We start from the raw sequence: 57,671 nt of genomic DNA on the forward strand, positions 1-57,671 counted from the left end.
GCGCCAGCAACGAATAGCCCAGTTGCGACGGTAACTGGCTTTCAACGGCGGGGAGACTCACCTGACGCAGCTTGAGCGCCGCCGATTGCGTATTGGTTAACGCGCTGAGCCGCGCTTCAATCACCTTCATTTTACCGTTAACGTCATTCAGCTGCTGCTGGGTTTTGCTGGCGTCGATATCGGTCTCGACCCCTTCAACAGAAGAAGTAATGCCGTGTTGATACAGCTCCCGGTTTACCGTCACCACGTTTTGCTGCTCATGCTCGATTTGCATCAGCACATTTTTCAGCGCCGCCTGCGTCTGCCACTCCCAGTAGAGTCGCGCCACGCCGCTTGCCAGCAATTGTCGGGTCTGCTCCTGCTCCGCTTCGCGCGCTTTGACCGCCCCGATCCGCGCGGTAACTTCAGCGCGGTTTTTCCCCCATAAATCCAGATCCCAGCCCGCCGTCAGGCCGAATGTACCGTTGGTATACCACGGCCCGGTCGTTCCCGCCGCGGGGTCGGTAATCGCGAATGGCCCCATCAGCCCTTCCGCGGACATTCGCTGGCGCTCAATGTCGGCAGAAAAGTCGAGCTGCGGGCCGTCCTGCGCCTCAACCGCTTTCGCCTGCGCTTCCGCCAGTTGAATACGCTGTTCAGCCACCTGCATATCCGGCGAATGCTGTATGGCATTATCAATCAGCGCGTCAAGCTGCGCATCGTGATACGCCTTCCACCACTGGCTATCCGGCCAACCGTTTTTCAATGCCGCCGGCAGGCTGGAATCAACATGAGAAGAGGGCGTCTGCTGGGTCAGCGACTGGCGGGTATCGTGCATAGGGGCGCAGCCCGCCAGCAAAATAAAAAGCGGTAAGCTCGCTGTCGCGGCAAGGAAAGAATTACGATTCATGGAGGTGTTCTGATAAAAAAAGGTGCGCAGAGAGTACGTCTTACGACGATCTATTTTTTAGTTACGCGTGGCAATACATCATCAGACAACAAAAGACATATTTTGAAATTTATATGATTAGCAAATAATTTCATCTGATACATTTTTTGATGTAATGATTCAATGTAAAGTCCCATTAACCCGTTAATAAATGAACGATTTTGCTGCAATACGCGCCAGCAGCCTTCATGAGTTAAACGTCGCCGTGCCCAACAAAGCAGCAGATGGCTTAATACTTTCCTATACTTTGTTTGTATTTACCAATAAAGGGACAAACAATGAAAATTCTTCTATGGGCAATCTTAATTATTTTTCTGATTGGGCTGTTGGTGGTAACGGGCGTGTTTAAGATGATTTTCTGATTCCTGCGCCGGGCAGCGATAGTATCTGTCCGGCACACGTTCTGGACGCTGTAGAGATTAGATTTTAATAGCCTGAATCGCCCGCGCAATCTCGGACGAACGGTTTAACGCCCGAATCGACTGAAAGAGTTCCGTCGCCTCAATATATTCCTTACGTAAATATCCCAACCACTGTTTAATACGCGCGACATGGTATAAACCGGTATCGCCCTGCTTTTCCAGTCGGGTATATTTTTGTAATAACGTTACCACTTCCGGCCACGGCATACGCGGTTCGTTATACTTCACCACCCGGCTCAGGTTAGGAATATTTAACGCCCCACGGCCAATCATCACCGCATCGCAGCCGCTGGCCGCCATACATGCCTGCGCGCTCTGCCAGTCCCAGATTTCGCCATTCGCGATAACCGGAATAGTCAGACGCTGGCGTATTTCGCCGATCGCCTGCCAGTCGATATGCTCGGCGCGGTAGCCCTGCGCTTTGGTACGGCCATGCACCACCAGTTCACTGGCGCCGGCATGCTGCACCGCATCGGCGATTTCAAATTTTCTATCGCCGCTATCCCAGCCGAGACGCACTTTTACCGTCACCGGCAGATGCGACGGTACCGCGGCCCGCATCGCTTTCGCGCCCTGATAGATGAGTTCGGGATCTTTGAGCAATGTCGCGCCGCCGCCGCTGCCGTTCACCACTTTTGACGGACAGCCGCAGTTCAGGTCCACGCCATACGATCCCAACGCCGTCGCCCGCGCGGCGTTTTCCGCCAGCCACTGCGGGTGCTGGCCCAGAAGCTGAATACGCACCGGCGTGCCGGACGGCGTGCGGCTGGCGTGATGCAACTCCGGGCAGATGCGATGAAACACTTTTACCGGCAGCAGCTGATCCACCACGCGCACAAATTCGGTGATGCAGAGATCGTAATCATTCACTTCGGTCAGCAGCTCGCGCACTAACGCGTCGAGCACGCCTTCCATCGGCGCCAGTAAAACACGCATATCGGTATCCACAGCAAAAAAAGAGGCGCTATCATAACGCCTCTCTGCGATGAGCAAAACTTTTTGCCGGGTGGCGGCGCAAACGCCACGCTACGTCACGTAAAGCGCTCAACGCGGCTCAAGACAGTTATCTTCTTTCCAGCCGTACAGCCATTCGATACCGCGATAAAACGCCTCCTGCGATTTTCCTTTCCACAACAGATTACGTACCTGACGCTCCACCCCGGCGGCGTGATAGAGACGCCCCATCTCGCGGGTAGACCAGACGATACGCGCCGTGCGGGGAATACGCACCGACTCATACAGCGCAAATGCCTGCTGCGCGTCGCCGTCGCAGCGTTCCAGCGCTTTGCCCAGCGTGACGGCGTCTTCCAGCGCCATACAGGCCCCCTGGGCCATATATTGCGCCACCGGATGCGCGGCGTCGCCCACCAGAGTGATACGCTCGGTTCCCCATTTCGCGACCGGCTCGCGATCGGCGGTCGACCAGCGGCGCCAGGAGGTCGGCTTATCCAACATCTGACGCGGGCGGGGATGAATACCGGCAAAATAAGAGAGCACCTCTTCTTTACTGCCGTCTTTCACGCCCCACTCTTCTTGCTGGCGGCTGTGGAATGTCACCACCAGATTGTACTGTTGGCCTCCACGGAGCGGATAATGGACCAGGTGACAATGCGGGCCTGCCCACAGCACCGGTGCGTTAATACGTAAATCGTCCGGCATATCGTCGCAATCAATCACCGCCCGATAAACTACATGCCCCGTTACGCGCGGCGCATCGCCGAGTAAACTTTGCCGCACGACCGATTTAACGCCGTCGCAGCCCACGAGAATATCCGCCGTCCAGCTATTTCCCTGCTCATCAAACACCGTAACGTCATCCGGCGTCTGGCGGATATCGACAATATGGGTCGAGGTACGATACTCCACGCCAGGGTGCGTCAGCGCCGCTTCCCATACCGTTGCATGAATATCTACCCGGTGAATTACCGCATACGGCCCGCCAAAATGGTCGCGGAACGCCTGTCCGGTTTCAATGCATACCACTTCTTCGGCATTCACGGCATCCATCATGGTAATGTGATCGGTAAACACCGCACGCTGGCGGGCAACATCGCCCACCCCGAGACTATCCAGCGCCGAAAAAGCGTTCGGCCCAAGCTGAATACCCGCGCCAATCTCGCCAATTTCGTGCGCTTTTTCCAGCAGCATGACTTTTATTCCCTGGCGCGCCAGCGACAGCGCGGTCGCCGCGCCGCCGATTCCGCCACCTACAATAATTGCGCTTGTCACGTGAGTCATGGTCATTCTCCTTTTCAGGCCGGGATTTTATCTTGTTGATTTTCCGGCGCGGCGGCAATAAACGCCGGTAGCTGTACGCAGGCGTCATAAACGGCTTTACAGCGCGGATAGCCTGATAAATCGCAGCCCATCCTGAGCGCATTCGCCCACTGAGGAATCAGGCAGCAGTCCGCAAGGCCTGGCGCGTCGCCCACGCAGAATCGGCCGGACTGACTTTTACGCAATAGCTGCTCTACCGCGCTTAACCCTTGCTGTATCCAGTGGGCGTACCAGCGTTTTTTATCCTCTTCGCTAACCTTCAGCTCATCGGTCAGGTAGCGCAACACGCGCATGTTATTGATTGGGTGTATATCGCAGGCGATAGCGTAAACAATTTCCAGCGCCTGGCTGCGCGCCGGGTCGCTCGTCGGCAGCAGCGGCGTTTGCGGAAAATGTCGGTCCAGCCAGTCGACGATGGCCAGCGATTGCCCCAACGATTCGCCGTCATCAGTGACCAGCGTCGGCACCAGGCCTACCGGATTCATCCGTCGGTAGGCCAGCGCATTCTGCTGGCCGATACGAATATTGACGCCCACCGTCTGGTAATCAATCCCCTTTAACGCCAGCGCAATACGTACACGATAAGACGCCGAACTATTAAAGAAACTGTACAGCTTCATCGTTCACCTCAGACAATTTTCACAGCAATCGGCGTCAGACCTTCTACGTTCCCGGTGATGACATCCCCTTTCACCACGGCGCCCACCCCCTCTGGCGTACCGGTGAAAATCAAATCGCCTGGCTGCAATTCAAAAAAGCCGGACAAATAGCTGATGGTTTCATTCACCGACCAAATCAGATGACGAATATCGCTGCGCTGATGGTCTTCGCCGTTAACCTGTAGCCAAATAGGGGCGTTATCCACATTATGCGTTTCAGCGGCTTTGTGTAATGGCGCAATGGGCGCGGAGAGATCGAACGCTTTGCCAATTTCCCACGGGCGTCCCATCTGACGCATTTCCATCTGACGATCGCGACGCGTCATGTCCAGACCGGTGGCGTATCCCCAGACATATTCATGGGCTTTTTCCAGCGGGATATCGCTCCCCTTTTTACCAATCGCCACCACCAGCTCAATTTCATAATGGTAGTTATCGGTCTGCGCCGGATACGGCAGTTCCAGGGTATCCCCCGCCACTACCGGGACGACAGCGTCCGCTGGTTTACAAAAGAAGAACGGCGGTTCGCGATCAGGATCAAAGCCCATTTCACGGGCATGGGCGGCATAGTTGCGACCCACGCAGTAAACGCGACGTACCGGAAACTGCTCATCACTGCCCGCCACTGGTACTGTCACCGGGGCCTGCGGCTGGAATACATATTTGGTCATGTTCTCTCTCCCTAATTAATAACGTGCTTCGCGGAACAGCCCCAGGGCTTCCTGAACCGGCTTGTCCGAAAAGCTGAATAACACCGTGTCTTCGCTGCTACGAAACGACACCTCATGCCAGGTCGGCGCCACAAAAATGTCTTTTGCGGAAAAATGAAAAGTTTCGTTGCCGATAGTGACCTGCCCTGCCCCTTCAACGACGTGGTAGATAGTGCTGTCGGTGCTCCGCGCCACACGAGAGGCAAAGCCTTTTGGCAGCAGTTGCAGGAACGCGCCCATTGACGGCATCGGATAACCGCCGGTGACGGGATTAACGTAACGCAGCTTGTAACCTTCCCACTCATCCGGATCGCCCATACGGGTCAGATCGTGCAGCGCCTCGCGGCTGCGGTCGTAACGGTAGTTGAAAATCGGCGACGAGTTCCCGCGCTGGTGGCGCAGCGGCAGCATATTCGCTGCATAGCGCGGCAGATAATCGCCCTCTTTTCGCGTCACCGGCTGCTGATCTTCGGGATAGTCTTCCGCAAACCCACAGCCCAGGAGGTTGACTAACGGCAGATCCAGACCATCCAGCCATACCACCGGCTCTGACCCCGGATTACCATGATCGTGCCAGCGCCACTGCGGCGTCAGGATAAAATCGCCGGTATGCATTGGCGTGCGCTCGCCGTCCACCGCGGTAAATGCGCCTTTACCTTCGACGATAAAACGCAGCGCCGACTGGTTATGGCGATGACTCGGCGCGACTTCGCCGGGCAGGATCAGCTGTAAACCAGCGTATAAGGTCGCCGTGATCGACGACTGACCGCGCAATGCCGGATTTTCCAGCACCAGCACCCGGCGGATCGCCTCTTTCGCGCCAATGACATTGCCGCTTTCCATCAGTAGCGGACGAATTTCCTGATAATTCCAGTAGGCCGGCGCGCAGTTGGCGTTTGGCGTCTGCGGTACCAGGTGATGTAACGATTCCCACAGCGGCGTCAGATTCTGCCCAGAAATATGCTGGTAATACTGCTGACGGCTATCTTTTACGTTCTGATTTATTTCAGACATGGAGATTCTCCTTATTCGTTTACGACGCTGGCACGCGGCAGGTCGTCAGGTACAGAAATCGAAAGGCGGACAACCACCGTCAGCAGGGTAAGCATTACCGCGCTGATAGCCGCCGGAATAGCAATGACAAAAAACAACGTATCGAAAGAGAAATTGAGGGCCATCATCATGCCGCCGGAGAGCGAACCGACAATCGCCCCGCAGCGTCCAATGGCGTTCGACCAGCTCACGCCCGTCGCCCGGCTTTGGGTGGGGTACAGCGTCGCCGTCAGAGCATTCAGCCCTACCTGGGAACCGCTAATACCGATGCCAGTACCAAAAATCGCCAGCGCCATCAGCCAAAGGCCGTTTTCGCTCAGGCCTATCATGACAATGCAAACCGCGCCCAGCGCATAGCTCACCGCCAGTACCCGGAACGGGTTAAGCCGGTCCATCAACACGCCGAGTAACAGCGCGCCAAGCGTGCCGCCAACCTGGAATGCGGCAGTCACCCACGACGCCTGTTGCAGATCAATACCGCGATGGTTAAGTAACGTCGGCATCCAGCTGGAAAGCAGATAGATAATGAGCAGGCTCATAAAGAACACCACCCATAACATCAGGGTAATGACAAGCTGTCGCCCGGCAAAAAGCTGGCGAATACTGCCTTTGGCGACGGCTGCCGTCTCATGCAGAAAGAATTGCGTATCGTGATAGCGCTCGCCGGTAATGGCGCTGACCGTCCGGGCGACAACGGCTTGCGGTAGTTGGCGACGTACCTGCCAGCGGGGAGATTCCGGCAGCGCGAACAGCAGGCCGAAAAACAGCATCAAAGGCAAGATGCCGCCTAGCGCCAGAATTCCGTGCCAGCCAATCAGCGGCACCAGTTGCGCGCTCACAATCCCACCCATCGCCGACCCCAGGGTAAAACCGCAGAACATCAGCGTGACCAGCGCTCCGCGTCGACGAGCGGGAAGGTATTCCGACGTCATGGTGATGGTATTCGGCATCGCTCCACCCAGTCCCAGACCGGTTAAGAAGCGCAGCAACACCAGGGTTTCTATATCCGGCGAGAAAGCGGAAAGCAGGCTCAATGCGCCGAATAGCGCCACGCAAAGCTCAATGACCCGCTTGCGGCCAAAGCGATCCGCCAGCGGTCCGCATAGCAGCGCGCCGGCTGTAAGCCCCAGCAGCCCTGCGCCAAACAGCGGCGCAAGTTCGCTGGCGCTTAGCTGCCAGTGAGTACGAATATCCGGGGCGATGAAGCCAATCGCGGCGGTGTCGAAACCGTCGAGCATAACCACCAGAAAACAGCAGATGATAACGCGCCACTGCATTTTGCCGACGGGCGCGGCATCAATAAGGGCTTGTAGATCACGTCGTTGAGTCATAGCTAATGCCTCAGTGCAGGGAGATAGATGTTGTTTTTATGTTTGCTATGTTACGAGTTTGTAGAGGTAGCGATAAAATGTACAATGGCTTTTCAGGCAGAGACATAACCTGGAGGTTATAGCGAATGGCGAACTGGGCGCAGAAATTGAAATTACATCACCTGCAAACGCTGGTTGCGCTGGGCGAACAGGGCAACCTGACGCACGTCGCCCGGATGATGAATATCTCCCAGCCGGCGCTATCGAAGTGGCTATCTCAACTCGAAGATGAGATAGGCATCACGCTTTTTGAGCGCCACAGTAAAGGGCTACGCCCCTCGGAAGGCGGTAAATTACTGCTCCAGCACGCCCAGCGCCTAATTAACGATCTGGAGCGTTCACAGTATGAAATCGCCCGTTTCAAGCAGGGCGGCCTGGTTGGCAGCCTGAAGATCGGCTGTTCGCCCGTGGCGACTGACTGCGTATCACAGGCGATTCTGAGCCTGCTTAACGAAATGCCGACGCTGCATCTGAATATTGAAGAGAAGGTAATGACGCCGCTGCTGCACGATTTGCTTGCCGGTCAGGTGGATGTGGTGGTAGGGCGTGTCGGCGGCCGCGCCCTGCAACTGCCGCTTAATTATCAGGTACTTTATACCGAGCCGGTCTGCTTTGTGGCGCGTCCGCACCATCCGCTGGCCGCGCGAGCGCAGATCGCCTGGAGCGATCTGGCGCACTGGCGGTGGATAGTCTGGCCAACCGGCACCCCTATTCGCATCAGTATTGATAACGCCCTCGTCGATAACGGCGTCATGCTCCCGGAAAACACCATTGAGTCAGCGTCAATGAACGTCAGCACCAATTTGCTGCAAAGCAGCGATATGATCTCTATTCTTTCTTTACGGCTGGCGCAACGCTATGCCAGCCAGGGGCAACTGGCGATTTTAAACTTGCCAAAAATTGAGCAAAAAGGCAGCGTAGGGATGTTCTGGCGTAAGAATGAGACGCCGTCTTTGGCCCTGAGTCGCTTTTTGTATTTTTTAGCCCAGGTTTAACGCCGCCGACCAGGGGCATTGCCCGATGTTCCTGCTGTCTATACCCACTATGCTAAGAATTCATGATGTGATCGGTAGCACGTTTTAACGTTTAATTGTATGATGAATCCATCTCATCAAGGGCTTTAAACATGAGTAAGTCACTGAATATTATCTGGCAATATATACGCGCTTTTGTATTGATTTATGCCTGTTTGTACGCAGGCATTTTTCTTGCATCACTGCTTCCTATCACTATTCCCGGCAGCATTATCGGGATGTTAATTCTGTTTGTGTTGCTGGCGCTGCAAATTCTGCCGGCAAAGTGGGTTAACCCCGGCTGTTATGTGCTGATTCGTTATATGGCGTTGCTGTTTGTGCCGATTGGCGTTGGGGTCATGCAATATTTTGACTTACTGCGCGCGCAATTCGGCCCGGTGGTGGTCTCTTGCGCTATCAGTACGCTGGTCGTTTTTGTGGTCGTAAGCTGGAGTTCACATCTGATACACGGTGAGCGTAAAGTGGTTGGGCAGAAGGGAACGAAAAAATGATGACATATATCTGGTGGTCGTTACCGCTGACGCTGGCGGTATTTTTCGCCGCCCGCAGACTGGCGGCGCATTTTAAAATGCCGTTGCTGAATCCGCTGCTGGTGGCAATGGTAGTCATTATTCCTTTTCTGTTGCTGACCGGTATTCCCTACGAGCACTACTTCAAAGGCAGCGAAGTACTTAACGATCTGCTGCAACCGGCGGTGGTGGCGCTGGCCTATCCCCTTTATGAACAGTTGCACCAGATTCGCGCGCGTTGGAAATCCATTATTAGCATCTGTTTTGTCGGCAGTCTGGTAGCGATGATTACCGGGACATCCGTTGCCTTGCTGATGGGCGCAACGCCTGAAATCGCGGCATCGGTACTGCCTAAATCCGTGACTACGCCTATCGCGATGGCGGTGGGCGGCAGCATCGGCGGCATCCCTGCGATCAGCGCGGTATGCGTAATTTTTGTCGGTATTCTGGGCGCGGTGTTTGGCCACACGCTGTTAAACGCGATGCACATCCGTACTAAGGCCGCACGCGGGCTGGCAATGGGGACCGCCTCACATGCGCTCGGTACTGCGCGCTGCGCCGAGCTGGATTACCAGGAAGGCGCGTTTAGCTCCCTGGCGCTGGTGATCTGCGGCATTATTACCTCGCTGGTAGCGCCCTTTTTGTTTCCGCTCATTCTGGCGGTAATGCGCTAACGACGGGACAAAAGACCGGGTTAAAATTTGCGATACGTCGCGCATTTTTCATTTAAGTTTCACAAGTTGCATAAGCAATGAGATTTAGATCACATATTAAGACATAGCAGGCCCGTAAACTACGGTTCCATTACATTGTTATGAGGCAACGCCATGCATCCACGTTTTCAAACTGCTTTTGCCCAGCTTGCGGATAATTTGCAATCAGCGCTGGCCCCTATCCTGGCGGACCACCATTTTCCCGCCATGCTAACCGCAGAGCAGGTCTCGACGCTTAAAAATACGGCGGGACTGGACGAAGACGCGCTGGCTTTCGCACTGTTACCTCTGGCGGCGGCCTGCGCCCGTACCGATTTGTCCCATTTTAACGTCGGCGCGATTGCGCGCGGCGTTAGCGGCAACTGGTATTTCGGCGCGAATATGGAGTTCCTGGGCGCCACCATGCAACAAACTGTGCATGCTGAACAAAGCGCGATTAGCCATGCCTGGCTACGCGGCGAAAAAGGGCTCGCCGCCGTCACCGTTAACTACACGCCTTGCGGCCACTGTCGCCAGTTTATGAACGAGCTGAACAGCGGTCTGGATCTGCGCATTCATCTGCCGGGCCGCGCGCCGCATACGTTACGCGATTATCTGCCTGACGCTTTCGGGCCAAAAGATCTGGAGATCAAAACGCTGCTGATGGACGAGCAGGATCATGGCTTTACGTTAACGGGCGATACGCTAACGCAAGCGGCGATTACGGCAGCCAATAAGAGCCATATGCCTTATAGCCACTCACCGAGCGGCGTGGCGCTGGAATGTAAAGATGGCCGTATTTTCACCGGCAGCTATGCGGAAAACGCCGCCTTTAACCCTACGCTTCCCCCACTGCAAGGCGCGCTAAACCTGCTGAGTCTCAATGGCTATGACTATGCGGATATTCAGCGCGCGATTCTGGCGGAAAAAGGCGATGCGGCATTAATTCAATGGGATGCCACCGCCGCAACGCTGAAAGCGTTAGGTTGCCATAATATTGACCGCGTGCTTCTCGGCTAAGCAAATGTGCCGGATAGCGACGCCCTGGCGTCTTATCCGGCCTGACTCTCCTCTCCCGCGACCCGATACAAGGGAAATCATGCTGAAAATCTCCGCAATCAGACGGCGGTTTCTTGCGCTACGTCTTCGGGTACAGTAGCCTGATCGTACTTTCATCCTGGTATCGAGTTTCCTGCATGTTAAAGCGCGTGTTTTACAGCCTGTTGGTCCTGGTAGGCTTGCTGCTGTTGACGGTGCTTGGCCTCGATCGGTGGATGAGCTGGAAAACAGCGCCCTATATCTATGACGAGCTACAGGAGCTCCCCTACCGCCAGGTTGGCGTCGTGTTAGGGACAGCCAAATACTATCGCAAGGGTGTCATTAATCAGTACTATCGTTATCGTATCCAGGGCGCGTTAAACGCTTACAATAGCGGTAAAGTCAATTACCTGCTGCTCAGCGGCGACAATGCCCTGCAAAGCTATAACGAACCGATGACCATGCGCAAAGACCTTATCGCGGCGGGCGTCGATCCTGCGGACATTGTGCTTGATTACGCTGGCTTCCGTACGCTTGACTCCATTGTGCGTACCCGCAAAGTGTTTGATACCAACGACTTTATTATCATCACTCAGCGCTTCCACTGCGAACGCGCCTTGTTTATTGCGTTGCATATGGGCATTCAGGCGCAGTGTTACGCGGTACCTTCGCCCAAAAATATGCTGACAGTGCGCCTGCGCGAATTTGGCGCCCGCTTTAGCGCGCTGGCGGATCTCTATATTTTTAAACGCGAACCGCGTTTTTTAGGCCCGCTGGTACCTATTCCCACGCAGCATCAGGTGCCGAATGACGCCCAGGGGTATCCGGCCGTTACGCCGGAACAATTGCTTGAACTGGAAAAGAAAAAAGGGAAATGATCATGGATGTACAGACGATATTTGTCATATTAGCCTTTCTGCTACTCCCGCTTTTTTGCTTCCGTGAGGCCTGGAAAGGCTGGCGAACCGGCGCGGTAGATAAAGTTGTCAAAAATGCGCGAAAACCAGTTTATGTCTATCGCCATGCCGATCCCGTACAATATTGGTCTTATCTTTTTCTTTATACCGGTTGCGGTTTTTTATTTACTGGAATGATTATTTATCTTCTTTTTTATCGTTAATCTATTTATTATCCCTTTAAAATTGAGAATAGTTATTATTATGATATAAGGAACAAATGCTGTTTTGCATTCTGGTTTCATTTTTTTGTGAATTCTTTCACAGAATACCCTCTTTTCAATGCTTAGGCTGGCGGTAGATTTTAGATCATTAAAACGCGTTATTTGCGTTTCGCCTTAATTTATTCAAGCATTAAGGAAGATTATATGCCGCAACAAAATTATCTGGATGAACTCACGCCTGGTTTTACGCCATTACTGGCAATAAAAGAGGCTTCCCGTTGTTTATTATGTCACGATGCGCCCTGTAGTCAGGCTTGCCCGGCGCAAACCGATCCGGGGAAATTTATTCGTTCTATTTACTTTCGCAATTTTAAAGGCGCAGCGGAAACTATCCGGGAAAATAACGCGCTTGGCGCCGTCTGCGCCAGAGTCTGTCCGACGGAAAAATTATGCCAGCGCGGATGTACACGTTCCGGAATAGATAAACCTATTGATATTGCACGCCTGCAACGTTTTATTACCGATTTTGAACAGCAGACTGCCATGCAGATTTATCAGCCCGGGAGTAAAACACGCGGAAAAGTCGCGATTATTGGCGCGGGTCCGGCAGGTTTGCAGGCAAGCGTGACGCTCACGCATTTAGGCTATGACGTCACCATTTACGAAAAACAGCCGCAGCCCGGCGGATGGCTGCGTCACGGCATCCCGGCATTTCGTCTGCCGCAAAGCGTACTCGATCAGGAAATTGCCCGCATTGTAGAAATGGGCGTCAATATTAAATGTAATTATGACGTGGGCGGGTCGCTATCGCTTGCGCAACTCAAAGCCGAATATCGCGCCGTGCTGATGACCGTCGGGATGTCCTGTGGCTCTGATTTACCGTTATTTGAGCAAGCCAGTCACGTAGAGATTGCCGTTGATTTTTTACAGCGCGCCCGTCAGGCCGACGGCGATATTAGCGTTCCGCGTAGCGCATTAATTATTGGCGGCGGCGACGTAGCGATGGATGTCGCCAGTACGTTAAAAATTCTCGGCTGTCCTTCCGTCACCTGCGTGGCACGGGAAGAATTAGCCGAATTCCCCGCCAGCGAAAAAGAATTTACCAGCACGCAGGCATTAGGCGTATCGATTATTGATGGTTTTACGCCTGTCGCCGTCAGCGGAAATAAAGTGACCTTCCACCATGTACGCCATTCAGGAGAACTGACGCTGGAAGCGGAAAATATTATTTTGGCCGTGGGGCAGCACGCGCGACTGGATACCTTTGCGGAGATAAAAGCGCAGCATAATATTATCGACACGCACAATTATCAAACCGACGACCCGGCGATCTTTGCCGCTGGCGATATTGTTAAAGGCGATAAGACCGTCGTTTATGCGGTAAAAACCGGAAAAGAAGCCGCTCAGGCTATTCATCATTATTTAGAGGAGGCCTGCTCATGTTAACAAAAGATTTGTCTGTTACCTTTTGCGGCGTTAAGTTTCCCAATCCGTTTTGTCTTTCTTCTTCTCCGGTAGGCAACTGTTATGAGATGTGCGCCAAAGCCTATGATACCGGCTGGGGCGGGATCGTTTTTAAAACCATTGGTTTTTTTATTGCCAACGAAGTCTCTCCACGTTTTGATCACCTGACAAAAGAAGATACCGGTTTTATTGGTTTCAAAAACATGGAGCAAATTGCTGAACATCCGCTGGAAGAGAATCTGGCCGCCATTCGACGGCTAAAACAGGATTATCCGGATAAGGTGCTGATTGCTTCCATCATGGGGGAAAATGAGCAGCAGTGGCAGGAACTGGCGCGTCTGGTTGAAGAAGCCGGCGCAGATATGATTGAGTGTAACTTCTCTTGCCCGCAGATGACCTCGCACGCCATGGGAAGCGATGTAGGGCAAAGCCCGGAGCTGGTTGAAAAATACTGTCGCGCCGTAAAACACGGTTCATCTTTGCCAATGCTGGCGAAAATGACGCCGAATATTGGCGATATGTGCGAAGTCGCGCTGGCCGCCAAACGCGGCGGAGCCGACGGTATCGCCACCATCAACACCGTGAAATCCATTACTAACATCGACCTGAACCGCAAAATCGGGATGCCGGTGGTTAACGGTAAATCCAGCATCTCCGGTTATTCAGGAAAAGCGGTGAAACCCATTGCGCTGCGTTTTATCCAGCAGTTGCGAATGCACCCTGAACTGCGCGATTTCCCGATTAGCGGTATCGGCGGCATTGAAACCTGGGAAGACGCTGCCGAATTTCTGCTGCTGGGCGCGGCGACCCTACAGGTGACGACAGCCATTATGCAATACGGTTACCGCATTGTAGAAGATATGGCGAGCGGCCTCAGCCACTATCTGGCCGATCAGGGATTTGCCTCATTACAGGAGATGATCGGGCTGGCGAATGGCAATATTATCCCGGCGGAAGACCTGGATCGCAGCTATATCGTCTATCCGCGGATTAATCAGGAGAAATGCGTCGGCTGCGGACGTTGCTATATCTCCTGCTATGACGGCGGCCATCAGGCGATGGAGTGGGATGAACACAGCCGCACGCCGCATTGCAATACGGAAAAATGCGTCGGTTGTCTGCTGTGCGGTCATGTCTGCCCGGTCGCCTGTATTGATTTAGGCGAGGTCAAATTTAAAAAAGGCGAAAAAGAGCACGCGTTAACGCTGTAGCTCGCGGTATGAAGCCCGGCGCGCAGTTTCGCTGCGCCGGGTTATCTGATAAGCAAGGCAACAGGTCTGGAAAACTACTTCTTACGCGCGTATTTCAGCGAGTCCAGCGCCACGGCGAAAATGATAATGCCGCCTTTGATAATGTACTGCCAGTACGGGTTTACCCCGATATAGGTCAGGCCGTAGTTGATGACGGTAAAGATAATGACGCCGGTCACCACGCCGAAGACCGTACCCACTCCGCCGCTAAACGATACGCCCCCGACAACGCACGCGGCAATCGCATCCAGTTCATACATAAAGCCGAGGTTGTTGGTGGCAGAACCAATACGCCCTGCTTCCAGTAAGCCGCCGAAGGCATAAAACACGCCGGAGAGCGCATAAATCATCAGCAGGTTCAGCGCCACGTTTACTCCAGAAACTTTTGCCGCTTCCGGGTTGCCGCCAATAGCAAAAATGTTTTTACCAAAACGGGTCTTATTCCACAGCACCCAGACAAACGCTACCGCAATCAGGGCGTAAAAAGTGATGTAGGAGAGCCGGAAACTGCCCATCGCCACAAAGCCCTGCGCAAAGGTGGAAAAGCCGCTGTCAAAGCCGGAAATGGGCGAAGCGCCGACAAAGTCATAGTAAAGGGAGTTGATCCCATAAACGATAATCATCGTGCCAAGCGTGGTAATAAACGGTGTCACGTTCAGGTAAGCAATAATGATGCCGTTCACCAGGCCAATCACCGCGCCAATCGCGCAGACAATCAGGATGACCAGCGCAATCGGCATGGTCGCCATTTCCGGAAACACTTTATTGGCGTTTTCCATTGATTGCAGTAATGTGGCCGCCACGACCGCCGCCAGCCCTACCTGACGCCCCGCCGACAGGTCTGTCCCCTGGGTGACGATGAGTCCCGCCACGCCCAGCGCGATAATAATACGTACCGAAGATTGCGTCAGAATATTACTTAAATTCAGCAAACTTAAAAAAGTCGGGTCCTGGAAAATAATAATCGCCAGCAACACTAAAAGAACGACGTAAATTCCGCCCTCTTTCAGCCAGGTCAAAAAGCTTTTCTTGTTTAACGCACTCATAAGGAGCCCCTGATCTTAAAGGTGCAAAGAAGCAAGACGCAAAATTTCGTTTTGCGTTGTTGTTTTAGTATCGACAATGCCGGAAACGAGACCGTTACTCATCACCAGGATACGATCGGTAATCCCTAACAGCTCCGGCATTTCAGAAGAGATAATGATGATCCCCTTGCCTTTTTTCGCCAGTTCCGCAATAAGCTGATAAATTTCAAACTTTGCGCCGACATCAATGCCACGGGTCGGTTCATCCAGCATTAATATTTCCGGCTGCGTTAATAGCCAACGACCAATGATCACCTTTTGCTGATTGCCGCCGGAAAGCGAACCAATTTGCGTGCGATGCCCCGGCGTTTTTACCCGCATGGAGTCAATGACCCATTGGGTGTCGCTTTTCATCCGGGAATTATCCAATAACCCCACTTTATTTTTATAATTACGGATATTCGAAATTAATGAGTTAAATCCGATATCCAGATAGGCGTAAATTCCGGTGGAACGACGTTCTTCCGTCACCAGCGCAAAACCGTGGTTAATCGCTTCGTTCGCAGTGTGATTATTAATTTTCTTGCCATGTAAAGTGATTGTCCCGGACGACTTCTCACGAATGCCAAACAGCGTTTCGACGATATCGGTACGCTTTGCCCCAACCAGGCCGGCAATGCCCAGAATTTCGCCCTTGTGCAAATCAAAGGAGACATCGCGAATGGAAGGCTGGCGCAGCGAGGTCAGGTTACGTACCTCCAGAATCACGTCGCCCGGCTTATTTTCTTTATCCGGGAAGCGCTGGTTCAGGGATCGCCCGACCATCATCGCAATGATCTTATCCATATCCAGCCCTTCCAGCGGCTGGGTGGCAATCCACTGACCGTCGCGCAAAATAGTAATTTCATCGCACAATTGAAAAATTTCTTCCATTTTATGCGAGATATAAACAATACCGCAGCCGCGTTCTTTCAGCTTGCGAATAATGGTGAACAGATGATTAACCTCTTTCTCAGTTAACGATGAGGTCGGTTCATCCATAATAACGATCTTAGCGTTATAGGAAAACGCCTTCGCAATTTCGATCATCTGCATTTGCGAAACGGATAACGTTCCCACGCGCGCGCGCGGGTCAATATCGATATCCAGCTCATCAAATATCGCTTTGGTATCCTGGTACATTTTATCCTGGTCGACAAACATACCTTTGGTGGGATAACGCCCCAGCCACATGTTATCCATGACCGAACGTTGTAATACCAGGTTTAACTCCTGGTGTACCATCGAAATCCCATTCTCCAGCGCTTCTTTCGCCGAATGGAAGTCCACTTCTTTCCCCTGAAATACAATGCTGCCGGAATCTTTTTGATAAATACCGAAAAGACATTTTAATAATGTTGATTTGCCTGCGCCGTTTTCGCCCATTAATGCATGAATAGAGTGCGGACGAACGTTTAAGTTGACATTATCAAGCGCTTTCACGCCGGGAAATGATTTGTTAATGCCACGCATTTCCAACAAATATTCACCCGACGACGGAGAGATCGTGCTGCCCATAATGATACCCTGTCGGCCTTTTTAATTATGACTATCCGCGCCGGATGGCAAAAGAAATACGTTATCCGGTCCGCGGCGCGTCACCCTTCCACGGTTTCAGGGCGCAACAAAATTGCGCCCACAGACGGAAAAGTTATTTTTGGGTAAATTCGCTCAGATTGTCTTTGTCCACGCCGACATAAGGCACGCGCACGATTTTATTCTCAATCTTCCAGTTGGTGCCGTCAGCCGCGCCCTTGCCTTCGGCGAGGTTTTTCGCCAGATCGAATGTCGCTTTCGCCTGATTGTTGGCGTCATTCAGTACCGTACCGGCCATCGCGCCCGATTTCACCAGCGCCAAAGCTTCCGGTAACGCATCGACGCCAAAGACCGGAATCGACGATTTATTATGCGCTTTCAGCGCCTCTACCGCGCCCATCGCCATCGCATCGTTATTCGCGATAACCACTTCAATCTTGTTAGCGTTCGGGCCAGACAGCCAGGCATCCATCTTATCTTTTGCCTGCGCGGTATCCCACATGGCGGTGTCTAACGCCAGTTGCTCGGTCTGAATACCTTTAGCATTTAACTCTTTCACCACATACGTCGTACGGGCTTCCGCATCCGGGTGCCCCGGCTCGCCTTTCAGCAGAACATACTGAATTTTACCGTCTTTATTCAGATCCCAACCCTGATTCGCCTGCCAGTGTTTGGCAATCAAGTCGCCCTGAATCACACCGGATTCTTTAGAGTCAGTCCCGACATAATACGCCTTGTCATAGCTGTCCAGCGCTTTGCGGGAAGGCTCTTTGTTAAAGAACACCACCGGCACATTTTGCCCGCGCGCTTTCTCAATCACCGTACCGGCGGCTGCCGGGTCGACCAGGTTAATCGCCAGAGCTTTAACCCCTTTCGCCAATAAAACGTCAATTTGATCATTCTGTTTGGACTGATCGTTTTGCGAGTCATTCATCAGTAGCTGAACATCCGGCGCGGATTTGCCATCTTTTTCAATAGCCTTACGCACCACGGACATAAAGTTATCGTCATATTTATAAATCGTCACGCCAATACGAGTATCAGCCGCGTGCGCGTGCGCGCCGAATAACAGACTTGCCATCACGGCAGAAAGGGTCAGTACCTTCTTATTCATGGTAGCTCCGGTTTTATTATGTAGGGTATAGCGTAAAAAAATGCCCGGCTGTTCAGCACGTTAACGCGTGTTACTGAACGCCGAAGCGTATTTAGAGCCTATCCCACCAGGCGTTATTGGCGCAGCCAGTTTGGACACGGACAGCGCGCAAAAACCGGAGCGTACACGTAGTACGTGAGGTTTGACTCGCTACGCTCGCCCTTCGGGCCGCCGCTAGCGGCGTTCAAAACGCTAACGCGTTTTGGCGAGCACTGCCCAGGTCCAAAATGGCAAGTAAAATAGCCCTAATGGGATAGGCTCTTATTCAACTCTTTATTTTTGTCCGGTAGTCGCGGGATATTGTGTTAACGGTTTTTATAAGCGAAATACCCCAGCAAAACTGACAACTAACTGTTACACATTAGTTACAGTGCGACAAACGTTGTCATCATAGCTATCACAATGTTAATAAACTGTGAATTTACTCACAGATTGAAAACGGTTACATGCGGTGCGTAATCAGTTAGTGATCAGTACCGCATTCTGTCGCCACGCCACCGAATGGCGCCGCACCAGTGTCGGCATGAAGCAGTGCGTCGCCGTGATATCCAGGGTGCCTGCGGCCCCCTGTAACGCCAGCTCGGTCGCGATTTTCGCCATAGAAGCAATAGGATAGCGCACGGTAGTCAGCTGAGGATCGGTATAACGAGCAATAGGGATATCATCGAAACCGATGACAGACAGATGCAAGGGAATGGCGATGCCGTTATCTTTTAACGCCGTCAGCGCGCCCGCCGCCATGTTATCGTTATAGGCAAATACCGCCGTCAGTTGCAGATTGCGTCCCAGCAACTCAACCATTGCCGACTCGCCGCCCTGCATATCCGGCGTGCCGGTGCCAATCCAGCTCTCCGACGCAGCAACCCCCTGCTCTTGCAGCGCGTGTAACCACCCTTCTCTGCGCATCGCGTCATCTTCAATACGGTGGCTGGAGGCCAGGTAGCCGATGCGTTGATGTCCATTATTCAGCAACATTCGGGTCGCCATTCTGGCACCGCTCACATTGTCGAGACAGACACAACGGTGCGCATAACCCGGCACGATACGGTTAATCAGCACCATACCAGGGATCTGATCCATAAAGTCGCTCAGCTCGCGATCGGTTAAGGCTTTTGAGTGAACAATCAATGCGTTACAACGCTGACGGATCAAGACTTCAATCGCATGACGCTCTTTTTCCGCCTCATGATAACTGTTGCCAATGAGAACATATTTCTGGTGCTGCTGCGCGACCAGATCTACGGCTTTCACCAGAGCGCCGAAAAAGGCATCGGAAACATCCATGACCACGACACCGATGGTATCGCTCACCTGGGTGGCCAGCGCTTGCGCATTCGCATTTGGCCGATATCCCAGCAGGGTGACGGCCTGCATAACGGCGTCACGGGTGTCGGGACTGACCAACGCGCTGTTATTCAGTACGCGGGAAACGGTCGCTACAGACACGCCAGCCTGGCGCGCTACATCACGAATGGTGATCATATTCACTGCCCTGTTTGAGTTCAAAAATGCTCACAAATGCCCCGTTAGCAGGCGGCTATTTTGTCAGCACCCTGCCCAGGGCTGCGTGAGAAACATCACAGGGATGGAAACGGTTACAGCCATTTTGTTAATGAATGTGATCCAGATCGTTATCTGAGCGATCCTGACGCGCGCAACGTGAGTTGACGCCATAACCACTCGACCGGTCCCTGTCGCCAGAAACGTAGCCAGATGACGGAAAAGAGAAGGTTTATTGCCCATACCGGAACGACAAAGAACAAGAGTTCCAGTCGATTGAATTTCATAAATAAGCCAAACTGATAAAACAGTGTGGTACAGATGATCGTCTGCAGCAGATAATTGGTCAGCGCCATTCGCCCTACGCAGGCAATGGCAAGCGTCAGTCTGCATCGGCTAAGCTGCGGCCAGAAGCCAAACATCAGCGCGGCATAGCCCAGCGTTTGCAACGGCGCGCTCAGTTCGCGCGGCGCCTGCAATAAGAAGGCGCACCAGCGGTACGCCCAGTCCAGCCGCCATTGTAAGATGACCGCAGGCAGGTTGATCATTAGCCCTAACGCCACCAGCAGAATCCCGGTACGGCGATAGTGCCGCAGACTGTACTGACCTTTCAGCCAGCCGCTACGCATTAGCGCGGCGCCCAGCAGCATCATACCCGCCAGTTGCCAGCCATACTGCGCGCCGAGCGCCAGTAAACTATTCGACAGCATCTCTGCCCGGTTGCTGATAGCCTCCATGCCGCCGTTCAGCTTCCAGTATTTTTCATACAATATTGCCGACGCATCCGGCGTCCAGGCGCGGCTGGTTTCGCTACTCGATACCACGCCCAGCAGCAGTAGCACGCCAATCCCGACCAGATAAAGGAGTATGCCGGTATTGAACAGGCTTTTTACCGAAGGCGCGTCGCGTACCAGTCGCCAGCAAATTAACCCGACCAGACCGTAGGCCAGCAGAATGTCGCCGTCCCAAAAGAATAACGCATGGATAAAACCTAACAGTACCAATAGCGTTAAGCGCGACTGAATCCACTGTTTACCACGCGGAAGCAGCATTTGTAGCCCCGCGCCAAACAACAACGCGAACAGCGTAAGAAACTTAGCCTGCGCCACAATATCGAGAATCGCCCAGGACCAGGCGTCTTCGGGAACGATCGCGCCGTACCAGGCGGGATTGAGATAAGCCGCCTTCGGCAATCCAAAGGCGCTAATGTTAAGAAGCAGGATACCGAGGATGGCGACGCCACGTACAAAATCCAGCGTGACATTACGCTCCATCGTCTCCGCCTTAATCATGGATGATGGCGAACGGCACGCAGAAACTCCTGGCGCGTATTCTGGCTGGACTTAAACAATCCGCCCAGCGATGTCGTCGTCGTGGCGCTGGTTGCGTCACGAATACCGCGCGCTTTCACGCAGTAATGCACCGCATCAATCGATACCGCTACATTATTGGTGCCGAGCAAGGTTTGCAGCGCCGTCAGAATTTGTTGGGTCAAACGTTCCTGAACCTGCGGACGCTGGGCGAAGAATTGCACGATACGGTTAATTTTCGACAGGCCGATCACGGAATCTTTGGGGATATACGCGACAGTCGCTTTGCCATCAATGGTCACGAAGTGATGTTCACAGGTGCTGGTCAGCGTGATATCGCGGACGGTGACCATTTCATCCACCTTCATTTTATTTTCAATGAGGGTAATTTTCGGGAAATTGGCGTAGTCGAGGCCGGCGAAAATCTCGTCAACGTACATCTTAGCGATACGATGCGGCGTTTCCATCAGACTGTCATCGCTCAAATCGAGATTCAGCAACTGCATAATCTCAGTCATATGCCCTGCGATAAGGCTTTTTCGCGTTTCATTATCCAGTTCATCCATAGGCGGGCGCAGCGGCGTTTCCAGCCCCCGGGCAACCAGCGCGTCATGAACCAGGGCCGCTTCTTTACTGAGTGATGGCATTAATCGTGTTCTCCTGCAGGTGTGGCGCCTCTGCCCTGCATGGGGCAAAGTTTGTCAATATTGTGACAGTGTGATTATTGTGCGTGAGGTAGCGCACATAATCCAGTATTCACGCCCATAATTGTTGAAATTGTCGCTGCCTTTCATGACATCTTTTCCGGTGCGAGAATGCTGGCAGGACAAAGGGCATATTTGTTAACGCAACGTTATTTAAATGATGAAGCAAGTTTATGTATTACGGAAGTGAAAGTTACTCACAACGCGGTGAATAATCTGTATTATGAAGAATCTGCATACCTTATCAGGTTCACTATAAAAGGAGCCCCCGCATGGAAATGCTCGAAGAGCACCGATGTTTTGGCGGCTGGCAGCAGCGCTGGCGTCATCATGCCGCCACGCTAAACTGCGCCATGACATTCAGCATTTTTCTTCCGCCGACTCAGGATAATGAACCGCCTCCGGTACTGTACTGGTTGTCCGGGTTGACCTGCAATGATGAGAACTTTACCACCAAAGCAGGCGCGCAGCGTATCGCAGCAGAACTGGGCATTGTATTGGTGATGCCGGATACCAGTCCACGCGGTGAACAGGTCGCCAACGATAGCGGATACGATTTAGGCCACGGCGCCGGGTTTTATCTCAATGCCACACAGCCGCCCTGGGCCAGCCATTATCGCATGTACGATTACCTGCGCGATGAGCTTCCGGCGCTCATCCAGACACAGTTTAACGTCAGCGACCGTTGCGCCATCAGCGGGCACTCGATGGGCGGCCACGGCGCGTTAATCATGGCGCTGAAAAATCCGGGTAAATACACCAGCGTCTCTGCTTTTGCGCCTATCGTCAACCCCAGCCGCGTGCCGTGGGGAATCAAAGCGCTTACCGCTTATCTCGGCGAAGATGAATCAGCCTGGAGTGAGTGGGATAGCTGCGAATTAATGCTGGCCAGCCAGCCGCAGGACGCCATTCCTGTGCTCATCGATCAGGGCGACAGCGATCAATTCCTCGCCGATCAACTTCAGCCAGCCGTACTGGCGGAAGCCGCGCGGCAAACCGCCTGGCCGATGACGCTACGAATCCAGCCCGGTTACGATCATAGCTATTATTTTATTGCGTCCTTCATCGAGGACCATCTGCGCTTTCATGCCCGGTATTTACGGGGCGAGCGTGAGACGTCACCAACATAATGAATTTTCCAGCGCCGCGCTGTAATTCACCTCCTCCGACTGCGGCGCGGAAGATTTATTATTTAAATCCGCGGCCTGCTGGCGTACCTGAAGGCGGCCGCTCCCCTCTCCGCCTTCATAACTTTCGTGAAAATTACGCAGCTCGGATTCAAACAGCACCGCATCAAGATTATGCAACTTATCCAGCGCCCGCAGGAAAGAAATTAACGTATCAAGATTGAGCCCTCCCCCCTTCTCGATACGCTTGATGGTGGCGATGCCAACGTGCGCGCGATCGGCAAGCTGCTGCTGGGTCATCGAAAGAGACAGACGCGTCTCCTTTAAGCGAGCGCACAACGACAGGATAATCTCGTCGTTATTCATCGTATTGTATTTCACGCTGTTACCCTCTCTTGCGCGGCTGAATTTTCCCCAGCGAACCATGATACGTTTCACGGTATTTAGCGCTCATATCTTTACCGGTCTCGTACATCGCAGCAATGATCTCATCGAGCGAAATACAGGGTTCGCTTACGCGACTCATCGCCATCGTCGCCGCGTTTATCGCTTTCACGGCAGAGATGGCATTTCTCTCTATGCAGGGAATTTGTACCTGTCCGCCCAGCGGATCGCAGGTCAATCCCAGATGATGTTCCATGGCAATTTCAGCGGCGCTCAGCGTTTGCTCCACGGATGCGCCCATCAGTTCAGCCAGGCCCGCCGCCGCCATTGAGCATGCCACGCCGATTTCCCCCTGACAGCCAACTTCAGATCCCAGAATAGAGGCGTTTTGTTTAAACAACATCGCGATAGCGGCGGCGGTCAGGAAGAAACGGGTCAGAGCACCGGGCTCCAGCGGCGTGACAAATTTATCATACCAGCAGAGCGCTGCCGGAATGATGCCGCACGCGCCATTGGTTGGCGCGGTAACAATCTGTCCGCCGCTGGCATTTTCTTCGCTTACCGCAATCGCGAAGGCATTGACCCAGTTCAGCGCGGTTAAAAAATCGCTGGCGGAACGGTTAGCCTGTAACGTCTTATGTAACGCACAGGCGCGCCGCGGTACCTGATAGGGACCGGGTAATACCCCCTCAGTATGCAGGCCGCGATAAACCGCCTGCTGCATCACGTTCCATATTTGCGCCAGATAATTCTGCAACGTTTGTGGCGAGTGGCGGCACAGCTCATTTTTCATCATCAGCGCCGCCACGGACAGGCCGTTACGCCGACACAGCGCCAGCAACTGCGCGGCATGACTAAATTCAAAGGGCGACACTGTACGCAAAGGAAGCGATGGCGTCAGCGGCTCGCCATGTTTGCGGACCTGCCCGGCGCCGGTCGAAAACCAGGTCTCTTCATACACCGTGAAATAATCATCTCTGGCGCGAAACGTCATGGCATAAGGATGACCTGGATGCGCCTGGTGATTGGCGATAATCTTGACTTTTATCGTGATTCCGCCCGCGTCGGAGAGCGGGAGCTCGATTTTGTTTTCATTTTCCGCACGCTTAATCACCGCCATATGCGAACGGAGATCGACATTCTCCGGCTGGTAGCCCAGCAGCCCAAGATAAAGGGCGGTATCCACATTGTGGCACTTGCGGCTTAACGATAACGCGCCATACAGCTCGATTTCTATTTCCCGAATTAGCGGCAACGTCTCTTGTTCTCTGAGCAATGAAATAAAGTGACAGGCGGCGCGCATCGGCCCTACGGTACGTGAGCTGGATGGACCTATTACTATTTTGAATATATCAAGGCAACTCTCCATCGTTATATCAATCCTTTCAGTGTCATTCGCGTTCAGTAATAAATAACATCCTCGCATAGTTGGCATATCAAAAGTGATACCTTTTGTGTCTGAACTTTACCTGGTATCAAAAACAACGCTTTTTTAGCCCTTTTCTGGCTGTGATATCTGTGATAGCACGAGATTCCACGCCGCAAAAGAGCCATTATAATACCCGTAAATTAAGGGAGTTATCATATGAGCATTATTTATTTTATTACTACACAGGATATCGATACGTTTCAGAAAAAATTACAGGAAACGTTATTTAATGCCGTCACCATGCCGTTTCCGCTATTATTTGATAAACGTTATGCCGCGCTTATCAATACCGCTTATTTAAAGCTTACGCTGCCAGCGGAATGTCTGACGCCTGAATTTTATCGCTATTTACGCGAACTCTCATTGCAATGGCAGTTTGATTTTTTTATTAAGCCGCAGCCACTGCCTGCTAACGGTATTATCGCGTTTGATATGGACTCGACATTTATTGCGGAAGAAGGCGTGGATGAAATTGCCCGCGAGCTTGGCATGTCGACGCAAATCACCGCCATTACCCAACAGGCGATGGAGGGCAAGCTTGATTTTAACGCCAGTTTTACCCGACGTATCGGAATGTTGAAAGGCACACCGAAAGCAGTGCTGAACGCCGTATGCGATCGCATGACCCTTTCGCCAGGCCTGTTAACTATTCTGCCAGTCATCAAGGCCAAAGGATTTAAAACCGCGATTATCTCCGGGGGACTGGATATATTCACCCAGCGTCTAAAAGAACGGTATCAACTGGATTATGCCTTTTCGAATACGGTTGAAATACGCGATAACGTTCTGACGGATAACATTACCTTGCCGATTATGAATGCCGCAAACAAAAAACAGACGCTGGTTGACCTGGCTGCCCGGTTAAATATTGCCACGGAGAATATTATTGCCTGCGGTGATGGCGCCAACGATCTGCCGATGTTAGAACATGCTGGCACCGGTATTGCCTGGAAAGCGAAGCCGGTTGTACGGGAAAAAATCCACCATCAGATTAATTATCACGGTTTCGAATTGCTTCTTTTTCTTATTGAAGATGAATTATAACGCGACTCACCTCGCCGGAAGGGAATTTTAAAATGAGTATAAAAACATTTATTTTCAGCCAGCCCGATAAGCCGATTGTAAAAGAGAAAAAAGAGATAGACCAGACCTATAAAAAATTTCGTTTTGAGATTATCGCCTCGGTCTTTATCTCTTATGCCGTCTTTTATCTTACCCGTAAAAACTTCTCCGCCGCGATGCCGGCCATGCTGACGGAAACGTCGCTGACCGCAGAAGACTTCGCCATTATGTCTTCTATTTTTTACATTCTTTATGGCGCGATGAAGTTTGTCGGCGGGATGCTGGTCGATAAAATTAACCCGAAAGCTATGACCGGCCCGGTGCTGATTGGCGTGGGGATTGTAAATATTCTGTTCGGCTTTTCCGACAGCGTGGCGGCATTCTACGTGCTGTACAGTCTCAACGCGATCTTACAGGGCACCAGCTTTCCGCCGATGGCGAAAATTATGGCCTCGTGGTTTTCGAAAAACGAACGGGGACGCTGGTGGGCTATCGTTGAAGCGGCGCACAATATCGGCGGCAGCCTCGCGCCGCTGCTGACCAGTTTTGCTATCGCCTTTAGCGGTAGCTGGAAAATGGGATTTTATGTTCCCGGCGCCATTTCGCTGCTGATGGGGATAGTGGCGCTATTTACTATTAAAGATCGTCCCGGTACGTTAGGTTTGCCCAACGTGGGGCAGTGGCGTAACGACCCGACGGAACTGGCCCAGGTCAAGGCCAGCCCGGTCAACCTGAGCTTCTGGCAGATTTTTGTGAAATATATCCTGACCAATCCACTGGTATGGATCATTATTATCGGTGATATGTCGGTTTATATTGCGCGCACCATCCTTAACGACTGGCCGCAGATTTACTATTCGCAAGTTCACGGCTGGAGCCTGATAAAAGCGAACTCGATTATTTCCTGGTTTGAGGCGGGCGGACTGGCAGGTGGGTTGCTGGCAGGCTACTTGTCTGACTTTATGTTCAAAAGTAACCGCTGGATGACCGGATTAATCTTCGCGTTAGCGCTGTGCATATGCATCGTGCTGGTGCCGCTGGTTCAGGATACCTCTTACACCCTCACCGCGATTCTGTTCACCATCATGGGCTTCGCCTTATACGGACCGCATATGCTTTTTGCCGTCGGCTGTCTGGATGTGACCCATAAGGATGCGGCGGGATCGATTACCGGCTTTCGGGGATTGTTCAGCTATGTCGGCGCGGCAATGGCCGGTGTGCCGGTAATTATGGTGAAAAATAGCTGGGCGTGGTCGGGCGTTTATATCTATGCGTTAATCGCCATTCTGCTAACGACTTTGTCGCTGGCGCTGCTCTCCAGGCTGCATCGGTTATAACATTCTGGCGACAGCGGCAAAACGCGGCTGTCGCCAGTCTCTGTCAGAAACGGTAATCCACCGCCATAAAGTAACGACGTCCGTCTTCGGTGTAACCGTAGTCGTCGCGTTTGAGATCTTTATCGCCCACGTTCAGAACGCCCGCACGCAGTTTAACATTTTTCGTCGCCTGCCATGCCGCGCCGGTATCCCAGACCACGTACCCACCCGGCGTTTTCGCCGTTGCGCTGTCGGCCCGCTTACGCCCGGTATAATTCCCTGATATGTAGAATGACCAGTCTTCGAGCTGCGCCGGTTTCCAGTCCAGCGTACCGTTCGCGGTGTGGAACGGCAGATCGGAAAGCGGCTTGTTCCCGCCATTACTGACGTCGCGTCCGTCGTTATAGGTGTAATTCAACGACAGTTTCCACGCCTCGTTAAACGGAACTTTCAACTCGGTTTCCACACCCTGAATACGCGCTTTATTCACGTTGTAATAACGGAAGACCGGAACGCGCTGTCCCCGACTATTGGTTTCGAAACCGACAAAGTTGGAATAGCCGGGCGCGGCGTTAACGTCAGCGGTACGGCTAATGCTGATGCGATTGTCCACATCGTTACGGAACGTGGTAACGCTCGCTTCCACGCCCTCCAGTATGCCTTCTTCGCCACGGTAATAAAGGCCGAGCTCCCAGCTTTCACTGGTTTCAGGTTTCAGATCCGGGCTACCGATAATGCGGCATCCTCCACGGCAGGAGTTGGTCGCCCAGTCCGGACTTAATTGCAATAGCGACGGCGCTTTAAAGGCCGTGGCCCACCCACCTTTCACCGTCAGGGTATCCGTTGCGTTATAAACCAGATAAGCACGCGGGCTCCAGTGATCGCCATAGGTTTCATGGTCATCCATACGAATACCGGTGGTCAGCGCCAGCGGTTCGAAGATGCGCCACTCATCTTCAAGGAACAGAGCATACTGGCTGGCGGAGGTTTTAGTACTGGAACCGCCGGTCAGGTTGACCGCATCGCTCAGTTTATCGTGACGCCATTCGCCGCCGAAGGTGAGGAACTGGTTGACAGACGCTAACGGCAGAACGTATTTCCCGTCAATCGAATTGCTTTCTGACGTGATAGGGCTACTGTTGCCGGGGTTTTTGTTTTCCACTTTTTCGCCGTAGAACTTGAGCTCGCTATTACCGAGATCCCAACGTCCGTTATGGCTCAACGCGTAGTTTTGCCGTTCCAGACGGTTTTTATCCAGCGAGTCGGAGTCCCGGTCCTGGCGATCAAAACCGTAGCCTGCGGTAACGTCATGATTTTCGTTTGGTGTCCAGGCAAACTCGACGTTTCCATCCCGGCTGGTAAATCCTTCAATGCGCGGCGTTTCACCCGTAGTGGTGGTGGCGGAACTCTGCTGCTCGTCTTTTCCGCGTTTCGCCAGGCTACCGTAGGCTTTCATTCCCAGCACGCCGTCGATCAGCGGACCACTGGCAAAGAACTGACCGTTATAGGTATCGCCACGGTCGCGATGTTCCTGAATAGTGGAGTCAACCGTGACGCTACCGTGCCATTTCTGACCAATTTTTTTGGTAATAATGTTGACCACGCCGCCCAGCGCATCGGAGCCATACAGCGAGGACATGGGGCCACGCACCACTTCAATGCGTTCGATAGCGTCAACCGGTATCCAGTTCAGATCAAAATCATTATGGCGGAAGACCGCGTTACGGGAGTTAACGCGCTTACCGTCGATCAGGATCAGCGTATAACTGCTGTCCAGACCACGAATACTCACGCCTTTACGGTTATCCCCTTCGTTAGTGAGCTGTACGCCCGGCACCTCTTTCAGGACATCTTTCAGGTTTTGCACGGGCCTGCGCTGTAAATCTTGCTGGGTAATGACGCTGATACTTGCTGGCGCATCTTTCAGATTTTGTTCGATGGCGGACGCGGTAACGACCATGGTTTCACCATCATCCGTTGCCGCGGCAACCGGCCAGGCCAACGTAACTGCGGACATACAAAGCCCTACCCGAACGAAAGGGTTAAACCTAAACATTCCATTTCTCCATGAGGTAAATACGACAAAAAAATCGGTTATCGCTCACAACGCATTACGTTTCGCCTGCGATAACGGTTATCACGGCGAACTCTTTTTATGCAGGCGAGTCGGGCTCATGAGTGACGGTCGCGCCCGAATCTTCATCCTTTCTGATTTCGAGCGTAACGATAAAGCAAACGATAATAATTATCAATTTAATTGTTAATAATTATGTCATTTGAACCAATCATGAAGAAAAAACAAAAAACCCTCTCGAATGAGAGGGTTAGAAGAGTCAGGTTCAGGCAGTCAGTGCCGGATAGCGGTATAAAGCCTATCCGGGCTATGACGAGAATACCGCGTTACTTTTTAACGCGTTCCGGGAAGTGCATTTCGCTATAGCGCACGAAATGCGTACCTTTTATCAGCTTGTAGCCGAACCAGATAAGCAGGAACAGCGGAATACCGATATAGGTCGCCGCGACGCCGCCCCAGTCGATGGTATCTTTCAGGAACGCTTCATAGTTCTGCCCCAACGTAATAATCAGGCACAGTACAAAGGCGAAAATCGGCCCCAGCGGGAAGAACCCGGAACGGTACGGCAAATCATTCACATCATACCCTTGTATCACGTAACCGCGACGGAAGCGATAATGGCTAATGGCAATCCCCAGCCAGGCGATGAAGCCCGTCATACCGGAGGTGTTCAACAGCCACAGATAGACCGTCTGGTTGCCGAACATTGAGGTCAAAAAGCAAAGACCGGCAATCACGGTGGTGGCATAAAGCGCATTGCGCGGTACGCCGCCGCGGGACAATTTCGCAAAAATACGCGGGGCCTTACCGTCACAGGCTAGGGTGTAGAGCATACGGGTCGAGGCATACATTCCGGAGTTGCCCGCAGACAGTACCGCCGTCAGGATAACCGCATTCATTATCGCCGCCGCAGACAACAAGCCCGCATGCTGGAACACTAAGGTAAACGGACTGACGCTAATGTCTTTGACGTCGTTACGCAGCAGGTTTGGATCGGTATAAGGAATGATCAGGCTGATAATCAAAATCGCGAAAACATAAAACAGCAGAATACGCCAGAATACCTGACGCACCGCGCGCGGAATATTCTTCTCCGGGTTTTCAGATTCCCCGGCGGCAATACCAATCAGCTCAGTTCCCTGGAAAGAGAAGCCCACGATCATCGCGACGCCAATCATTGCCGCAAAACCGCCAGCGAAAGGCGCATCGCCCGTCGTCCAGTTGCTCCAGCCGACCGGCTCGACACCTTTAAAGATGCCGATAATCATCGCTACGCCAACGATGATGAAGATAATAACGGTCGCGACTTTAATTAACGAGAACCAGTACTCCGCCTCGCCAAAACCGCGTACGGAAATGTAGTTCAGCAAGAAAATGACGCAGAGGAATAGCGCGCTCCAGATCCAGCCCGGCGTATCCGGGAACCACCAGCCCATCACCAATTGTGCGGCAACCAGGTCAACAGCGATAGTCACCGCCCAGTTGTACCAGTAGTTCCAGCCCAGCGCGAAACCAAAGCCTTCTTCCACATAGTTCTGACCATATGTCGCAAACGAGCCAGATACCGGCATATAGGCCGCCAGCTCGCCAAGACTGGTCATCAGGAAGTAGACCATCAAACCAATCAGAATATAAGAAAACAGCGCGCCGCCTGGCCCCGCCTGAGAAATTGTCGCACCAGATGCAACGAAAAGACCTGTCCCGATGGAGCCGCCAATGGCAATCATCGTCAGGTGACGCGCCTTTAATTCGCGACGTAGCGCGGGCGCTTCTGTGGTTTTAGTTTTGGAACCCATGTGAAAATGCTATCCATCCAAAAAATGAGGCGCGATTGTAACAGACGAAATACTATCCTTCCGACACAAATGCGCGGTTATAAGAGACCTTCATGACCGGCCACGGATTATAAGTAAAGCAGAGAATAACGTATACGTAAGCGGATACTAAAAATGGCGATGCCGCCCGGGCAGCCCTCCTCTTCACCTTTATTCACAGTAACTCAAAAAACGCTGCAACGCGTTAGAAAGATGTTTCTGCCGATGATGAACACGCCACAACGTGCGCACCAGGCGCGGTAACGGCACCGCGACTTCGCCCAGGGTTCCCGCCTGGAGTTGTTCAGCAATCACCCGGCGCGATAAACAGCTTATCCCCAGTCCATGACGCACCGCATGTTTGATCGCTTCTGAATTCCCCAACTCCATCGCCATATGAAAGCGCGGCAAATGCGACAACAGCAAATAATCGACAATTTCCCGCGTACCGGAACCGCGCTCGCGTAAAATCCATGGGGATGCCGCAAGCTGTTCCAGCGTCACCGGCCCCTGCGTCAGCGGCGAGGACGGCGCGGCAAAGACCACCAGCTCATCTTCCAGCCACGGCTCAGAGATAATCTCTGTACTGTGACATGGTCCTTCAATCAGGCCGATATCAACCCGAAAATCCAGCACCGCGTTAATCACGTCCTGGCTGTTTCCCACGCTGAGTTCCAGCGGCAAGGCCGGATAATGCTGGCGATAGCGGGCAATCATGGCGGGTAAAATGTAATTGCCGATGGTGCTACTGGCATAAACCCGTATCGCGCCGTTATCTTCACGAAATAGCTGCTCAATTTCTACCGCTTGCTCCAGCAATGCCAGCGCGCGCGGGTATAACAAGCGCCCATGTTCGTTGACCACCAGCCGTTTCCCAACCCGATCAAACAACTGTACGCCGAGCTGACCTTCCAGATCGGTGAGCGCGGCGCTAACGGCGGACTGCGATAATGACAGCATGACCGACGCCTGGGTTGTTGAACCGCTTTTCAGTACTTCAGCAAACACTTCAAGTTGTCGTAGCGTAATATGCATAGTCGTATCCCACCGATAGCGTTTCACTTACCACTTATAAAGATTAATTATAAATATATAATCAATTTTATTTTTAAACCAGATCACCGTAACCTTATTGTCCATATACAGGAGAAGGTTATGACAGAACTCACCTTGCAGAATCATCGTCGTACAATGTGGCATTTTATACCGGGGCTCGCTCTGAGCGCCGTCATTACAGGAGTCGCCCTGTGGGGCGGCGCTATCCCTGCCGTTGCAGGCGCGGGGTTCAGCGCCCTGACCCTGGCTATCCTGCTGGGTATGGTTATCGGGAATACCGTCTATCCACAAATATGGAAACAATGCGACGGCGGCGTGCTGTTTGCAAAACAACATCTGCTGCGTTTAGGGATTATCCTTTACGGCTTCCGCCTTACCTTTTCACAAATCGCCGATGTGGGCATTAGCGGTATTGTGATTGACGTATTAACGCTTTCCAGCACGTTCATGCTGGCCTGCTTCTTAGGCCAAAAAGTCTTTGGTCTGGACAGGCACACCAGTTGGCTGATTGGCGCCGGTAGCAGTATCTGCGGCGCGGCGGCGGTACTGGCGACAGAACCGGTGGTAAAAGCGGAAGCCAGTAAGGTTACTGTAGCCGTCGCGACTGTCGTTATTTTCGGCACCATCGCTATTTTCCTTTACCCGGCAATGTATCCGCTGCTGGCGCACTGGTTCAGCCCGGAAACTTACGGCATCTATATCGGCTCAACCATGCATGAAGTCGCGCAAGTGGTCGCAGCGGGTCACGCCGTTAGCCCGGATGCAGAAAATGCGGCAGTTATCGCTAAGATGCTGCGTGTCATGATGCTGGCGCCGTTCCTGATCATTCTGGCAGCACGCGTTAAACAGCTTTCCCCGGCGACCGGCGCGGAAAAAAGCAAAATTACCATTCCGTGGTTTGCTATTTTCTTCATCGTAGTGGCGATCTTCAACTCTTTCCACCTGCTGCCGAAAGCCGTGGTGGATATGCTGGTGACGCTGGACACGGTACTGCTGGCGATGGCGATGGCGGCGTTGGGTCTGACCACTCACGTTAGCGCATTGAAAAAAGCGGGGGCGAAACCGCTGCTGATGGCGCTGGCATTATTCGCCTGGCTGATTATTGGCGGTGGCGCCATTAACGTCCTAATCCATAGCCTTATCGCATAAATTATTACGTTTCACGCCTGTTAACCCGTTATCATAGCGTTCGTAATGAACCGTTAGCGGGTTTAACAGGAGTCTTTTATGAAATACATCGGAGCGCACGTCAGCGCTGCTGGCGGTCTGGCTAACGCCCCTGCCCGCGCGGCTGAAATTGGCGCAACGGCCTTTGCGCTTTTCACAAAAAACCAGCGTCAGTGGCGTGCCGCCCCCCTTACTCCCCAGGTCATTGATGACTTTAAAATCGCCTGTGAAAAGTATCATTTCTCGGCGGCGCAAATTCTTCCCCACGATAGTTACCTGATTAATCTGGGCCATCCGGTCAGTGAAGCGCTGGAAAAATCACGCGATGCCTTTCTCGATGAAATGCAGCGCTGTGAACAACTCGGCTTAACCTTGCTTAATTTTCATCCCGGTAGCCATCTGATGCAGATTGCACAGGAGGATTGCCTGGCGCGGATCGCGGAATCCATCAATATTGCCCTCGCGCAGACCGAGGGCGTTACGGCGGTTATCGAAAATACAGCCGGTCAGGGCAGTAATCTGGGGTTTGAGTTTGAACAGTTAGCCGCCATCATCGACGGCGTGGAAGATAAGTCGCGCGTTGGCGTCTGTATCGATACCTGCCATGCCTTTGCCGCCGGATATGATCTGCGTACGCCAGAGGCGTGCGAAAAAACGTTCGCCGGATTCGGGAAAATTGTCGGATTTCAGTATTTGCGCGGAATGCACCTGAACGACGCCAAAAGCGCCTTCGGTAGCCGCGTTGACCGCCATCACAGTCTGGGTGAAGGCAATATCGGCCACGATGCGTTTCGTTGGATTATGCAGGATGCGCGTTTTGACGGTATTCCGCTGATACTGGAGACCATCAATCCTGATATCTGGGCGGAAGAGATTGCGTGGTTAAAAGCCCAGCAAATTGCCGAAGCGGTGGCCTGACGCTCAATGTTCTTCAGGCAATAAAAAAGGCAGAGCGCGCTCTGCCTTTTTTAGCGTGTTTCTCTTACGCCGCTTTTGCCGCGACTTCCGTCTCCGGACGTTTCAGGACGGCATAAGCCAGCCCTGCCACCAGCGTACCGGCCACAATTGCCAGCAGGTATCCCAATACCGGCGTAATTGCGCCTGGGATAAGCAGAACAAACAGACCGCCATGCGGCGCCATCAATTTTGCGCCTACCGCCATAGAAATAGCCCCGGTCAACGCGCCGCCAACGATACAGCACGGCAGTACACGCATCGGGTCGCGCGCCGCAAACGGAATAGCGCCTTCAGTGATAAAGCACAGCCCCAGCACCAACGCCGCTTTACCGCCTTCCTGCTGCGCTTTGTCGAACTTACGACGCGCCACCATCGTCGCCAGACCCAGCGCTAACGGCGGTACCATACCTGCGGCCATGATCGCCGCCATCGGCGCGTAAGTTTGCGTACTCAGCAGACCAACGCCAAACGCATACGCCGCTTTGTTCACCGGGCCGCCCATGTCGGTACACATCATCCCGCCGAGAATCGCGCCCAGCAGCACCGCATTTGCCGTCCCCATCGTTTGCAGCCAGTGGGTGAGCCCTTCCAGAATCCCGGCAACCGGTTTACCGATCAGGTAAATCATCGCCAGCCCCACCACCAGACTGGAAATTAACGGGATGATCAGGATTGGCTTCAGCGCTTCCATACTTTGCGGAAGTTTCAGTTTGGTACTGATAAGCTTCGCCATATACCCGGCAAGGAAGCCGGCAATGATCCCGCCGATAAAACCGGAACCGGTGCTAACCGCCAGCATACCGCCAATCAGACCTGGCGTAAGGCCTGGGCGATCCGCGATGGAGAAAGCGATATAACCCGCCAGTACCGGCACCATCAGCGCAAACGCCGAACCGCCGCCAATCTGCATCAGCGCCGCCGCCAGCGTGTCCGGCACCTTAAAGGCTTCAATACCAAAGGCGAAGGAAAGCGCAATACACAGTCCCCCGGCAACCACCATAGGCAGCATGTAAGAAACGCCCGTCAACAGATGCCGGTATGCGCCAGCGCTCTCTTTCTTCCCTTCGGTCGCCGCTTGCGATGCCTTACCCGCCGGTTGATACGGCGTCGCTTCCGCTACGGCTTTATCCAGCTCCTGCGCCGTCTTTTTCAGCGCCAGGCCGGTCGACGTGCGGTACATTGGGAGACCGGCAAACTTCGCCAGATCCACTTCGATATCCGCCGCCACAATCACTAAATCCGCTTCCGCCACCTCTTCCGGGGTGATGGCATTGCCGGCCCCCACGGAGCCGCGCGTTTCGACTTTTACCCACCAGCCGCGTTTTTTCGCTTCTGTTTCAATGGCTTCAGCCGCCATAAAAGTATGAGCGACGCCGGTCGGGCAGGCCGTTACCGCGACCACGCGTTTCGGACCGCCGCTCGCCGCAGGAGCAACCGCAGCAGGAGCGCTGTAAGGGGTCGCATGGCTTTTGGCTTCACTCAGAAACAGTTCCGGATGCGCGACGGCGCGACCAATATCCCCCAGCCAAACCTTTTTGCCGTTCAGAGCATTGTCGTTCGGCAGAGATTCGCCCAGCACGATCGCCAGTTCAGCATCATTCGGATTGTCGATAATTTCCAGATTTGCTTTATGCGCCGCCGCTCCAAGCAGGGTTTTCGCCATGTAAGCGCGAGCCTGGCCGAGATTAGCGTCAATTATCAGCAGCGTTTTCATTATGCCTCTCCTGCTGTCAGTTAAACGGTTGTAAGTCGACACGCGCCATCATTGCGGCCAACTGAGGACGATCGGTAATACCCACATTGCTCTGGCTGACCGCCAGCGCGGCAACCGCCGTCGCCAGACGCAGCGTATGTTCGCTGGACTCGCGCATCAGCAGGCCGTAAATCAATCCGCCAACCATGGAATCGCCTGCGCCGACGGTACTTACCACGTCAACTGCCGGTGGTTTAGCGATCCATTCTCCTGAGGCGTTAACCCACAGCGCGCCTTCCGCCCCCAGCGAAATCACCACATGGGCGATACCCTGTTCGCGTAACGCGTGCGCCGCATCAATCACATCTTTCATTTCCGGGAGCTTACGACCCGCCCAAATTTCCAGTTCGCGGCGATTCGGTTTCACCAGCCACGGCGCAGCTTTAAGACCGGCGACTAACGCTTCACGGCTACTATCAAAGATAATGCATGGACACTGGCTGCGCAGACGCGTCATCCAGTCGGTGAACGCTTCCGGACTCACGCCAGCCGGTAAGCTACCGCTGACGCAGACCATATCGAACTGACCCAGCCAGCTCAGGGAGTCGTTAACAAAGCGTTCCCAGTCTGCGGGGGTCACGTCAAAGCCGGAAAAGTTGAAGTCGGTCACTTCGCCATCTTTTTCCGTCAGCTTCACGTTGATGCGGGTCCGGCCCTGAACCACCTGAAAGCGGTTAGCGATGCCCAGTTCGCTGAACAATTGCTGAAAACCGTCCTGGTTATCTTTACCGAGAAAACCGCCGACGGTGACGTCGATGCCTAAGTCTTTCAGCACCTTGGCAACGTTAATGCCTTTGCCCGCCGCGTGCAGACCCGTGGTTTTCACCAGGTTCACTTCGCCGCGTTCGATTTCAGGGCAAAACCCAACCAGATCGTAAGCCGGATTAAGGGTAACGGTGGCAACACGCCTGCTCATTATGCGCCCTCCCCGAGACCGGCGGCGATCGCATCGCCAATCGCTTTCAGCGCCTGTTCAGCATCTTCACCCTGCGCGGTAAAGCGCAGACGATGGCCTTTCTTCACGCCTAATGCCACCACTTTCATCAGACTACGTCCGTTTGCCGGTTTGCCGGTTCCATCAAGGTTTGTCACGGTAATTTCACTGTTAAATTGTTTAATCGTATTCACCAGCATGGTGCCCGGACGGGCATGGAGACCATGCTCATTACGCACTACAAATTCCGCGCTCAGTACGTCATCCGTCAGCGCATCATCACTGGTCAGCAACGCCAGCAGCGTCGCGGCGTCGGCGCTCAGCAGACGATCGGCTTTATTGTTCAGCAACAGGTCGCCGAGGCGTTTTAGCACGGCAATCGGCTGCTCGTCGTTCATCGCGACAGTGACTAATAAGGCTGCTTTTTCACCCTCTACGTCAAACGCCTGAGTCGCACGGCTTACCGCAACAGCGCTGCGCAAATTGCCTTCCGCGCTGTCGTTCAGCCAGATACCTTGTCCCAGATTCATCGGACTGTCGTTAATCGTTTTTGCGACGAACGCCGCATCAACCGCTCCCGCCTCTTTCAGACGCGCCGCATTTAGCGCCTGCAATGTGACCAGCGAGCTGGCGATGACATCCAGCGTCATCGTCTCGTTATCAAGTTTTAATTGTTCACTTTGCTTCTCGCCCATCAGCAATGCGCGCAGCTCTTCCGCCGTTGTCGCGGATTTCAGCTGTTCAGCCACGGAGTCATCGCTCAGCACATGCGTCAACTGACGCAGCAGGCCGAGGTGTTCGTCCGAACTGGCGGCAATACCAATCGCCACATAGGCGACCTGGCCTTCTCCCCAGGTAACGCCCTGCGGGAATTGAAAGACCTGGACGCCGGTTTTCAGCACCTGATCGCGCGTGTCTGTTGTGCCATGGGGAATCGCAATACCATTGCCAAGAAAGGTCGAGGTTTGCTGTTCGCGCGCCAGCATACCGTCAACATAGCCGCCCGCCACATTCCCCGCCTGCGCTAACGCGGCGGCGATTTGCCGAATGGCCTCTTCTTTATTTCCGGCCTGCTCGCCCGGATGAATGTCCTGAACCGATAACTGGAACATGTGTCTCCTCTCCTACTGAATTGAAACGATTCAGCCACTATGAGAAAAAAAGCGCCAATCTGAGTTATCAAAAAAACCAGATCGCGCTGAAACGTTTCAAGAAGTCTGGATCTTTCTGCTTCAGCACGCAAGAAAAGTTACCGGTTTTGTAGCAATTTTTTGAGGTGAAGCACATTTTTTCTCCAACAGACCCTCAATAGCTGACGCATAAAAGGCTTCAGCTTTTTTCTTTCAGCTTGCGTCAGCACGCCCTGGTAACAAATTGGAATGCTATTTTGATTTTTCGTGTCGATTTTGATTCAGACGCCTGTTTATTTTCTGACGGGCAGCGTAAACTCCGCCTCTCTTCACACCACTGATATAGAAACATGCACAACAGTCCCGCCGCCGCTGCGCCTAAATCATTTGACCTGACGTCTACCGCCTTTTTGATCGTCGCTTTTCTCACCGGTATTGCCGGTGCGTTACAGACGCCGACGCTCAGTATTTTTCTGACGGATGAGGTTCACGCCCGTCCCGGCATGGTGGGATTCTTTTTTACCGGCAGCGCGGTTATCGGCATTATCGTGAGCCAGTTTCTGGCGGGTCGCTCAGATAAAAAAGGCGATCGCAAAAAACTGATCGTTTTCTGTTGCGTGCTGGGCATGTTGGCCTGCGTGTTGTTTGCCTGGAACCGCAACTACTTTATTTTGCTGTTCATCGGCGTCTTTCTCAGTAGCTTCGGCTCTACCGCCAACCCGCAGATGTTTGCGCTGGCCCGTGAACATGCCGATCGTACAGGTCGTGAAGCGGTGATGTTCAGCTCAATCCTCCGCGCCCAGGTCTCATTGGCCTGGGTCATTGGGCCGCCGCTGGCCTATGCGCTGGCGATGGGTTTTAGCTTTACGGTGATGTATTTGAGCGCGGCGGTAGCTTTTATCGTCTGCGGCGTCATGGTGTGGTTCTTTTTACCGTCAATGCGCAAAGATGCGCCGCTGGCAACCGGCACGCTGGAAGCACCGCGTCGTAATCGCCGCGATACGCTGTTGCTGTTTGTCATCTGTACGTTAATGTGGGGAACTAACAGCCTGTATATCATTAATATGCCGCTGTTTATCATCAATGAGCTGCATCTTCCGGAAAAACTTGCAGGCGTGATGATGGGCACCGCCGCCGGGCTGGAGATTCCCACAATGCTGATTGCAGGTTACTTCGCCAAACGGTTGGGAAAACGCCTGTTAATGTGCATCGCCGTTGTCGCCGGACTGTGCTTTTATGCGGGTATGTTGCTGGCGCACGCACCGGCGACGTTGCTCGGCTTGCAGTTGCTGAACGCGATTTACATCGGCATTCTTGGCGGGATTGGCATGCTCTATTTTCAGGATCTGATGCCAGGCCAGGCGGGTTCAGCCACCACGCTGTATACCAATACCATTCGCGTCGGCTGGATCATTGCCGGTTCGTTGGCGGGAATCGCCGCAGAAATCTGGAATTATCATGCGGTCTTCTGGTTTGCGTTAGTCATGATTGTCGCCACCATGTTCTGCCTGGCGCGTATTAAAGATGTTTAACTTGCAAGCCTGATACTTTTACTCTTCGACACATTTCAGCGCAGAGTTTATCTCTGCGCAATGTTCATGCGCGGTCATTCATTGTCTTTTTCTCAATACGATATTCTGTTAGCGCCCTCCTACATAAAAGACCGGTTATTGAGAAAATTACGCCCATCAGTCCGCAAAGGACTAACACCAGCCGCATCTTATATTTTGGTGTAACAGCAACATCTATCACTTCAATGTTAGCATTATTTTTAACCGCCTCCGACAACAATGATAGCTTTGCATATGTTTCCGTTTGTAACATATTTTTATGCACGCTATAGCGTTTAATGTCACCATCATCGATATACCATTCTGCCATTTTATCGACACTATTTTTCAGGGTGGAAATAATATTATTGACGCTTTCTTCCCTCCCCTGCCCCTTAAAAAGGACAAGCTGATTTTTCGCGTCAAAACTTATTTTATTTTTATAGTCCGCAGGCAAGAAACGGCTAAACTGGTTAAGTATAACCGTTGTTTTACATTGAATATCATTAGCATAGCCACATAACGCATAGGTAGCAGGCGTATCCAGATTAGGTTTGATTGTCATACTCACAACCTTTGTATCATGCTGCACGCTCACAAAAACATAGCCAATGGCAACAAAAATAAAGGTAGCGATCACGATACTTAGCCATTTTCTTATAAGGAATAAGGAAACGTCGACTAAATCAATTTCACTATTTTCTCCCCGCATTTCACATCCCTTTTAAAACGCTAATAGTCAACCCGAATACTGAAATAACAAAAAGCAACACCAGCGTAAAAATAAACGCCCTGGCTGCGAACGTATATTTCTTCATAAGATAAAACCCACACATAAGAATTCGAGTATTTTAAAGGAAAATAACAACACATTCACACTGGTTATATCGATCGGTAAATACATCAATGATAGATATAAACTATCAAATTCACGATATCGATCGTTATAAATAATTAAAATCGATCAAAACCCCTCTTTTTAATAGATAGAAACTATCATATAAATAAAATTGATCGTTTTTGTTTTGTGTGACGGTTTATTCGGTACACGCTCAGTCACCAACGGGGTTGAGCGGCGACATCTACCGCTTCAGAAGCCACGAAATAAGGGAAGCATGTATTACGCTATTTAATGGTAAAAGGAGGTAATTTGATGCGCAGCTTTTTCAGACTATTTCGAGATATAACATAAGCCCCTACGCATTTATCAAAAGCGGCTTAGCTCATGGTAAAGTTTTCTGTTCGAGTTCCAGCAAATAAATAATGGCCTCTTCCCGGGTCGTTAAACACATGTCCCCTGTCGGTTGCAAACCAGAGCACACTTTTGGGCGTAAAGGCGAGCCAAAGATAAGGCACAAGTTATCTTCCGAAAGCTGCACGCATCTGGTATTCATCGGCTTGCCATTCGGCATTCCGGGTATCGGCGACGAAATTGAAGGCGCAATACAGCAAGCGCCACAACCGCTACGACAGTCCATGCTCAGCCCCTCTATTTATAACCAAATGAAAGATAACAGAATTTGTCCAAAGAAAAATCCAGATTTAAAATGTGGACGTCATCATGATCAGGCCTGCCCTCAGACATTCCGAAGACAAGGCTGGAAACAGAAGGGACAACACAGCACACCTCCCCCCTCCGGGCGACATGCCATCGCGTATTCTCGTTGAACGCGGAGCGGAAAGCGGGCGAACAGTATCACCTTTTTTGCACCAGCAAAAGTGACAATTCCACTTGCCTGGACGGCCCGCCGCGAGTAGTTTTACGCGATATTTTAGATAATCTCTACAACAGGATCTCCTCGATGCCAAGAGCGAACGAAATCAAAAAAGGTATGGTACTGAACTACAACGGCAAATTGCTGATTGTGAAAGATATCGACATTCAGTCGCCTACCGCCCGTGGCGCCGCCACACTGTATAAAATGCGTTTTTCTGATGTCCGCACCGGTCTGAAAGTGGAAGAACGTTTCAAAGGCGACGATATCGTTGATACCGTCACCCTGAGCCGTCGCGGCGTTGACTTTTCTTATGTCGATGGCAACGAATATGTGTTCATGGATAAAGAAGACTATACGCCGTATACCTTCACCAAAGATCAGATTGAAGAAGAGTTGCTGTTTATGCCTGAAGGCGGAATGCCGGATATGCAGGTTCTGACCTGGGACGGCCAACTGCTGGCGCTAGAGCTTCCGCAGACCGTGGATCTGGAAATCGTCGAAACCGCGCCGGGTATTAAAGGAGCGTCCGCCAGCGCACGTAACAAACCCGCGACATTAAGCACCGGTCTGGTGATTCAGGTTCCCGAATACCTGAGCGCAGGTGAGAAAATCCGCATTCATATCGAAGAGCGCCGTTATATGGGGCGCGCGGATTAAGTTTCGCATTTTTCGGCTGCGCCCCAGGGTGCAGCCTGACCCTTTTCTTTATTGACTGTTCTGCACTAGGAAAGAGAACGTTAAAAATTTAACATTTTCTGCTCTTAAGATGGCAGAAGCACGACTTCGTCAACTCAGCGCTTCTCTTTTTCACGTTTATTCGCCAGGATTATTAAAAGTTGTTATGTTGTATCAATATTCTGGAGCTGACGTGACCAAAACCAATCTTATTACTGGATTTCTCGGTAGCGGAAAAACCACCTCTATCCTTCATTTATTAGCCCATAAAGATCCGGCTGAAAAGTGGGCCGTCCTGGTCAATGAATTTGGCGAAGTGGGTATTGACGGCGCGCTGCTTGCCGACAGCGGCGCACTGCTAAAAGAGATCCCCGGCGGCTGCATGTGCTGCGTCAACGGATTGCCTATGCAGGTGGGGCTCAACACGCTGCTACGCCAGGGCAAACCTGACCGGTTGCTGATTGAACCAACCGGACTGGGGCACCCAAAACAGATTCTGGATTTATTAACTGCGCCGGTTTATGAGCCGTGGATTGATTTACGCGCTACGCTCTGCATCCTTGACCCTCGCCTGCTACTGGACCAACAGAGCGTCGCCAATGAAAATTTCCGCGATCAGCTCGCCTCAGCCGATATTATCATCGCCAATAAGACCGATCGCGCCACGGCGCAGAGCGATGCCGCCCTGCAACAGTGGTGGCGACAGTACGGCGGCGATCGTCAACTGATTCATGCCGAACATGGACAGATAGACGGTAAGCTTCTGGATTTACCGCGACAAAATCTGGCGGAACTGCCAGCCAGCGCCGCGCATTCTCACACTCATGCCAGTAAAAAAGGACTCGCCGCGCTAAATCTGCCCGCACAGCAGCGCTGGCGACGCAGCCTCAATAGCGGACAAGGTCATCAGGCCTGCGGCTGGATTTTCGATGTCGATACCGTGTTTGACACCATTGGCCTACTCGAATGGGCGCGTCTGGCGCCGGTGGGCCGGGTGAAAGGCGTTATGCGCATACAAGAGGGGCTGGTACGCATCAATCGCCAGGGCGATGACCTGCACATCGAAACACAGAGTGTCGCGCCGCCGGATAGCCGGGTTGAACTTATCTCAAACACAGAAACCGACTGGAATACGTTACAGACGGCCTTGTTGAAGCTTCGTTTAGCGACGCACGCGTAAGGTTGCCACCGTTTAAAAACTATGGCGAAATGACGATGAAAACCCGCTATTCCTTGATAATTCTGCTTAATGCCGCCGGTCTGGCGCTGTTTTTGTCATGGTATCTCCCCGTCAATCACGGTTTCTGGTTCACCATTGATTCCGGCATATTCCACTTCTTTAACCAGAAACTGGTGGAAAGCCACGCGTTCCTCTGGTGGGTCGCTATTACCAATAATCGGGCGTTTGATGGGTGTTCGCTGCTGGCGATGGGCGGACTGATGCTCAGTTTCTGGCTAAAAGAAGACGCGTCGGGTCGGCGGCGCATTGTGATAATCGGATTGGTCATGCTGCTAACAGCGGTGGTGCTTAACCAACTCGGTCAGGCGCTGATCCCCATCAAGCGCGCCAGCCCAACGCTCTCTTTTGAGCATATTTATCGCGTCAGCGAGTTGCTGCACATCCCGACAAAAGACGCGTCAAAAGACAGTTTCCCAGGCGATCACGGTATGATGCTGCTGATATTTTCCGCCTTTATGCTGCGTTATTTCGGCAAAACGGCGGGGATTATCGCCCTTATTATATTTGTGGTTTTCGCGTTTCCGCGCGTTATGATTGGCGCTCACTGGTTCACCGATATTGTGGTCGGGTCGCTCACGGTTATTTTGATTGGCCTCCCCTGGTGGCTGATGACCCCGCTCAGCGACCGGGCGATAGCGCTTTTTGAGAATTATCTCCCGGGCGGAAATAAACAAATTTTAAACAAATAACCCATGTAATTAACATTACCTTCAGCGATAGTTTTACATCGTTGAAGGTAATTTATGATGATATTCCCCCAGCCCATCATTTTTCGGTCATATTATTCCTCTGCAAAATGAACAGGTTGCACGATTTTTAAACGATCTGCGCTTAATTTGACCCGTGCTGATAGTTCACTTTTCGTATCATAAATTCTTATAAAAAATCACGCGAAATCGCTCGCAATGACAGCAACAATCGGGTAATCTCAAACTCGTTTTGCCTCGCCAGATAATTATTCTCATTGCGAATAAATTTGTGCGTTCCGCCACAGATTTGTGCACAAAGAATTGTCTCAAGCTGTGCAGGTAATTAGTCTCATCACGTTTGGCATTTTTATAACGATATTTATCGTTAAGGACTTCAAGGGAAAACAAACAACATGGTCAAATCTCAACCGATTTTGAGATATATTTTGCGCGGGATTCCTGCGATTGCAGTTGCGGTTCTGCTTTCTGCTTGTAGCACAACCACCAATACCGCAAAGAATATGCATTCTGAGACGCATGCTGTGGGCAATAGCGATAGCTCTTCACTGCAAGCCTCTCAGGATGAATTTGAAAATATGGTGCGTAACCTCGACGTTAAGTCGCGGATTATGGATCAGTATGCTGACTGGAAAGGCGTGCGTTACCGCCTGGGCGGCAGCACTAAGAAAGGCGTCGACTGTTCCAGCTTTGTACAGCGCACCTTCCGTGAACAGTTTGGTTTAGAGCTTCCGCGTTCAACCTATGAACAGCAGGAAATGGGCAAAGCAGTTTCACGCAATAACCTGCGTACGGGCGATCTGGTTCTGTTCCGCGCCGGTTCCACTGGTCGTCATGTCGGTATTTATATCGGCAATAACCAGTTTGTCCATGCGTCTACCAGTAGCGGCGTCATTATCTCCAGTATGAACGAACCGTACTGGAAAAAACGCTACAATGAAGCACGTCGAGTTCTGAGCCGCAGTTAATCTTCATCAGGCAGCACCTCCCTTGGCTTACCTGATGAGACGACATAAAAAGCACTGCTTCGGCAGTGCTTTTGCTTATTATCCCTTCTGAACCCGTTTTGCCGAATAGCGACGTGTGGCCTCTTATCCAGCCTACCACACACGAACGTAGGCCTGATAAACATAGTGCCATCAGGCATTCAGGTCGTTTCCCCCAACGCCTACTGCGACAATACGCTTTCCTGCGCATCACAGAAAAGCATGACTATCCGGGGTAATCCAGGCTATAGTCTTATAAATCAACCAGATTAACCGGCATCCGCCTTTTCAGGTCACACCAGGAATTATGCTTACACGCGACTCCTCTTCCGGTCGGAAAATCCTGCTTACCTGTATCATTACGGGGATGGCAGCAGCATTACTTATTGGTAGCCTGCAATTTTTCCTGTCGTGGCATAAACGGGATGTTAAATACAATACGCTCCTTTCTGATGTACAACATTACCTGGCCAGCTATTTCGCCGACCTGAAAGCCACCACCGATATTCTTCAGCCGTTGACGATCAACACCTGTCAGCAGGTTGGCGCAGAACTTACCTCAAGAGCCGCTTTTAGCCTTAATGTCCGCGCCTTCTTATTGATTAAAGATAAAAAAGTGTTTTGCTCTTCCGCCACTGGCGCCATGAATATGCCGCTTCAGCAACTGGTACCGGATATAGATATCCGCAAAGACGTTGCTATGGCGATTCTGCCCGGCACGCCAATGATGCCCAACAAACCGACAATGGTGATTTGGTATCGGAACCCATTATTAAATGACAGCGGCGTATTCACATCGCTGAATATTAACCTGACGCCCTACTTACTCTATACCACGCGCCAGGACGATTTTAACGGCATCGCGCTGATTGTCGGCAATACCGCGCTGTCGACTTTTTCTTCGCGTCTGCTGACCGTCGCGGAGCTGCCGGGTTCGCCATCACGACAGACAACTATCAACGGCCTGCCGCTTAAAATACAGCTTTATGCCGATAGCTGGACCTACAATGACTTATGGTATGCGTTGATGCTGGGCTGCATTAGCGGCATCGTAGCGGGGTTTATCTGTTACTTTATCTATGCCCTCCGGACGCGACCGGGCAAAGAGATTTTAACGGCGATCAAACACGAGCAGTTTTATGTGGTTTATCAGCCCGTCGTCGATACTCGTACGCTGAACGTCACCGGGCTTGAAGTCCTACTGCGCTGGCGTCACCCTACGGCAGGAGAGATTCCGCCGGATGCCTTTATCCACTATGCCGAAGCGCAGCAACTTATCGTACCGTTAACGCAGCATCTGTTCGAGCTGATCGCCCGCGACGCGCCCACGCTACAGAAGGTGATGCCCGTCGGTGCCAAATTTGGCATTAATATCGCGCCGGAACATCTGCACAGCGACAGTTTTAAAGAGGATATGCACCGGCTCAGGGACGCCCTGCCCGCGCACCATTTTCATATCGTGCTGGAAATCACTGAACGCGATATGCTTCAGCAGTACGAAGCGGCCAAACTGTTCGAATGGCTGCATTCCGCCGGGTTTGAAATCGCTATAGATGATTTCGGTACAGGCCATAGCGCCCTGATTTATCTGGAGCGATTTACTTTAGATTATCTGAAAATCGATCGCGGCTTTATCCAGGCGATCGGCACGGAAACCGTCACGTCGCCGGTTCTGGATACCGTGCTGACGCTCTCCAGACGCCTGAATATGCTGACGGTGGCCGAGGGCGTTGAAACGCCGGAGCAGGCCCGTTGGCTACGCGATCACGGTGTTAATTACTTGCAGGGGTACTGGATTAGCCGTCCTTTACCCCTAAAAGATTTCGTGCTGTGGATGTCGGCGCCTTCCGTGCCTGAATGGTAGTCCCCTTACGGTTTTAACAGATTCACATCAGACGCAACGTCACTTATTATTCAGCGAAACGCCTGCCGGTTTGCAGCGGGCAATACGATAAGGAAACCGCCTTCAGATGATTGCGCGCGTAATGCTTCTGCTTGTCGCACTGGTTAGCGCTGGCGCCCAGGCCCAGGAAATCAAAGAAAGCTACGCTTTCGCCGTACTCGGCGAACCTAAGTATGCTTTTAACTTTGATCACTTTGATTATGTGAATCCTGCTGCGCCGAAAGGCGGTCAGATGACGCTTTCCGCCATTGGTACGTTCGATAATTTCAATCGCTATTCGCTGCGCGGCAATCCCGGCGTACGTACCGAAGCCCTTTACGATACGCTTTTTACCACCTCGGATGATGAACCCGGAAGCTATTATCCGCTGATTGCCGACCATGCCCGCTATGCCGCCGACTATTCCTGGGTGGAAATCTCGATTAACCCCCGCGCTCGTTTTCACGATGGCACGCCCATTACCGCCCGCGATGTGGCCTTTACCTTTCATAAGTTTATGACCGAAGGCGTACCGCAGTTCCGTCTGGTCTATAAAGGTACTACCGTGAAGGCGATTGCGCCTTTAACCGTGCGAATTGAGCTGGCGAAGCCTGGTAAAGAAGACATGCTTAGTCTGTTTTCATTACCGATCATGCCCGAAAAATTCTGGAAAAATCACAAACTCAGCGATCCGCTTTCAACGCCGCCCTTAGCCAGCGGGCCATACCGGATTACTCAGTGGAAAATGGGCCAGTATATTGTCTATTCACGCGTCAAAAACTACTGGGCGGCTAATCTGCCGGTCAATCGTGGACGTTTTAACCTCGACACTATCCGCTACGATTACTACCTTGATGACAATGTCGCTTTCGAGGCGTTTAAAGCGGGCGCATTTGATCTACGGCTGGAAAACGACGCTAAAAACTGGGCAACGCGCTACATCGGTAAAAATTTCGATAATCATTACATCATTAAAGAAGAGCAGAAAAACGAGTCGGCGCAGGACACACGCTGGCTGGCCTTTAATATTCAGCGCCCGGTATTTAAAGACCGACGGGTACGTGAAGCCGTCACCCTGGCCTTCGATTTTGAGTGGATGAATAAAGCGTTGTTCTATAATGCCTGGAGCCGAACCAACAGTTACTTCCAGAATACCGAGTACGCCGCCAGAAATTATCCTGACGCCGATGAGCTGGTATTACTCGCGCCGATGAAAAAAGATCTTCCTCCTGAAGTCTTCACTCAGATCTATCAGCCGCCGGTCTCTAACGGCGACGGCTACGATCGCGAAAATCTTCTTAAAGCTGACGCCTTGTTGACGCAGGCCGGATGGGTGATCAACGGACAGCAACGGGTCAATAGCGTCACCGGTAAGCCTCTGACGTTTGAACTTCTCCTTCCTGCCAGCAGTAATAGCCAGTGGGTTCTACCCTTCCAGCATAATCTTCAGCGTCTGGGCATTACGATGACTATCCGTCAGGTTGATAATTCTCAGCTCACCAACCGGATGCGCAGCCGCGACTATGACATGATGCCGAGGCTATGGCGGGCGATGCCCTGGCCCAGCTCCGATCTACAAATCTCATGGGCGTCGGAATACATTAACTCCAGTTATAACGCTCCCGGCGTACAAAGCCCGGTGGTGGATAAACTGATCGCGCAAATTATCGCAGCGCAGGGTGATAAAGCGAAACTGGTGCCGCTGGGACGGGCGCTGGATCGCGTGCTGACCTGGAACTATTACATGCTGCCGATGTGGTATATGGCGCAAGACAGGCTCGCCTGGTGGGATAAATTCTCCCATCCGGCGATTCGCCCGGTATATACCATCGGGTTAGATACCTGGTGGTATGATGTCAACAAAGCCGCCAAACTACCGGCAGCCAGGAGGTAGTAAGAATCAATGGGCGCCTATCTTATCCGCCGTCTGTTACTGGTGATCCCCACGCTATGGGCCATTATTACCATTAACTTTTTTATCGTGCAGATCGCTCCCGGCGGCCCTGTCGATCAAGCGATTGCCGCGATTGAATTTGGTCAGGGCGGCGCGTTGCCCGGTGCCAGCGGCGAAGGCGTTCGCGCCAGTCATGCGCAAACCGGCGTCGGCAATATCAGCGACAGCCATTATCGCGGCGGCCGCGGACTCGATCCGGAGGTGATCGCGGAGATCACCCATCGCTATGGCTTCGACAAACCGCTGCATGAGCGTTATTTCAAGATGCTACGGGACTATCTCTCTTTTGACTTCGGTGACAGTCTGTTTCGCAGCGCATCCGTACTGACGCTGATCAAAGATAGTCTTCCCGTCTCCATTACCCTGGGATTATGGAGCACGCTGATTATTTATCTGGTGTCTATCCCGCTGGGGATTCGCAAAGCCGTCCATAACGGCAGTCGCTTTGATGTGTGGAGCAGCGCGTTTATCATTATTGGTTATGCGATCCCCGCCTTTCTGTTCGCTATTTTATTAATCGTCTTTTTTGCCGGCGGCAGCTACTACGATATTTTTCCGCTACGTGGCCTGGTCTCCGCCAACTTTGACACGTTACCGTGGTACCAGAAAATCACCGATTATTTGTGGCATATTACGCTGCCGGTGTTGGCGACCGTCATCGGCGGTTTTGCCGCCCTGACGATGCTGACGAAAAATTCGTTTCTCGACGAGGTGCGTAAACAGTATGTCGTTACCGCTCGCGCTAAAGGCGTGAGTGAAAAAAACATTCTCTGGAAACATGTTTTTCGTAACGCCATGCTGCTGGTGATCGCCGGGTTTCCCACCACTTTTATCAGTATGTTTTTCACCGGCTCGCTGCTAATTGAAGTCATGTTCTCGCTCAACGGCCTGGGGCTGCTGGGTTATGAAGCAACCGTTTCGCGCGACTATCCGGTGATGTTCGGTACGCTTTATATCTTTACCCTGATTGGCTTATTACTGAATATCCTGAGCGATATCAGCTATACGCTGGTCGATCCACGCATTGATTTTGAGGGACGATAATGCCGCGATTAAGCCCGGTCAATCAGGCCCGCTGGGCGCGTTTCCGCCATAATCGCCGGGGCTACTGGTCACTATGGATTTTCCTGATCGTGTTCAGCCTGAGCTTATGCGCGGAACTGATTGCTAACGATAAGCCATTGCTGGTGCGCTATGAAGGCCAGTGGTATTTTCCGCTGGTAAAAAATTACAGCGAGCGCGATTTCGGCGGCCCGCTGGCGACAACGGCAGATTATCAGGACCCCTGGCTACAACGGCAACTTGAGAATCGGGGCTGGGTGTTGTGGGCCCCCGTACGCTTTGGCGCCAATACCATTAATTTTGCCACCACGCAGCCTTTCCCCTCCCCGCCTTCGGCGAAAAACTGGCTGGGCACCGATGCGAATGGCGGCGACGTTTTCGCCCGCATCCTGTACGGCACCCGCATTTCTATTTTATTCGGCCTGATGTTAACGATTTGCTCCAGCGTCATGGGCGTACTGGCGGGCGCGCTACAGGGCTATTATGGCGGCAAAGTCGATTTATGGGGGCAACGTCTCATCGAAGTCTGGTCGGGGATGCCGACCCTGTTTCTGATTATTTTACTTTCCAGCGTAGTGCAGCCTAACTTCTGGTGGCTGCTGGCCATAACCGTACTGTTTGGCTGGATGAGTCTGGTGGGCGTGGTGCGCGCCGAGTTTTTACGGACCCGCAATTTTGACTATATCCGCGCCGCGCAGGCGCTTGGCGTCAGCGATCGTGACATTATCCTGCGCCATATGTTGCCTAATGCGATGGTCGCTACCCTGACATTTTTACCGTTCATTTTATGTAGCTCCATCACCACCCTGACGTCGCTGGATTTTCTGGGATTTGGTCTGCCGCTTGGCTCCCCTTCTCTCGGCGAACTTCTTTTACAGGGGAAAAACAACTTACAGGCTCCCTGGCTGGGGATCGCCGCCTTTCTGTCTGTCGCCATTCTGCTATCGCTGCTGATTTTTATCGGCGAAGCGGTACGCGACGCCTTTGATCCTGCTAAGGCGGTATAAGATGACATCTCCATTGCTTGCGATTGAAAATTTATCGGTAGGTTTCCGTCAGCAACAGCACGTACGTCCTGTCGTTAACGCCATTTCGTTACAGGTGAACGCCGGGGAAACGCTGGCGCTGGTCGGCGAGTCCGGGTCAGGAAAAAGCGTGACGGCGCTTTCCATTCTGCGTCTTTTGCCTACCCCTCCCGCCGTCTACCTCTCCGGCGATATTCGCTTTCACGGCGAATCATTGCTCCATGCCAGCGAGCAGACGCTACGCGGCGTGCGCGGCAATAAAATCGCCATGATTTTTCAGGAACCGATGGTTTCACTTAACCCGCTGCATACGCTGGAAAAACAGCTCTATGAAGTGCTGTCGCTCCATCGGGGAATGCGTCGGGAGGCGGCAAGGGCGGAGATGATCGGTTGTCTGGATCGGGTCGGTATCCGCCAGGCGAGCCAGCGTCTGCGCGATTATCCGCATCAGCTTTCCGGCGGCGAACGCCAGCGCGTCATGATAGCCATGGCGCTGTTAACACGGCCGGAATTACTGATCGCCGATGAGCCGACCACCGCCCTCGACGTCTCCGTACAGGCGCAGATTTTATCTCTACTGCGGGAACTCCAGCGCGAGCTCAATATGGGATTGCTGTTTATCACCCATAACCTCAGCATTGTAAAAAAACTGGCGGATTCGGTGGCGGTAATGCAACACGGCAAGTGCGTAGAGAACCAACGCGCCGACACGCTGCTCTCCGCGCCGACCCATCCGTACACGCAAAAACTACTCAACAGCGAACCCACAGGCGATCCGGTTCCGCTCCCCGCCGGGCAGACGCCGTTGCTGGAGGTGGACAGGCTGCGCGTCGCCTTCCCGATCCGCAAAGGCATTCTGAAGCGCGTCGTGGATCATAATGTGGTGGTTAACAATATCAGTTTCACCCTGCATCCAGGCGAAACGCTGGGTCTGGTCGGCGAGTCAGGATCGGGAAAAAGTACCACCGGTCTGGCGCTGTTACGGCTTATCCGCTCCGAAGGCCGCATCGTGTTTGACGGTCAATCGCTGGATACGTTAAACCGCCGCCAGCTTTTACCTGTTCGCCACCGTATCCAGGTCGTATTCCAGGACCCGAACTCATCGCTAAACCCGCGTTTAAACGTCTTGCAAATTATCGAAGAAGGCCTGCGCGTCCACCAGCCTATGCTTTCAGGCGCGCAGCGCGAACAGCAGGTGAAAGCGGTCATGATGGAAGTCGGCCTGGACCCGGAAACGCGGCATCGTTACCCCGCTGAGTTTTCCGGCGGGCAGCGTCAACGTATCGCCGTCGCTAGGGCGCTGATTTTAAAACCGTCGCTTATTATTCTGGATGAACCGACCTCATCGCTGGATAAAACCGTTCAGGCGCAGATTCTTGCCCTCCTGAAATCGCTCCAGCAAAAGCACCGTCTGGCCTATATCTTCATTAGCCACGATCTGCATGTAGTACGCGCGCTGTGCCATCAGGTTATTGTGCTGCGGCAGGGGGAGGTGGTTGAACAGGGGCAATGCGAGCGCGTGTTTACCGCACCGCAACAGGCCTATACGCGTCAGCTACTCGCGTTAAGCTGACGCCTAAAAAGGATTATTGTTAGAAAAAGGTTCCGCTATCGCCACGCCGAAATTTTTCAGCCGACAGGTGGCGGCAAACTCATCCTGACGATTAACGAACAGGCACGGTTCCCCTTCGCACTCCAGCACGGAGCAAGGAACTTCAATATCGCTTAGCGCCTGGCTGAGCTTATGCATCACTGACCACGCGCTATCGCCTGCCGGACTCAACAGTTTAAGCGCCACCAGACTATTCTCGGTGCTCTGCCCGTTTTGCGGAATCGGTTCAACCTTTGACCCCGCAAAACCCGCCGACCAGCGATAGTTTTGCGGCAGACGGTGAACAATTGAGAGCTGTAATGTATTCACTTTCTTTCCCCGGAAGCACAATTACTTCACAATTTAATTACATTTATATTAACACATCATTGACAACCCGTCCTTAAACAGATTGCTAACGCCCTACTCTCCGTCAGTGGCTCTACAGCAAGCGGGAGTTAAAATAGTTTTACCGACGCGGAGATAGCGGCGGGCTATATGTACCCGTTTCTGCGATCTAACTCAACCTTTTTAACTACAATGATGTGACTTTTTACATAAATGGATTTTACATAAAATAAACATAAAGGAGGAAAATGATGAATTGGTAATTGATATACATCAACTATGAAAGCCGTTTGGCTTTGCCATCGTCTAGCGGATAGCGTCCCCCAACGCCGCCTGCGCATTCTTCGGCGCCATTGAGGGACAGCGCGCCCGTCACCGTTTTTTGGGACGGCTGGCGTAGAGATAAAACAGAATGGAACAGGCGGCGCAAAGCGCAATCGACCAGATCATCGGCCACGCACTGGTAAAGGTAGCCAGCGACAGCAACGCGCCGACGATAGCGCCAATACCAAAGCGGAAAGTGCCCGCCAACGAAGACGCCGTTCCGGCCATATGCGGAAACTCATCCAAAATGACCGCCATCGCATTGGACGAAACCATCGACACACAGCCGACAAACGCCGCAACGCCGACCACCAGCGCCCAGAATCCAATGCCCATCAGCGCGCTGAAAACCATCCACACCGCCATCGCAAACTGAATCCATAGCCCGGCCCGAAACATGTTTAGCGCCCCTACCCGTCTGACAAAACGGCTGTTGATAATCGTCATCACAAACAGAAATACGATGTTCAACGCGAAGTAGTAGCCGAAATCCTGCGGCGGAACATGATTAATTTCGATATAAACAAACGGCCCCGCGCTCAGAAAAGAGAACATACCGGCAAAACTAAACCCGCTCGCCAGCATATAGCTCAGTACGCGTTTGTGGCGAAACAACGCGGCAAAGTTACCTATTGTGGTACGAATATGAAAAGGCTGACGCCGCTCAACGGGCAGCGTCTCTTTAATCAGAGCAAAGATCATGACTGACGCCAGAATCGCCGCAATGGCCAGTATCCAGAAGATATAGTGCCAGCTTAACCATACCAACACCCAGCCGCCGACAATGGGCGCCATTAACGGTGCTATCGTAGTGACCAGCATGACAAATGACATCATGCGCGAAAACTCTTCCTTTGGATAAATATCCCGCATCAGCGCATTGATGACGACGCTTGCCGCCGCGGCCGCCAAACCGTGAAAGAAACGCATCACGATCAGTTGATCGATAGTCTGCGCCAACGCACAGGCGACCGCCGCAGCGGCAAATACCAGCGTCCCGCCCAGGATGACCGGCTTACGCCCGAGGCTATCCGCCATCGGTCCATAGATAAGCTGACCCAGCGCAAACCCCAGAATATAGGTGCTGAGTGTCATCTGCGCGCTACCGGCAGGCACGCCGAATTGCGCAGAAATCACCGGCAGCGCTGGAAGATACATATCAATCGACAGCGGCATTAACATGGCCAACAGGCCAAGAATAAAAACAATGGCAAAGGAAGAGTGCTGCCGGGTGGTCACATCGAACTCCTGAAATTAACGAGATAGTTAGCCGACGCTGGCGATTTCTTCTTCAGTCAACGGGCGGTACTCGCCGGGAGCCAGATTCTCATCCAGCGTAATGGCGCCAATCCGTTCGCGGTGCAGTTCCACAACGCGATTGCCTACTGCGGCAAACATCCGCTTCACCTGATGATAACGGCCTTCGCTGATGGTCAGACGGACCTGCACAGGCGTTATCACCTCCAGCGTAGCGGGTTTAGTGAGATCTTTTTCATTATGCAACTGCACGCCTTTCGCAAATTGCGCTGCCGTATCGTCGGCCACCGGCGACTCCAGGGTCACCAGATAGGTTTTTTCACAGTGATGGCGCGGCGACGTAATGCGGTGCGACCACTGACCGTCATCTGTCATTAACACCAGACCGGTAGTATCGATATCCAGACGTCCTGCGGCATGCAGCTTATACGCCACCGGCTCATCCAGGAAATACAGCACCGTTGGATGATCGGGATCATCGGTTGAACAAACGTATCCCTGCGGCTTGTTAAGCATAAAATAGCGTGGCCCGTGTTGCTGCGCTAAGGGATTGCCGTCATACGCAACCGCATGTTCCGGGAGCAGTTTGAAGGCCGCATTTTTAATGATGTCGCCATCGACGGTAACGCGGTTACCACGAATTTCACGCCCGGCAATAGCGCGGCTGACGCCAAGCTGCTGAGCGATAAATTTATCAAGTCGCATGTGTGTGATTTAGCCTGTAATAATACGGAAATCGGGCATTCTACCCGAAAAAAGGGAATTGCTATCCGCTCAGTATAGCGGGCTAACTATATCCCTCAAGGGAAATGATTCATGGCATACTATTCCCGGAACCGTTTAACGTAGTGAGACCATGATTTTTACACTCCGCCCCTACCAGCAAGAAGCCGTAGACGCCACGCTCAGCCACTTTCGCCGCCACCGTACGCCCGCCGTGATTGTTCTGCCGACCGGCGCAGGTAAAAGCCTGGTGATCGCCGAACTGGCGCGCGTCGCCCGCGGACGGGTACTGGTGCTGGCGCATGTGAAAGAGTTGGTCGCGCAGAACCACGCCAAATATTGCGCGCTGGGGCTGGAAGCGGATATTTTCGCCGCCGGACTCAAACGTAAAGAGAGTCAGGGCAAAGTCGTGTTCGGCAGCGTACAGTCGGTGGCGCGTAATCTTGACGCCTTTCAGGAGGAGTTTTCGCTGTTGATTGTCGATGAATGCCACCGCATCGGTGACGATGAAGACAGTCAGTATCAGCAAATCCTCACTCACCTGAGTAAAGTTAATCCTCACTTACGTCTGCTTGGGCTAACCGCCACGCCTTTCCGCCTCGGAAAAGGCTGGATTTATCAATTTCATTATCACGGTATGGTGCGCGGCAACGACAACTCTCTGTTTCGCGACTGTATTTATGAACTGCCGCTGCGCTATATGATTAAACACGGCTATCTGACGCCGCCTGAGCGGCTTGATATGCCAGTGGTCCAATACGATTTCAGCCGCCTGCAGGCCCAAAGCAATGGGCTGTTCAGCGAAGCCGACCTGAACCGCGAGCTGAAAAAGCAGCAGCGGATTACGCCGCACATCATCAGCCAGATTATGGAATTTGCGCAAACGCGCAAAGGCGTGATGATTTTCGCCGCCACGGTCGAACATGCGAAAGAGATTGTCGGTCTGCTTCCGGCGGACGACGCGGCGCTGATTACCGGCGATACGCCAGGGCCCGAGCGCGACGCGCTGATTGATAATTTCAAGGCGCAGCGTTTTCGCTATCTGGTTAACGTCTCGGTGCTGACCACCGGCTTTGACGCCCCACACGTTGATCTCATCGCGATTCTACGTCCCACCGAGTCAGTTAGTCTTTACCAACAAATTGTCGGGCGTGGTCTGCGCCTTGCGCCGGGAAAGACCGATTGCCTGATTCTTGATTACGCAGGCAACCCGCACGACCTGTATGCCCCGGAGGTCGGTAGCCCGAAGGGAAAAAGCGATAACGTCCCTGTCCAGGTATTTTGCCCGGCCTGCGGCTTTGCCAACACCTTCTGGGGGAAAACCACTGCCGACGGCACGCTGATTGAACACTTTGGCCGTCGCTGCCAGGGCTGGTTTGACGATGACGACGGCCATCGCGAGCAGTGCGATTTTCGCTTTCGCTTCAAAAACTGCCCGCAGTGTAATGCCGAAAACGATATTGCCGCCCGACGCTGCCGGGAATGTGACGCCATTCTGGTCGACCCGGACGATATGTTAAAAGCGGCGCTCAGGCTCAAGGATGCGTTAGTCCTGCGCTGTAGCGGAATGACGATGCAGCATGGGCAGGATGAGAAAGGCGAATGGCTGAAAATCACTTACTATGACGAGGACGGCGCGGATGTCAGTGAGCGCTTCCGCTTGCACACGCCCGCCCAGCGTACCGCTTTCGAACAGCTATTTATTCGCCCGCATACCCGCACGCCCGGCGTTCCTTTACGCTGGATCACGGCGGCGGATATTGTCGCGCAGCAGGCGCTGTTGCGGCATCCCGACTTTGTGGTCGCGCGGATGAAAGGCCAGTACTGGCAGGTGCGTGAAAAAGTGTTCGACTATGAAGGCCGCTTCCGCCGGGCGCACGAATTACGTGGTTAATTGTACTTTTCATTGATGTAACGGCGATTTGAGTATAGAATCCCGCCCGCCTTTGCATACGCAAAGCAGATCACTTACCTGTTGCTGGGTCGCCTGTAGCAGGAATTATTAAAGAGAGATTTAAATGTTTACTATCAACGCAGAAGTACGTAAAGAGCAGGGTAAGGGTGCGAGCCGCCGCCTGCGCGCCGCTAACAAGTTCCCGGCAATCATCTACGGCGGTTCTGAAGCCCCGATTGCTATCGAACTGGACCACGACCAGGTGATGAACATGCAAGCTAAAGCTGAATTCTACAGCGAAGTTCTGACCCTCGTTGTTGACGGTAAAGAAGTAAAAGTTAAAGCTCAGGCTGTACAGCGTCACGCTTACAAACCGAAGCTGACTCACATCGACTTCGTTCGCGCGTAATCGCCTGGAAGTTGAAGAAAAACCCCGCCCCGGCGGGGTTTTTTTATGGAATTTAGTTCGCGGTAAAGATGAATCACACTTGCCGGATAAGGCGTTTCCTCCCCCATCCGGCAAGCGACTTTATTTCCCGCCCGACGTGCGTCGCTGCAACTGATCGCGCAAATTCGGCGGCGTCCCTTTGATAGTCAGGGTATCGGTCGCCGGGTCCCAGAAAATCCGCTCGCCCAGCAGCATCGCATCAAAGTTAATCGTTAACCCGCCGCCGCTGCCGGCATATTTGGTTAACTGGCGTAGCGTACTGCGATCCGCCGGGAAGCTCTCTTCCAGCTC

The 57,671-nt window shown here is 52.6% G+C and carries 54 protein-coding genes (2 of these 54 only partly in view); 26 read left to right on the forward strand and 28 right to left on the reverse strand.

The window, feature by feature from the left end; all coding sequences use genetic code 11:
• Positions 1–889 carry the 5' portion of a multidrug resistance outer membrane protein MdtQ gene (gene mdtQ / locus ACLJRE_RS09545; protein WP_001081457.1) on the reverse strand. Its footprint begins 548 nt before the window's first position, so the window shows 889 of its 1,437 coding nt (coding positions 1–889); the start codon lies at positions 887–889; the stop codon falls past the left edge of the window.
• A 317-nt stretch (positions 890–1,206) separates the two neighbouring features.
• Here mdtQ and yohP point away from each other — a divergent pair, with 317 nt between their 5' ends.
• Positions 1,207–1,290: a small membrane protein YohP gene (yohP, locus tag ACLJRE_RS09550; protein WP_000698460.1), complete on the forward strand. Its 84-nt coding sequence runs from the start codon at positions 1,207–1,209 to the stop codon at positions 1,288–1,290.
• Between the two features lie 57 nt (positions 1,291–1,347).
• On the opposite strand, the gene dusC is transcribed toward yohP, so the two are convergent.
• From dusC to ACLJRE_RS09580, 6 genes are all read right to left on the reverse strand, one after another.
• The gene (dusC, locus tag ACLJRE_RS09555; RefSeq protein WP_023212310.1) at positions 1,348–2,286 is read right to left on the reverse strand and encodes a tRNA dihydrouridine(16) synthase DusC; all 939 of its coding nucleotides are present in this window, start codon (positions 2,284–2,286) and stop codon (positions 1,348–1,350) included.
• A 108-nt stretch (positions 2,287–2,394) separates the two neighbouring features.
• The gene (locus ACLJRE_RS09560; protein ID WP_000150099.1) at positions 2,395–3,588 is read right to left on the reverse strand and encodes a 3-hydroxybenzoate 6-monooxygenase; all 1,194 of its coding nucleotides are present in this window, start codon (positions 3,586–3,588) and stop codon (positions 2,395–2,397) included.
• A 14-nt stretch (positions 3,589–3,602) separates the two neighbouring features.
• A complete protein-coding gene (gene maiA, locus ACLJRE_RS09565) occupies positions 3,603–4,247 on the reverse strand; it encodes a maleylacetoacetate isomerase (RefSeq protein WP_000781183.1) in 645 nt (214 codons plus the stop codon).
• Positions 4,248–4,255: 8 nt separating this feature from the next.
• Positions 4,256–4,957: a fumarylacetoacetate hydrolase family protein gene (locus ACLJRE_RS09570; protein WP_000170627.1), complete on the reverse strand. Its 702-nt coding sequence runs from the start codon at positions 4,955–4,957 to the stop codon at positions 4,256–4,258.
• Between the two features lie 15 nt (positions 4,958–4,972).
• Positions 4,973–6,010 carry a gentisate 1,2-dioxygenase gene (gene gtdA, locus ACLJRE_RS09575; RefSeq protein ID WP_001289857.1) on the reverse strand — a complete coding sequence of 346 codons (1,038 nt, stop codon included), beginning with the start codon at positions 6,008–6,010 and terminating at the stop codon, positions 4,973–4,975.
• 11 nt (positions 6,011–6,021) lie between these two features.
• Positions 6,022–7,380 (reverse strand): MFS transporter, encoded by a 1,359-nt coding sequence (locus tag ACLJRE_RS09580; protein ID WP_000194222.1) that lies wholly within the window; start codon positions 7,378–7,380, stop codon positions 6,022–6,024.
• 125 nt (positions 7,381–7,505) lie between these two features.
• Between ACLJRE_RS09580 and ACLJRE_RS09585 the strand changes: the two genes are divergently transcribed.
• From ACLJRE_RS09585 to preA, 8 genes are all read left to right on the forward strand, one after another.
• Entirely contained in the window at positions 7,506–8,414 is a 909-nt protein-coding gene (locus ACLJRE_RS09585; RefSeq protein WP_000024658.1) for a LysR substrate-binding domain-containing protein, read from the forward strand.
• Between the two features lie 131 nt (positions 8,415–8,545).
• Positions 8,546–8,944: a CidA/LrgA family protein gene (locus tag ACLJRE_RS09590; RefSeq protein WP_000045719.1), complete on the forward strand. Its 399-nt coding sequence runs from the start codon at positions 8,546–8,548 to the stop codon at positions 8,942–8,944.
• Positions 8,941–9,636, forward strand: a complete 696-nt coding sequence (locus ACLJRE_RS09595) for a CidB/LrgB family autolysis modulator (protein WP_000989296.1) — start codon at positions 8,941–8,943, stop codon at positions 9,634–9,636. The genes ACLJRE_RS09590 and ACLJRE_RS09595 overlap by 4 nt, the downstream gene beginning before the upstream one ends.
• Before the next feature lie 153 nt (positions 9,637–9,789).
• Positions 9,790–10,674: a cytidine deaminase gene (gene cdd, locus ACLJRE_RS09600; protein WP_000553526.1), complete on the forward strand. Its 885-nt coding sequence runs from the start codon at positions 9,790–9,792 to the stop codon at positions 10,672–10,674.
• A 176-nt stretch (positions 10,675–10,850) separates the two neighbouring features.
• Positions 10,851–11,570 (forward strand): outer membrane permeability protein SanA, encoded by a 720-nt coding sequence (sanA, locus tag ACLJRE_RS09605; protein WP_023212311.1) that lies wholly within the window; start codon positions 10,851–10,853, stop codon positions 11,568–11,570.
• Entirely contained in the window at positions 11,567–11,812 is a 246-nt protein-coding gene (locus ACLJRE_RS09610) for a DUF2542 family protein (RefSeq protein ID WP_000605187.1), read from the forward strand. Before sanA ends, ACLJRE_RS09610 begins: the two co-directional genes overlap by 4 nt.
• Before the next feature lie 204 nt (positions 11,813–12,016).
• Positions 12,017–13,258: an NAD(P)-dependent oxidoreductase gene (locus tag ACLJRE_RS09615; RefSeq protein WP_001136412.1), complete on the forward strand. Its 1,242-nt coding sequence runs from the start codon at positions 12,017–12,019 to the stop codon at positions 13,256–13,258.
• Positions 13,252–14,487, forward strand: a complete 1,236-nt coding sequence (preA, locus tag ACLJRE_RS09620) for an NAD-dependent dihydropyrimidine dehydrogenase subunit PreA (RefSeq protein WP_000956092.1) — start codon at positions 13,252–13,254, stop codon at positions 14,485–14,487. Before ACLJRE_RS09615 ends, preA begins: the two co-directional genes overlap by 7 nt.
• Before the next feature lie 74 nt (positions 14,488–14,561).
• On the opposite strand, the gene mglC is transcribed toward preA, so the two are convergent.
• The 6 genes from mglC to folE form a co-directional block, all read right to left on the reverse strand.
• A complete protein-coding gene (gene mglC, locus ACLJRE_RS09625) occupies positions 14,562–15,572 on the reverse strand; it encodes a galactose/methyl galactoside ABC transporter permease MglC (RefSeq protein WP_001275101.1) in 1,011 nt (336 codons plus the stop codon).
• A gap of 15 nt (positions 15,573–15,587) precedes the next feature.
• Positions 15,588–17,108, reverse strand: a complete 1,521-nt coding sequence (gene mglA, locus ACLJRE_RS09630) for a galactose/methyl galactoside ABC transporter ATP-binding protein MglA (protein ID WP_000535914.1) — start codon at positions 17,106–17,108, stop codon at positions 15,588–15,590.
• 133 nt (positions 17,109–17,241) lie between these two features.
• Entirely contained in the window at positions 17,242–18,240 is a 999-nt protein-coding gene (gene mglB / locus ACLJRE_RS09635) for a galactose/glucose ABC transporter substrate-binding protein MglB (RefSeq protein ID WP_001036937.1), read from the reverse strand.
• A 498-nt stretch (positions 18,241–18,738) separates the two neighbouring features.
• Positions 18,739–19,761, reverse strand: coding sequence for an HTH-type transcriptional regulator GalS (gene galS / locus ACLJRE_RS09640; protein ID WP_000628634.1), 1,023 nt, complete (start codon positions 19,759–19,761; stop codon positions 18,739–18,741).
• A 149-nt stretch (positions 19,762–19,910) separates the two neighbouring features.
• Positions 19,911–21,053 carry a DUF418 domain-containing protein YeiB gene (yeiB, locus tag ACLJRE_RS09645; RefSeq protein ID WP_001612136.1) on the reverse strand — a complete coding sequence of 381 codons (1,143 nt, stop codon included), beginning with the start codon at positions 21,051–21,053 and terminating at the stop codon, positions 19,911–19,913.
• Positions 21,054–21,067: 14 nt separating this feature from the next.
• The gene (gene folE, locus ACLJRE_RS09650) at positions 21,068–21,736 is read right to left on the reverse strand and encodes a GTP cyclohydrolase I FolE (RefSeq protein ID WP_001139611.1); all 669 of its coding nucleotides are present in this window, start codon (positions 21,734–21,736) and stop codon (positions 21,068–21,070) included.
• Positions 21,737–22,065: 329 nt separating this feature from the next.
• On the opposite strand from folE, the gene fghA reads away from it, so the two are divergent.
• Complete coding sequence (gene fghA, locus ACLJRE_RS09655) at positions 22,066–22,923, forward strand: S-formylglutathione hydrolase (protein WP_000425497.1); 858 nt, start codon at positions 22,066–22,068, stop codon at positions 22,921–22,923.
• On the opposite strand, the gene ACLJRE_RS09660 is transcribed toward fghA, so the two are convergent.
• Together ACLJRE_RS09660 and ACLJRE_RS09665 are read right to left on the reverse strand one after the other, a co-directional pair.
• On the reverse strand, positions 22,912–23,301 hold the full coding sequence (locus ACLJRE_RS09660) for a helix-turn-helix domain-containing protein (RefSeq protein ID WP_023212312.1): 390 nt from the start codon (positions 23,299–23,301) through the stop codon (positions 22,912–22,914). The genes fghA and ACLJRE_RS09660 overlap by 12 nt on opposite strands.
• Before the next feature lie 4 nt (positions 23,302–23,305).
• Positions 23,306–24,673 carry an L-serine ammonia-lyase gene (locus ACLJRE_RS09665; RefSeq protein WP_023212313.1) on the reverse strand — a complete coding sequence of 456 codons (1,368 nt, stop codon included), beginning with the start codon at positions 24,671–24,673 and terminating at the stop codon, positions 23,306–23,308.
• Between the two features lie 216 nt (positions 24,674–24,889).
• Between ACLJRE_RS09665 and serB the strand changes: the two genes are divergently transcribed.
• Together serB and ACLJRE_RS09675 are read left to right on the forward strand one after the other, a co-directional pair.
• Positions 24,890–25,777, forward strand: a complete 888-nt coding sequence (gene serB, locus ACLJRE_RS09670; protein WP_000022914.1) for a phosphoserine phosphatase SerB — start codon at positions 24,890–24,892, stop codon at positions 25,775–25,777.
• Positions 25,778–25,809: 32 nt separating this feature from the next.
• Positions 25,810–27,132, forward strand: a complete 1,323-nt coding sequence (locus ACLJRE_RS09675) for an MFS transporter (RefSeq protein WP_000023806.1) — start codon at positions 25,810–25,812, stop codon at positions 27,130–27,132.
• Positions 27,133–27,175: 43 nt separating this feature from the next.
• On the opposite strand, the gene cirA is transcribed toward ACLJRE_RS09675, so the two are convergent.
• The 3 genes from cirA to yieE form a co-directional block, all read right to left on the reverse strand.
• Positions 27,176–29,167 carry a catecholate siderophore receptor CirA gene (gene cirA / locus ACLJRE_RS09680; protein ID WP_000488242.1) on the reverse strand — a complete coding sequence of 664 codons (1,992 nt, stop codon included), beginning with the start codon at positions 29,165–29,167 and terminating at the stop codon, positions 27,176–27,178.
• Positions 29,168–29,511: 344 nt separating this feature from the next.
• Positions 29,512–30,981: a lysine-specific permease gene (gene lysP / locus ACLJRE_RS09685; RefSeq protein WP_000534999.1), complete on the reverse strand. Its 1,470-nt coding sequence runs from the start codon at positions 30,979–30,981 to the stop codon at positions 29,512–29,514.
• Positions 30,982–31,170: 189 nt separating this feature from the next.
• Positions 31,171–32,034, reverse strand: coding sequence for a DNA-binding transcriptional regulator YeiE (yieE, locus tag ACLJRE_RS09690; RefSeq protein WP_000548316.1), 864 nt, complete (start codon positions 32,032–32,034; stop codon positions 31,171–31,173).
• A 120-nt stretch (positions 32,035–32,154) separates the two neighbouring features.
• Between yieE and ACLJRE_RS09695 the strand changes: the two genes are divergently transcribed.
• Both ACLJRE_RS09695 and nfo read left to right on the forward strand, forming a co-directional pair.
• On the forward strand, positions 32,155–33,204 hold the full coding sequence (locus ACLJRE_RS09695; RefSeq protein ID WP_000137966.1) for a YeiH family protein: 1,050 nt from the start codon (positions 32,155–32,157) through the stop codon (positions 33,202–33,204).
• Between the two features lie 78 nt (positions 33,205–33,282).
• The gene (gene nfo, locus ACLJRE_RS09700) at positions 33,283–34,140 is read left to right on the forward strand and encodes a deoxyribonuclease IV (RefSeq protein ID WP_000873912.1); all 858 of its coding nucleotides are present in this window, start codon (positions 33,283–33,285) and stop codon (positions 34,138–34,140) included.
• A gap of 64 nt (positions 34,141–34,204) precedes the next feature.
• Here nfo and fruA read toward each other — a convergent pair whose 3' ends face one another.
• Genes fruA through fruB form a run of 3 tightly spaced genes read right to left on the reverse strand, consistent with a single transcriptional unit; the run spans position 34,205 to position 37,978 of the window.
• Entirely contained in the window at positions 34,205–35,893 is a 1,689-nt protein-coding gene (gene fruA, locus ACLJRE_RS09705) for a PTS fructose transporter subunit IIBC (RefSeq protein ID WP_000854417.1), read from the reverse strand.
• Between the two features lie 16 nt (positions 35,894–35,909).
• Complete coding sequence (fruK, locus tag ACLJRE_RS09710) at positions 35,910–36,848, reverse strand: 1-phosphofructokinase (protein ID WP_023212314.1); 939 nt, start codon at positions 36,846–36,848, stop codon at positions 35,910–35,912.
• Positions 36,848–37,978: a fused PTS fructose transporter subunit IIA/HPr protein gene (gene fruB, locus ACLJRE_RS09715; RefSeq protein WP_000487287.1), complete on the reverse strand. Its 1,131-nt coding sequence runs from the start codon at positions 37,976–37,978 to the stop codon at positions 36,848–36,850. The genes fruK and fruB overlap by 1 nt, the downstream gene beginning before the upstream one ends.
• A 368-nt stretch (positions 37,979–38,346) precedes the next feature.
• Between fruB and setB the strand changes: the two genes are divergently transcribed.
• Positions 38,347–39,528, forward strand: coding sequence for a sugar efflux transporter SetB (setB, locus tag ACLJRE_RS09720; RefSeq protein ID WP_000551934.1), 1,182 nt, complete (start codon positions 38,347–38,349; stop codon positions 39,526–39,528).
• 64 nt (positions 39,529–39,592) lie between these two features.
• Here setB and ACLJRE_RS09725 read toward each other — a convergent pair whose 3' ends face one another.
• The 3 genes from ACLJRE_RS09725 to ACLJRE_RS09735 all read right to left on the reverse strand — a co-directional run bounded on the left by ACLJRE_RS09725 (position 39,593) and on the right by ACLJRE_RS09735 (position 41,024).
• Positions 39,593–40,258, reverse strand: a complete 666-nt coding sequence (locus ACLJRE_RS09725) for a GNVR domain-containing protein (protein ID WP_001645254.1) — start codon at positions 40,256–40,258, stop codon at positions 39,593–39,595.
• A gap of 1 nt (position 40,259) precedes the next feature.
• Positions 40,260–40,382: a membrane protein gene (locus ACLJRE_RS09730; RefSeq protein WP_001519564.1), complete on the reverse strand. Its 123-nt coding sequence runs from the start codon at positions 40,380–40,382 to the stop codon at positions 40,260–40,262.
• A gap of 387 nt (positions 40,383–40,769) precedes the next feature.
• Entirely contained in the window at positions 40,770–41,024 is a 255-nt protein-coding gene (locus ACLJRE_RS09735; protein WP_001523448.1) for a YkgJ family cysteine cluster protein, read from the reverse strand.
• Positions 41,025–41,348: 324 nt separating this feature from the next.
• Between ACLJRE_RS09735 and yeiP the strand changes: the two genes are divergently transcribed.
• The 9 genes from yeiP to yejF all read left to right on the forward strand — a co-directional run bounded on the left by yeiP (position 41,349) and on the right by yejF (position 52,368).
• Positions 41,349–41,921 carry an elongation factor P-like protein YeiP gene (gene yeiP / locus ACLJRE_RS09740; protein ID WP_001136822.1) on the forward strand — a complete coding sequence of 191 codons (573 nt, stop codon included), beginning with the start codon at positions 41,349–41,351 and terminating at the stop codon, positions 41,919–41,921.
• 211 nt (positions 41,922–42,132) lie between these two features.
• Positions 42,133–43,119, forward strand: a complete 987-nt coding sequence (locus ACLJRE_RS09745; RefSeq protein WP_023212315.1) for a CobW family GTP-binding protein — start codon at positions 42,133–42,135, stop codon at positions 43,117–43,119.
• A gap of 29 nt (positions 43,120–43,148) precedes the next feature.
• Complete coding sequence (locus ACLJRE_RS09750; protein ID WP_023212316.1) at positions 43,149–43,868, forward strand: phosphatase PAP2 family protein; 720 nt, start codon at positions 43,149–43,151, stop codon at positions 43,866–43,868.
• A 413-nt stretch (positions 43,869–44,281) separates the two neighbouring features.
• Complete coding sequence (gene mepS / locus ACLJRE_RS09755) at positions 44,282–44,854, forward strand: bifunctional murein DD-endopeptidase/murein LD-carboxypeptidase (protein WP_000241015.1); 573 nt, start codon at positions 44,282–44,284, stop codon at positions 44,852–44,854.
• Between the two features lie 325 nt (positions 44,855–45,179).
• Positions 45,180–46,736 carry a cyclic di-GMP phosphodiesterase gene (locus tag ACLJRE_RS09760; RefSeq protein ID WP_000957762.1) on the forward strand — a complete coding sequence of 519 codons (1,557 nt, stop codon included), beginning with the start codon at positions 45,180–45,182 and terminating at the stop codon, positions 46,734–46,736.
• Positions 46,737–46,842: 106 nt separating this feature from the next.
• Positions 46,843–48,648, forward strand: coding sequence for an extracellular solute-binding protein (locus tag ACLJRE_RS09765; RefSeq protein WP_023201575.1), 1,806 nt, complete (start codon positions 46,843–46,845; stop codon positions 48,646–48,648).
• Positions 48,649–48,657: 9 nt separating this feature from the next.
• Positions 48,658–49,752 carry a microcin C ABC transporter permease YejB gene (locus ACLJRE_RS09770; protein WP_410957378.1) on the forward strand — a complete coding sequence of 365 codons (1,095 nt, stop codon included), beginning with the start codon at positions 48,658–48,660 and terminating at the stop codon, positions 49,750–49,752.
• Complete coding sequence (locus ACLJRE_RS09775; RefSeq protein WP_001137748.1) at positions 49,752–50,777, forward strand: ABC transporter permease; 1,026 nt, start codon at positions 49,752–49,754, stop codon at positions 50,775–50,777. The genes ACLJRE_RS09770 and ACLJRE_RS09775 overlap by 1 nt, the downstream gene beginning before the upstream one ends.
• 1 nt (position 50,778) lies before the next feature.
• Entirely contained in the window at positions 50,779–52,368 is a 1,590-nt protein-coding gene (yejF, locus tag ACLJRE_RS09780) for a microcin C ABC transporter ATP-binding protein YejF (protein WP_410957379.1), read from the forward strand.
• Positions 52,369–52,371: 3 nt separating this feature from the next.
• Here the strand turns inward: yejF and ACLJRE_RS09785 are convergent, their stop codons facing one another.
• The 3 genes from ACLJRE_RS09785 to rsuA form a co-directional block, all read right to left on the reverse strand.
• Complete coding sequence (locus ACLJRE_RS09785) at positions 52,372–52,716, reverse strand: YejG family protein (protein WP_001094639.1); 345 nt, start codon at positions 52,714–52,716, stop codon at positions 52,372–52,374.
• A 390-nt stretch (positions 52,717–53,106) separates the two neighbouring features.
• Positions 53,107–54,297, reverse strand: a complete 1,191-nt coding sequence (locus ACLJRE_RS09790; RefSeq protein ID WP_000213349.1) for a Bcr/CflA family multidrug efflux MFS transporter — start codon at positions 54,295–54,297, stop codon at positions 53,107–53,109.
• Positions 54,298–54,324: 27 nt separating this feature from the next.
• Entirely contained in the window at positions 54,325–55,020 is a 696-nt protein-coding gene (gene rsuA / locus ACLJRE_RS09795; RefSeq protein ID WP_001234836.1) for a 16S rRNA pseudouridine(516) synthase RsuA, read from the reverse strand.
• Positions 55,021–55,171: 151 nt separating this feature from the next.
• Here rsuA and ACLJRE_RS09800 point away from each other — a divergent pair, with 151 nt between their 5' ends.
• Both ACLJRE_RS09800 and rplY read left to right on the forward strand, forming a co-directional pair.
• The gene (locus ACLJRE_RS09800; protein ID WP_000578131.1) at positions 55,172–56,932 is read left to right on the forward strand and encodes a DEAD/DEAH box helicase; all 1,761 of its coding nucleotides are present in this window, start codon (positions 55,172–55,174) and stop codon (positions 56,930–56,932) included.
• 124 nt (positions 56,933–57,056) lie between these two features.
• The gene (gene rplY, locus ACLJRE_RS09805; protein WP_000494192.1) at positions 57,057–57,341 is read left to right on the forward strand and encodes a 50S ribosomal protein L25; all 285 of its coding nucleotides are present in this window, start codon (positions 57,057–57,059) and stop codon (positions 57,339–57,341) included.
• A 120-nt stretch (positions 57,342–57,461) separates the two neighbouring features.
• Here rplY and yejK read toward each other — a convergent pair whose 3' ends face one another.
• On the reverse strand, positions 57,462–57,671 hold the end of the coding sequence (gene yejK, locus ACLJRE_RS09810) for a nucleoid-associated protein YejK (RefSeq protein ID WP_000050806.1). 798 nt of this gene lie beyond the right edge of the window; the window shows 210 of its 1,008 coding nt (coding positions 799–1,008); the start codon falls outside the window, past its right edge — the gene reads right to left on this strand; the stop codon is at positions 57,462–57,464.

The organism is Salmonella sp. SAL04157 (assembly GCF_046551635.1).
Classification (GTDB): Bacteria; Pseudomonadota; Gammaproteobacteria; order Enterobacterales; family Enterobacteriaceae; genus Salmonella; species Salmonella enterica.

Coding starts and splice junctions, on each gene's coding strand:
- yohP (WP_000698460.1), top strand. CDS start 1,207: ATGAAAATTCTTCTATGGGCAATCTTAATTATTTTTCTGATTGGGCTG.
- dusC (WP_023212310.1), bottom strand. CDS start 2,286: ATGCGTGTTTTACTGGCGCCGATGGAAGGCGTGCTCGACGCGTTAGTG.
- ACLJRE_RS09560 (WP_000150099.1), bottom strand. CDS start 3,588: ATGACTCACGTGACAAGCGCAATTATTGTAGGTGGCGGAATCGGCGGC.
- maiA (WP_000781183.1), bottom strand. CDS start 4,247: ATGAAGCTGTACAGTTTCTTTAATAGTTCGGCGTCTTATCGTGTACGT.
- ACLJRE_RS09570 (WP_000170627.1), bottom strand. CDS start 4,957: ATGACCAAATATGTATTCCAGCCGCAGGCCCCGGTGACAGTACCAGTG.
- gtdA (WP_001289857.1), bottom strand. CDS start 6,010: ATGTCTGAAATAAATCAGAACGTAAAAGATAGCCGTCAGCAGTATTAC.
- ACLJRE_RS09580 (WP_000194222.1), bottom strand. CDS start 7,380: ATGACTCAACGACGTGATCTACAAGCCCTTATTGATGCCGCGCCCGTC.
- ACLJRE_RS09585 (WP_000024658.1), top strand. CDS start 7,506: ATGGCGAACTGGGCGCAGAAATTGAAATTACATCACCTGCAAACGCTG.
- ACLJRE_RS09590 (WP_000045719.1), top strand. CDS start 8,546: ATGAGTAAGTCACTGAATATTATCTGGCAATATATACGCGCTTTTGTA.
- ACLJRE_RS09595 (WP_000989296.1), top strand. CDS start 8,941: ATGATGACATATATCTGGTGGTCGTTACCGCTGACGCTGGCGGTATTT.
- cdd (WP_000553526.1), top strand. CDS start 9,790: ATGCATCCACGTTTTCAAACTGCTTTTGCCCAGCTTGCGGATAATTTG.
- sanA (WP_023212311.1), top strand. CDS start 10,851: ATGTTAAAGCGCGTGTTTTACAGCCTGTTGGTCCTGGTAGGCTTGCTG.
- ACLJRE_RS09610 (WP_000605187.1), top strand. CDS start 11,567: ATGATCATGGATGTACAGACGATATTTGTCATATTAGCCTTTCTGCTA.
- ACLJRE_RS09615 (WP_001136412.1), top strand. CDS start 12,017: ATGCCGCAACAAAATTATCTGGATGAACTCACGCCTGGTTTTACGCCA.
- preA (WP_000956092.1), top strand. CDS start 13,252: ATGTTAACAAAAGATTTGTCTGTTACCTTTTGCGGCGTTAAGTTTCCC.
- mglC (WP_001275101.1), bottom strand. CDS start 15,572: ATGAGTGCGTTAAACAAGAAAAGCTTTTTGACCTGGCTGAAAGAGGGC.
- mglA (WP_000535914.1), bottom strand. CDS start 17,108: ATGGGCAGCACGATCTCTCCGTCGTCGGGTGAATATTTGTTGGAAATG.
- mglB (WP_001036937.1), bottom strand. CDS start 18,240: ATGAATAAGAAGGTACTGACCCTTTCTGCCGTGATGGCAAGTCTGTTA.
- galS (WP_000628634.1), bottom strand. CDS start 19,761: ATGATCACCATTCGTGATGTAGCGCGCCAGGCTGGCGTGTCTGTAGCG.
- yeiB (WP_001612136.1), bottom strand. CDS start 21,053: ATGGAGCGTAATGTCACGCTGGATTTTGTACGTGGCGTCGCCATCCTC.
- folE (WP_001139611.1), bottom strand. CDS start 21,736: ATGCCATCACTCAGTAAAGAAGCGGCCCTGGTTCATGACGCGCTGGTT.
- fghA (WP_000425497.1), top strand. CDS start 22,066: ATGGAAATGCTCGAAGAGCACCGATGTTTTGGCGGCTGGCAGCAGCGC.
- ACLJRE_RS09665 (WP_023212313.1), bottom strand. CDS start 24,673: ATGGAGAGTTGCCTTGATATATTCAAAATAGTAATAGGTCCATCCAGC.
- serB (WP_000022914.1), top strand. CDS start 24,890: ATGAGCATTATTTATTTTATTACTACACAGGATATCGATACGTTTCAG.
- ACLJRE_RS09675 (WP_000023806.1), top strand. CDS start 25,810: ATGAGTATAAAAACATTTATTTTCAGCCAGCCCGATAAGCCGATTGTA.
- cirA (WP_000488242.1), bottom strand. CDS start 29,167: ATGTTTAGGTTTAACCCTTTCGTTCGGGTAGGGCTTTGTATGTCCGCA.
- lysP (WP_000534999.1), bottom strand. CDS start 30,981: ATGGGTTCCAAAACTAAAACCACAGAAGCGCCCGCGCTACGTCGCGAA.
- yieE (WP_000548316.1), bottom strand. CDS start 32,034: ATGCATATTACGCTACGACAACTTGAAGTGTTTGCTGAAGTACTGAAA.
- ACLJRE_RS09695 (WP_000137966.1), top strand. CDS start 32,155: ATGACAGAACTCACCTTGCAGAATCATCGTCGTACAATGTGGCATTTT.
- nfo (WP_000873912.1), top strand. CDS start 33,283: ATGAAATACATCGGAGCGCACGTCAGCGCTGCTGGCGGTCTGGCTAAC.
- fruA (WP_000854417.1), bottom strand. CDS start 35,893: ATGAAAACGCTGCTGATAATTGACGCTAATCTCGGCCAGGCTCGCGCT.
- fruK (WP_023212314.1), bottom strand. CDS start 36,848: ATGAGCAGGCGTGTTGCCACCGTTACCCTTAATCCGGCTTACGATCTG.
- fruB (WP_000487287.1), bottom strand. CDS start 37,978: ATGTTCCAGTTATCGGTTCAGGACATTCATCCGGGCGAGCAGGCCGGA.
- setB (WP_000551934.1), top strand. CDS start 38,347: ATGCACAACAGTCCCGCCGCCGCTGCGCCTAAATCATTTGACCTGACG.
- ACLJRE_RS09725 (WP_001645254.1), bottom strand. CDS start 40,258: ATGCGGGGAGAAAATAGTGAAATTGATTTAGTCGACGTTTCCTTATTC.
- ACLJRE_RS09730 (WP_001519564.1), bottom strand. CDS start 40,382: ATGTGTGGGTTTTATCTTATGAAGAAATATACGTTCGCAGCCAGGGCG.
- ACLJRE_RS09735 (WP_001523448.1), bottom strand. CDS start 41,024: ATGGACTGTCGTAGCGGTTGTGGCGCTTGCTGTATTGCGCCTTCAATT.
- yeiP (WP_001136822.1), top strand. CDS start 41,349: ATGCCAAGAGCGAACGAAATCAAAAAAGGTATGGTACTGAACTACAAC.
- ACLJRE_RS09750 (WP_023212316.1), top strand. CDS start 43,149: ATGACGATGAAAACCCGCTATTCCTTGATAATTCTGCTTAATGCCGCC.
- mepS (WP_000241015.1), top strand. CDS start 44,282: ATGGTCAAATCTCAACCGATTTTGAGATATATTTTGCGCGGGATTCCT.
- ACLJRE_RS09760 (WP_000957762.1), top strand. CDS start 45,180: ATGCTTACACGCGACTCCTCTTCCGGTCGGAAAATCCTGCTTACCTGT.
- ACLJRE_RS09765 (WP_023201575.1), top strand. CDS start 46,843: ATGATTGCGCGCGTAATGCTTCTGCTTGTCGCACTGGTTAGCGCTGGC.
- ACLJRE_RS09770 (WP_410957378.1), top strand. CDS start 48,658: ATGGGCGCCTATCTTATCCGCCGTCTGTTACTGGTGATCCCCACGCTA.
- ACLJRE_RS09775 (WP_001137748.1), top strand. CDS start 49,752: ATGCCGCGATTAAGCCCGGTCAATCAGGCCCGCTGGGCGCGTTTCCGC.
- yejF (WP_410957379.1), top strand. CDS start 50,779: ATGACATCTCCATTGCTTGCGATTGAAAATTTATCGGTAGGTTTCCGT.
- rsuA (WP_001234836.1), bottom strand. CDS start 55,020: ATGCGACTTGATAAATTTATCGCTCAGCAGCTTGGCGTCAGCCGCGCT.
- ACLJRE_RS09800 (WP_000578131.1), top strand. CDS start 55,172: ATGATTTTTACACTCCGCCCCTACCAGCAAGAAGCCGTAGACGCCACG.
- rplY (WP_000494192.1), top strand. CDS start 57,057: ATGTTTACTATCAACGCAGAAGTACGTAAAGAGCAGGGTAAGGGTGCG.